Here is a 47,142-nt window from a genome sequence, read left to right as displayed (position 1 = left end):
AACCGGCTACCGGGCGGCTACCGCCACCCCGGTACCTGGTACCGCCTTACCGGTCCCTAAAACAAGCCCGCGTCACTTGAAGTCTTATGGTGATATTTTTGTCTATAAGGATCGTCATAGATAAATGGCGGGGTCCTGTGGATGCATGCTTGAGGGGCTTGCATCCACAGGGGCTAGCTAAAAGTCCTTTTTTACGTCGTGATTTGCTGCCTTGATTTTGTAATCATTAACAAAGGCGTCCAGCTTGTGATTGGGTCGTGGTGTGGGGTGTTCTGTCTGGTTTAGAATCTCCCGTGCTATCTGAGCGCTGAGACGCGGTGCTACTTCTGTGTGATGCAAGGTAAAATCTCCCGGTAGTGTGATGTGCATTACTTGAGGTAATTAGAATCTACATGAGCACTTTGGGTCCGGGTATCCTACAAAAGTTCTATATCTCGTTTCAGGAAGTGTGTTTTGAACAAACGAGTCGGTAGGATAAGCCACCATGCTGCCCAAGTCCCGCATCTTCTCCGTCCTCCTGCTCGGCCTCGGCGTTGCGCTGGTGACCGCCGGAGTAGCGGCGCCGGCGTTTTTGGATTTCTCGCCGCGGCTGCCGTTGGAACTCAAAAACACCACGTGGACTCTTAAGGATGAGTCCGCGGATTCCCAAGTGGTCAATAAGGATGGAACGTCGCCTTATTCCGGGCCGATGACCTACCAGATCAATGCGGGCATCCAAGAGCCTTCGGATGAAGATACTGCGACGCTGCGCATAGGGGAGACGCGCCTGCGCGACGATGGCCAAGGACTCGATGATTTAAGCCAGGCGCAGGTGTGGACCTATCCCATTGACCGCCTGAGCGGTGAGGCAAAGGCAGAGGCCAGCCTGAGCCATACCTTGGCCAGCCCTGAGGAGAAGGTTGCTGTCGATGGGTACTGGCTAAAATTCCCGGCGGATGTGGAAAAGACGAATTACCCAGTCTTTGACCCCACCTTGCGCAAGGCAGTGGACGCGGTCTTTGAAGAGGAAACTGAAATAGATGGCCGTACGGTGTATCGGTATCACCAGGAAATCGAGCCAACAAACGTAGCGCAGCTTTATGCCGCCGATGGCAATACCACCTCTTTCCCCAAGGAAGATGGGGGACACGAACCTGGTTATTTGATGCACTCGGGCAGTACGGATTTCTACGTCGACCAAGCTACCGGCCTGGTGGTGGGCATGGACATGGATATCGATGACTACTACGCGGACCGAGAGGGCGTAGGCCGCGAGCAAGCATTCGTCTTTAATGGTTCCACCTCAGAGAAGTCCCGCGCGGCGCTACTCGATGAAGCGAAATCGTTCCCACGTAACCGCGTGGCGGAGATTGCGCGGTGGGCGGCACTGGGTATCGGTATCGTGTTCACCTTTATTGGAGTCATTGGGGCGCTGGGAATTTACGACCATAAAAACAAGCATGTGCGCCGACGCGGAAAGAAAAGCGCCAGCGAAATTACTAGCGAAAGTGCCAGATAAGAGTATTAAGCGCGGTTCGGGTTGCGGTGGAATGAGTTTTTAGTGGTACGGTGCTTGTGGTTGCCCCGCTAGATCTGGCGCAACATTATTGCCGCGTTGGCGCAGCGGCGAGCGAGAGCTTGCCCCCGAACGCGGAATGAAAAAAGCCTTAAGAGTGGTGTGTCTTTACATACTTGAGTTTTTCCTATACACTAATTCGTTGCGCTGGAATCTGGATCTTCGGTGCACATTTAGCCTTTCGGGTTGGTGATGGCAAAACCGACTTGACAAGGTGATTTTGTGCATTCTGAACCCAGACACTCCACAGCAGACCGAATGCTAAAATTACCAGCGGTTTTGCTGCTCGTCGGCCAGGGCGAGTAGCAATCCGCGTGAGGTGCTGGAAGGACCCATCTTGGCAGTCTCCCGCCAGACCAAGTCAGTGGCCAATATCCCCGGAGCCCCGAAGCGATACTCGTTTGCAAAAATTAGCGAGCCTATCGCCCTGCCGGGCCTCCTTGACGTACAACTCGATTCCTTTGCTTGGCTCGTCGGCTCGCCGGAATGGCGCGAGCGTGAGCAGGCTGAGCGCGGCGATAACGCACGCGTGACGAGTGGTCTCGAGGATATCCTCGAAGAGCTCTCGCCGATTCAGGACTACTCGGGCAATATGTCCCTGTCCTTGTCGGAGCCTCGCTTCGAGCCGGTGAAAAACACCGTCGACGAGTGTAAAGAAAAGGACATCAACTACTCCGCGCCGCTGTACGTGACCGCAGAGTTCATTAATAACGACACCCAAGAGATTAAGTCGCAGACCGTCTTCATCGGCGACTTCCCGATCATGACGGATATGGGTACCTTCATCGTGAACGGTACCGAGCGTGTCATCGTCTCCCAGCTGGTGCGTTCCCCAGGCGTGTACTTCGATCGTTCCATCGATAAGTCCACCGAACGCCCGCTGCACTCCGTGAAGATTATTCCTTCCCGCGGTGCTTGGCTGGAGTTCGACGTGGACAAGCGCGATACCGTCGGCGTGCGCATTGACCGTAAGCGCCGCCAGCCGGTGACCGTCCTGTTGAAGGCGCTGGGTTGGTCCGAGGAGCAGATCAGGGAGCGCTTCAGCTTCTCTGAACTCATGATGTCCACCCTGGAATCTGACGGCGTTTCCAATACCGATGAAGCACTGTTGGAGATCTACCGCAAGCAGCGCCCGGGCGAGCAGCCTACCCGTGAGCTGGCGCAGTCCTTGTTGGATAACTCCTTCTTCCGCGCTAAGCGCTATGACCTTGCCAAGGTTGGCCGCTACAAGGCCAACCGCAAGCTGGGTCTTGGCGGCGACCACGACGGTCTGATGACCCTGACTGAAGAAGACATCGCCGTCACCCTGGAGTACCTGGTACGCCTGCACGTTGGCGAGCGTGAGATGAAGGCACCCAACGGTGAGATGATCTCGCTGAACACCGACGACATCGACCACTTTGGTAACCGTCGTCTGCGCACCGTGGGTGAGCTCATCCAGAACCAGGTCCGCGTGGGCCTGTCCCGCATGGAGCGCGTTGTGCGCGAGCGCATGACCACCCAGGACGCAGAGTCCATCACGCCGACGTCCCTGATTAACGTGCGTCCGGTTTCTGCTGCTATCCGCGAGTTCTTTGGTACCTCGCAGCTCTCGCAGTTCATGGACCACAACAACTCCCTGTCCGGCCTGACCCACAAGCGCCGCCTGTCCGCGCTGGGCCCAGGCGGTCTGTCCCGTGAGCGCGCCGGCATTGAGGTGCGAGACGTGCACGCCTCGCACTACGGCCGCATGTGCCCGATTGAGACCCCTGAGGGCCCGAACATTGGCCTGATTGGTGCGCTGGCATCCTACGCCCGCGTGAACCCGTTCGGCTTCATCGAGACCCCGTACCGCAAGGTCGTTGACGGCAAGGTTACGGATCAGGTTGAGTACCTCACCGCTGATGAGGAGGACCGCTTCGCCATTGCTCAGGCTGAGGTCGAGCAGGACGAGGAAGGCCGCCTGATCGGTGAGCGCATCGAGGTCCGCCTGAAGGAGGGTGACATCGGAGTGACCGATGCCTCCGGTGTGGACTACGTTGACGTTTCCCCGCGCCAGATGGTCTCCGTTGGTACCGCCATGATTCCGTTCTTGGAGCACGACGATGCTAACCGTGCCTTGATGGGTGCGAACATGCAGAAGCAGGCGGTTCCGCTGGTTCGTTCCGAGGCCCCACTGGTGGGTACCGGTATGGAACAGCGCGCCGCATATGACGCTGGCGACGTCGTCATTACGCCTAAGGCCGGTGTGGTGGAAAACGTCACCGCTGACGTCATCACCATCATGGACGATGAGGGCCAGCGCGATACCTACATCCTGCGCAAGTTCGAGCGCACCAACCAGGGCACCAACTACAACCAGACCCCGCTGGTGTCCATGGGTCAGCGCGTAGAGGCTGGCCAGGTTTTGGCCGATGGCCCAGGTACACACAACGGTGAGATGTCGCTTGGCCGTAACCTGCTGGTTGCGTTCATGCCGTGGGAAGGCCACAACTACGAGGACGCCATCATCCTCAACCAGCGCATCGTGGAAGAGGACATCCTGACCTCCGTCCACATCGAGGAGCACGAGATCGATGCTCGTGACACCAAGCTGGGCGCCGAGGAAATCACCCGCGAGATTCCAAACGTCTCCGAGGACGTCTTGAGCGACCTCGATGAGCGCGGCATCATCCGCATCGGTGCTGACGTTCGTGCCGGCGATATCCTGGTGGGTAAGGTCACCCCGAAGGGTGAGACCGAGCTGACTCCGGAAGAGCGCCTGCTGCGCGCCATCTTCGGTGAGAAGGCCCGCGAGGTGCGCGATACCTCCATGAAGGTTCCGCACGGTGAGGTGGGCAAAGTCATTGGCGTTGCTCGCTTCTCCCGCGATGATGATGACGACCTGGCACCTGGTGTCAACGAGATGATCCGCGTCTACGTTGCACAAAAGCGCAAGATTCAGGACGGCGATAAGATGGCCGGCCGCCACGGCAACAAGGGTGTTGTGGGCAAGATTCTGCCGCCAGAGGATATGCCGTTCATGGAGGACGGCACCCCGGTGGATATCCTGCTGAACACCCACGGTGTGCCGCGTCGTATGAACATCGGTCAGGTGCTTGAGCTGCACTTGGGCTGGTTGGCTCACGCTGGTTGGAAGGTCGACACCGAGGATCCGGCTAACGCCGAGCTGCTCAAGACCTTGCCGGAAGAGCTTTACGATGTCCCAGCGGACTCCTTGACCGCGACCCCGGTTTTCGATGGTGCTACCAACCACGAGATCGAGCGACTGTTGGCATCGTCCCGCCCGAACCGCGACGGTGACGTCTTGGTCAACGAGCACGGCAAGGCCACGCTTTTCGATGGCCGCTCGGGCGAGCCGTACAAGTACCCCATCTCCGTGGGCTACATGTACATGCTCAAGCTGCACCACTTGGTCGATGAGAAGATTCACGCCCGTTCCACTGGTCCTTACTCCATGATTACCCAGCAGCCACTGGGTGGTAAGGCTCAGTTCGGTGGCCAGCGCTTCGGCGAGATGGAGGTGTGGGCAATGCAGGCTTATGGCGCTGCCTACACCCTGCAGGAGCTGCTTACCATCAAGTCCGATGACGTGGTAGGCCGCGTGAAGGTCTACGAGGCCATCGTGAAGGGCGATAATATTCCAGATCCGGGCATCCCTGAGTCCTTCAAGGTGTTGCTCAAGGAGCTGCAGTCCCTGTGCTTGAACGTGGAGGTTCTTTCCACCGACGGCACCCCGATGGAGCTGTCTGGCTCTGATGACGATGACATGGATAGCCCATCGCTTGGCATTAACTTGTCCCGCGATGAGGGTTCTTCCGCTGACATCGCCTAAATAGATTCTCGGTCCACTGCGGAATGCACGGTTCCGGTGTATAGCACCGGGGCCGCCGCGGGCGGGCAATAAAGATTAATTCATTAAAAGCCATCAATTCCTCACATTACGAGGATGAAAGGGAGACATTACGTGTTTGACGTAAATCTCTTCGACGAGCTCCGCATCGGTCTGGCCACTGCTGACGATATCCGTCGCTGGTCTAAGGGCGAGGTTAAAAAGCCCGAGACCATTAACTACCGCACGCTGAAGCCGGAAAAGGACGGCCTGTTCTGCGAGCGCATTTTCGGACCTACCCGTGACTGGGAGTGTGCTTGCGGTAAGTACAAGCGCGTGCGTTACAAGGGCATCATCTGTGAGCGTTGCGGCGTTGAGGTCACCAAGTCCAAGGTGCGCCGTGAGCGCATGGGCCACATCGAACTGGCTGCTCCGGTAACCCACATCTGGTACTTCAAGGGCGTTCCTTCCCGCTTGGGCTACCTGCTGGACCTGGCTCCGAAGGACCTTGAGCGCATCATCTACTTCGCTGCCAACATCATCACCTCCGTTGATGAAGAGGCTCGCCACAACGATCAGTCCACTCTGGAAGCTGAAATGCTGCTGGAGAAGAAGGACGTTGAGGACGATACCGAGTCCGAGATCGCAGAGCGCGCTTCCAAGCTCGAGTCCGACTTGGCAGAGCTGGAGGCAGCCGGTGCGCGTGCCGATGCCCGCAAGAAGGTACAAAACGCTGCCGATAAGGAAATGCAGCACATCCGCGAGCGCGGCGAGCGCGAAGTCGCACGCCTGGATGAAATCTGGAACACCTTCCTGAAGCTTGCTCCGAAGCAGATGGTCATCGATGAGACCATCTACGAAGAGCTGGTTGACCGCTACGAGGATTACTTCACCGGCGGCATGGGTGCAGAAGCCATCCAGACCTTGGTCCGCAACTTCGACCTCGAGGCAGAGGCCGAGGAGCTGCGCGAGATCATCAACAACGGCAAGGGCCAGAAGAAGATGCGCGCGCTTAAGCGCCTCAAGGTTGTTGCCGCATTCCTGAACTCCGGCAACGACCCGGCAGGCATGGTGCTGGACGCTATTCCGGTTATCCCGCCTGAGCTGCGCCCGATGGTGCAGCTGGACGGTGGCCGCTTCGCCACCTCGGACCTGAATGACCTGTACCGCCGCGTTATCAACCGCAATAACCGCCTGAAGCGCATGATCGACCTGGGTGCACCAGAGATCATCGTGAATAACGAGAAGCGCATGCTGCAGGAGTCTGTGGACGCGCTCTTCGATAACGGCCGCCGTGGCCGTCCGGTTACCGGCCCGGGCAACCGCCCGTTGAAGTCTCTGTCTGACTTGCTCAAGGGCAAGCAGGGTCGTTTCCGCCAGAACCTGCTGGGTAAGCGCGTGGACTACTCCGGCCGTTCCGTTATTATCGTCGGCCCGCAGCTGAAGCTGCACGAGTGTGGTCTGCCGAAGCTGATGGCACTCGAGCTGTTCAAGCCTTTCGTCATGAAGCGCTTGGTTGAAAATGACTACGCCCAGAACATCAAGTCTGCAAAGCGCATGGTGGAGCGCCAGCGCCCAGAGGTCTGGGACGTGCTGGAGCAGGCCATTTCTGAGCACCCAGTGATGCTCAACCGTGCGCCTACGCTGCACCGCCTGGGTATTCAGGCCTTCGAGCCTAAGCTGGTTGAGGGTAAGGCTATCCAGCTGCACCCGCTGGCCTGTGAGGCCTTCAACGCCGACTTCGACGGTGACCAGATGGCAGTCCACCTGCCGCTATCCGCCGAGGCACAGGCAGAGGCTCGCGTGCTGATGCTGGCTTCCAACAACATTTTGTCCCCGGCATCCGGTAAGCCACTGGCTATGCCACGTCTGGACATGGTGACTGGCCTGTACTACCTCACCATGGACAAGGCAGAGGATGAGATCGGCGGCAACGGTCGCTACCGCGAGGCTGGCGAGGACTACCCGGCAACCGGCGTGTACTCCTCCTACGCCGAGGCCCTCATGGCCTACGACCGCGGCACGGTTGGCCTGCAGGCACCTATCAAGGTCCGCATCGATCACCTGCGCCCGCCAGAGGATATTGAGGCAGAACTCTTCCCCGATGGCTGGTCCAAGGGCCAGGCATGGTTGGGTTACACCACCATCGGCCGCATCATGTTCAACGAGCTGCTGCCGTGGAACTACCCGTACCTTGAGGGCATCATGGTCCGCAAGGGCGGCGGCACCGACGGCAAGGTACTCATTGGTGACGTGGTCAATGACTTGGCCACCAAGTACCCAATGATCACCGTGGCTCAGGTTCTGGACAACATGAAGGACGCCGGCTTCTACTGGGCAACCCGCTCCGGTGTGACCATTACGATGTCTGACGTGCTGGTGCTGCCGAATAAGACCGAGATCCTCGAGTCTTATGAGAAGGAAGCAGAGCGCATCGAGCGTAAGTACTGGGAGCAGGGTGCGCTTACGGAGCGCGAGCGTTATGACCGCCTGGTGGAGCTGTGGAAGGACGCTACCGACACCGTCGGTGAGGCCGTTGAGAGCATCTACCCGGATTACAACCCAATTCCAATGATTGTGAAGTCGGGTGCTGCCGGTAACATGCGTCAGATCTGGACGCTGGCCGGTATGAAGGGCATGGTTGTGAACTCGCACGGTGATTACATCACCCGTCCGATTAAGACCTCCTTCCGTGAAGGCCTGTCCGTGCTGGAGTACTTCAACAACTCCCACGGTTCCCGTAAGGGTCTGGCCGATACCGCGCTGCGTACCGCTGACTCGGGTTACCTCACCCGCCGTCTGGTGGACGTTGCTCAGGACGTTATCGTCCGCGAAGAGGACTGTGGCACCCGCCAGGGCGTGCGCGTTCCTATCGGCGAGGTCTCCGGCGACAAGGTCGTCCTCTCCGAGCTGTGGGAGACCTCCGCTTCCGGTCGCGTGCTTGCCACCGACGTCAAGGACGAAAGCGGCGAGGTCGTTGCAGAGGCTGGTGCAGACTTGACCGAGGAGCTTACGCAGAAGCTTCTCGATGCCAAGGTCACCGACGTCAAGGTCCGCTCCGTGCTGACCTGCCAGACCCCGGCCGGTGTCTGTGCTAAGTGCTACGGCAAGTCCATGGCATCCGGTCAGTTGGTCGACATCGGCGAGGCCGTCGGCATCGTGGCTGCACAGTCCATTGGTGAGCCTGGTACCCAGCTGACCATGCGTACCTTCCACCAGGGTGGTGTTGGTGGCGACATTACCGGTGGTCTGCCGCGTGTGCAGGAGCTGTTCGAGGCCCGTAACCCGAAGAACCGCGCACCAATTGCTTCCGTGGACGGCACCGTGTCCCTGTCTGATGAGGGCAACTTCTGGACCATGACCATCACCCCGGATGATGGTTCTGATGACGTGATCTACGAGAAGCTCTCCAAGCGCCAGGGCTTGGCCCAGGTGCGTCGCCCGATGGAGTCCAACCCGGATGCGATGATCGAGCGTTCCTTGAAGGACGGCGACCACGTTGAGACCGGTGACCGCTTGATGCGTGGTGCGGCTGACCCGCACGACGTGCTCGAGGTTCTGGGCCGTCGTGGCGTGGAGCAGCACCTCATCAACGAGGTGCAGGCCGTGTACCGCACCCAGGGTGTGGCCATCCACGACAAGCACATCGAGATCATCATCCGCCAGATGCTGCGCCGCGGTACCGTCATCGACGCCGGTACCACGGAGCTGCTGCCGGGCAACCTGATCGACCTTTCTGAGGCCAAGCAGATGAACGCTGCACAGGTTGCAGAAGGCGGCGAGCCGGCGCAGCTGCGCTCGGAGATCATGGGTATTACCAAGGCCTCCTTGGCTACCGAGTCCTGGCTGTCCGCTGCTTCGTTCCAGGAGACCACGCGTGTGCTTACCGATGCCGCTATTAACAAGCGCTCCGATAAGCTTATCGGCCTCAAGGAGAACGTCATCATCGGTAAGCTGATCCCGGCCGGCACTGGTATCTCCCGTTACCGCAATATCTCCGTCAAGCCGACCGAGGCTGCGCGCAACGCCGCATACTCGATTCCGACTTACGGCGATTCCATCTACGGCGATGATGGCTTCGGTGAATTCACCGGCGCCTCCGTTCCGCTGGATGAGGATTTCACCTTCTAAGTCCTAGGCGCTCGTGTCCCTCGGCACCGCGTTCAATTAGAGCCCCCGCTTCCGTGCATACGGTAAGCGGGGGCTCTTGTTGTTGGGGTTGTTGTCACGGTTGCGCATGCCTGATTCGGCCGGCGAATCGGTTACGGGGACCCGTATGCGTGCCTGCTAGTATGAGTAAAGCCTGTGGCCCAGATAAGTAAAATGTGGGCCTTAGACTACTTGATTTAAACCATTACACGGGAGCTTTCAGAATCTGTGGGCCCGCGGACGCACAGGTCGCCCCGGCACAGAAATGAAGGCTGAGATACTGCGATATAACGCGGTGAACCGTTGAACCTGATCCGGGTAATTCCGGCGAGAGGGAGGAAATAATGACTACTAATGCAGCTGCGTCCGCAGCGCCAAAGCGCAACTTGAATTGGCGCGTGGTGGACATCGTGGTGGCATCCGTCTTGGGTGTTGCCTGTGGCTTCGTATTCTTGGGCTGGAATGCCGTGGGCTATGCCTGGTATGAGGCCATGGATGCGCTTACGCCGGGCCTTGGCGGTTTGGCCACGGGCATTTGGCTGTTAGGCGGCATCCTGGGTGGATTGGTCATCCGCAAGCCGGGTGCGGCAGTCTACGTGGAGGTCCTTGCCGCCACGGTGTCAGCCGATTTGGGCTCGCAGTGGGGCATTAGCACCCTGTACTCGGGCCTGGCACAGGGTATCGGTGTGGAGATCATCTTCGCCATCTTCATGTACCGCCAGTTCAACCTTGGGGTGACCATCCTGGCCGGTATGGCAGCAGGCTGGGGCGCTTTCGTCCTGGAGCTGTTTACCTCCGGTAACCTCGCGAAGTCCTTCGAGTTCAATATTATCTACTTGGTCACCCTGACCATCTCCGGTGCCATCTTGGCCGGCGCCCTGGGCTTCTATGTGGTGAAGGCATTGGCAAAGACCGGTGCCCTTGACCGCTTTGCAGTAGGCCGCGAACAGCGCGCTTAGGGCTTAGACCGCTGTGACTGATTTTTCACGCTTAGCAGGAAACGCCACAAAAATATCGGCTCGCGGCTACGGCTGGACTCACGCTGGGCGCTCCCAACCGGCGCTGCAGGACATAGACCTTGTCATCGAACCCGGTGAGAAGGTCTTGCTGTGCGGGGATTCCGGCTCCGGAAAGTCCACGCTTTTGGCGGCGATCGCCGGCGTCTTGGGCTCTGATGAAGAAGGTACGCGAACCGGCACCATCACCTTGGAGGACTCTGCGGGCACGGTCGAAGAACCGGGCCGGACCATTCCGGTGGGGTTGGTCCTGCAGGATCCGGATTCCCAGGTTATCTCCGCGCGCGTGGGCGATGATATCGCCTTCGGCTGCGAGAACCTAGCTTATCCGCGCGAGGAGATCTGGCGCAGGGTGCGCCAAGCCCAAGAGTTGGTTGGCCCATATGTGGACCTGGATTTTCCCACCGAGCACCTCTCCGGCGGGCAGAAGCAACGCCTGGCGCTTGCCGGGGTCATCGCCATGGGCGCGGGCGTGGTCCTATTGGACGAGCCCACCGCCAACCTGGATCCGGAAGGGGCGCAGGACGTGGTGCGGGCCGTCGGCAAGCTGGTAGAGCACACGGGTGCCACCTTGGTGGTGGTCGAGCATCAGCATGCGGCGTGGGAAAGCGTGCTGGACCGCGCGGTAGAGCTGAAGGATGGGCGCATTATTTCCGATGCCCCCTTTGCCGATGCCGCCCGCAAGCGCCAGGTCACCGGCCTCCCGCAGGCGCGGTCGTTGGCAAGCGATGCCCTCGATGAGTCCAACGCGGCGCTGTGGAGCACGGACTTGGTAACCCGCTATGGGCCACCGCGGTCCATCTCCCTGCCGGCGGGGGCGTCGACCGTCATTACCGGCCGCAATGGCGTGGGAAAATCCACGTGGCTGATGACTATGGCGGGGCTACTTCCGGCCGAGTCCGGGGAAATCGGGGTCGCTGACTTCATCCGCCGCGACGTGAAGGGCCCACCTTCCCGGTGGAAATCCCGCGAATTGGCGGACCGCATTGGTTTCGTCTTCCAAAATCCGGAACACCAATTTGTCTCCCGCAGCGTGGAAGAGGAATTGCGGGTCGCGCCCAAGGTCATGCGCGTTGATCCCCCAGAGGAACGCATCGCCCAGTTGTTGGAATCGCTGCGCTTGGGGCACTTGCTCAAGGCCAATCCGTTTACGCTATCCGGCGGCGAAAAGCGCCGGCTTTCGGTAGCAACGGCTCTGGTGACCGCGCCGGAGGTGCTGCTCTTGGACGAGCCGACCTTTGGCCAGGATCCCGGCACCTTCGTGGAATTGGTGGGCTTGTTGCGCCAATTGGCCGATGACGGCACCACCATTGCCTCCATTACCCATGACCCGCTGTTTATAGAAGCCTTGGGTGACCACCAGGTGGAGGTGCACGGTGCCTAATCTCTTGCGCAACGTCAACCCGCTAACCCGCATCTTCTTGATGTTCGTCTGGGTTACGCCGCTGCTTGCCTCCATCGACTGGGTATCGGCGGCGATATCGCTAAGCCTGACACTCATCTTGGCGCCGTTATGTGGCGTCTCCTGGGTGCGCTTGTGGAAGGCCGGTTGGTTCTTATTCCTTATCGCCCCGCTATCGGGCATTTCCATGCTGCTCTATGGCGCGCCCGGGGGAGAGGAGTACTTCAGCTGGTGGCTGATTACGGTGACGGAAAATTCGCTCACCTTGGCCATTGCGATCACGCTGCGTGTGCTTGCGGTCGCACTACCAACGGTGGTGCTCGCACGCGATATCGATCCCACCGAGCTTGGCGATGCCCTCTCGCAGATCCTCCGCCTTCCCTCCCGCTTCGTCATTGGTGCTGTGGCCGGCGTGCGGATGATGACGCTCCTGAAATCCGATTGGCAATCGCTCGGCATGGCGCGCAGGGCCCGCGGGCTCATGGATGAAGGGCGCTTAAAGCACTTGCTTACGATGTCCTTTGGTCTGTTGGTGATTGCTTTGCGCCGCGGCGGCAAGCTTGCGACCGCGATGGAAGCACGCGGTTTCGGGCGCACCCCACCCGGAGGAGGGGAGCGGACCTGGGCCCGAGAATCCAGGCTGCAGGCCCACGATGGGTGGGTGATGGCCTGCGGCCTCGCCCTTGCTTGTGTACCGGTGGTAACTTCGGTACTTACTGGGGCCTGGAGATTCTTTGGCCTTTAATCCGCGAAAGCAGTGATTCAAGCACTATGGACATTGATGCCGAACAAGAGCGCCTCTTGGAGGACATCGTTAAGCTAGCAGCCTCACGAAAGCGTGCGTTTAAACCCGTCACGGTGCTTATCGATGGTCCCTCGGGCTCCGGCAAAACCTGGACCTCCGCCGCCTTGGCAGATCGTACCAATTGGCGGGTGGTTCACCTCGATGAATTCTATCCCGGCTGGCATGGCCTGGAAAAGGGCTCCGAGATGGTGGGCGAGCAAGTCTTGCGCACCATGAATCCCGGCTATTGGCGCTGGGATTGGGAAGCCAACTGCCCCGGTGACTGGGCCAGCCTCGATGTGCGCGATGATCTCATCGTCGAGGGCGTTGGCTCCGTCACCGCTGACAACATTGCGGCCGCGAAAAAGCGCGGCGCAGTAGTAACCGTGCGCATCGATGGCCCCCGCGAGCAGCGCTATGAGCGCGCGATTGCGCGCGAGCCGGCCTACGAAAAGTGGTTTGCCACTTGGGAAGAACAGGAAAAATCCTACTTTTCTGACAAGGCTGCAGAGCCAGACCTGACGTGGGAGTGGGAGTAGTCCCTCCGCGCCGCCGGCAGGATGGACTACCGGTTTTGTGTTCATGGCGCTGGCTTTGCTAGTCTTAGCGCTAGTTCACTATGTACTGCGCGCCCTGTGTGAATATGGCGCGCAAAGAACATGGTGAAAAGTCTGATCCTTAACAAGGCGCCCGCCTTGGGAAGAGTTCTGGACATGCGGAAGCGCCCCGGGAAAGAGCGCCTATTTTTGCATGTTTGGTTCCCTTCTTAAGAAGTGGTGCAATTCGACAGAAAGACTGTTTAATGCCAACTATTCAACAGCTGGTCCGCAAGGGCCGCCAGACCAAGCGCAAAGAGGTCTCTACCGCTGCGCTGAAGGGTTCTCCGCAGCGTCGTGGCGTGTGCACCCGCGTGTACACCACCACCCCGAAGAAGCCGAACTCCGCTCTTCGTAAGGTTGCTCGTGTGCGCCTTACCAGCGGCATCGAGGTTTCGGCCTACATCCCAGGTGAGGGCCACAACCTGCAGGAGCACTCCATGGTCCTCGTTCGCGGCGGCCGTGTGAAGGACCTTCCAGGTGTTCGTTACAAGATCATCCGCGGCTCCCTGGATGCCCAGGGCGTCAAGGACCGTAAGCAGGCTCGTTCCCGTTACGGCGCAAAGAAGGGACAGTAATAAACAATGCGTAAGAATGCTGCTCCGAAGCGTCCTGTAGTAAAGGACCCGGTATACAACTCCGAGCAGGTAACCATGCTCGTCAACAAGATCCTCCAGGATGGCAAGAAGTCCACCGCAGAGCGCATCGTCTACGGCGCGCTTGAGGCTTGCCGTGAGAAGACCGGCACCGACCCGGTTGGCACCCTGGAAAAGGCCCTGGGCAACATCCGCCCGGACCTCGAGGTTCGCTCCCGCCGTGTGGGTGGCGCTACCTACCAGGTGCCGGTTGAGGTCCGCCCAGACCGTGCCAACACCCTGGCACTGCGCTGGATGGTGACCTTCACCCGCCAGCGTCGCGAGAACTCCATGATCGAGCGTCTCTCCAACGAGATCCTGGATGCCTCAAACGGCCTCGGTGCTTCCGTGAAGCGCCGTGAGGATACCCACAAGATGGCTGAGGCTAACCGCGCCTTTGCTCACTACCGCTGGTAATTTTTAAGCACCTTCATCAATGGCCTAAGCAACGAGAAACGAGTTTCGCGCCGATTTCCGGGTTTCCCGGCGGCGAATTAAAACTTCATATCTCTTGCTTAGGCCATTTTGGTGGCACGTGGTGTGATTTAGTCCAGCACAGCTGGCCTAGTCCAGCGCATTCGCTTTGTGTCCAGTACACTGAAGCGATGGAAGTCTAGGAGCCGCTGGGCACCTAGCACGGCCACTCAATGGCAAACTTTTCAAGAACTTATCCATGCAGGCGTCTTAGCCAGGTTTCTGGTCACGGCGTCGACGACTATTAAGTTGGGGTATAAACGTGGCACAAGAAGTGCTCAAGGATCTGAACAAGGTCCGCAACATTGGCATCATGGCCCACATCGATGCTGGTAAGACGACCACCACCGAGCGTATTCTCTTCTACACCGGTATTAACCGTAAGGTGGGCGAGACCCACGACGGTGCATCCACCACTGACTGGATGGCACAGGAAAAGGAACGCGGCATCACCATTACCTCGGCTGCCGTGACCTGTTTCTGGAACAACAACCAGATCAACATCATTGACACCCCGGGTCACGTTGACTTCACCGTTGAGGTTGAGCGCTCCCTGCGTGTCCTCGATGGCGCCGTCGCCGTCTTCGACGGTAAGGAAGGTGTGGAGCCACAGTCCGAGCAGGTGTGGCGCCAGGCCGCTAAGTACGACGTTCCGCGTATCTGTTTCGTCAACAAGATGGACAAGCTGGGCGCAGACTTCTACTACACCGTTGACACCATCGTTGAGCGCCTGGGTGCCAAGCCGCTCGTTATGCAGCTGCCTATCGGCGCTGAGGATGACTTCGACGGCGTTGTTGACCTGCTGAACATGCAGGCCATCACCTGGCGCGGCAAGGTCGAGACCGGCGCTGAGCCAACCTACGAGGAGATCCCTGAGGACCTCAAGGAAAAGGCTGAGCAGTACCGCGAGCAGCTGGTTGAGGCCGTTGCAGAGTCTGATGAAGAACTCATGGAGAAGTACTTCGGCGGCGAAGAGCTCTCCATCGACGAGCTGAAGGCCGGCATCCGTAAGCTGACCATCAACTCCGAGATTTACCCGGTCTACTGCGGTACCGCTTACCGCAACAAGGGTGTCCAGCCGCTGCTGGATGCTGTTGTGGACTTCCTGCCTAACCCGCTGGACGTGGGCGAGGTTATCGGCCACGCTGTGGGCGATGAGGACCAGCAGCTTACCCGTAAGCCTTCCGTTGAGTCTTCCTTCTCCGCACTGTCCTTCAAGATTGCAGCTCACCCGTTCTTCGGTCAGCTCAACTTCGTGCGCGTGTACTCCGGCCAGGTCACCCCTGGTACCGAGGTCATGAACTCCACCAAGGGCAAGAAGGAGCGCATCGGTAAGCTCTTCCAGATGCACGCCAACAAGGAGAACCCGGTGGAGCAGGCTGACGCCGGCAACATCTACGCCGTTGTTGGTCTGAAGGAAACCACCACCGGTGACACCCTGTGTGACAAGAATGACCAGATCATTCTTGAGTCCATGGACTTCCCGGATCCGGTTATCAAGGTCTCCATCGAGCCAAAGACCAAGGCCGACCAGGAGAAGCTGGGTAACGCCATCCAGAAGCTTGCTGCCGAGGATCCAACCTTCACCGTTGAGCTGGATGAGGAAACCGGCCAGACCGTCATCGGCGGTATGGGCGAGCTCCACCTCGACGTGCTTGTTGACCGCATGAAGCGCGAGTTTAAGGTCGAGGCGAACATCGGTAACCCACAGGTTGCTTACCGCGAGACCATTCGCCGCAAGGTGGAGTCCATCGACTACACCCACAAGAAGCAGACCGGTGGTTCCGGCCAGTTCGCAAAGGTCATCTGCACCATCGAGCCGTACAACCCGGACCCAGAGACCTTGGAAGAGGGCGAATCTGCAACTTACGCCTTCGAGAACGCCGTTACCGGTGGCCGCGTGCCGAAGGAATACATTCCTTCCGTCGATGCTGGTATCCAGGACGCTATGCAGTACGGCTACCTGGCTGGCTTCCCGATGGTCAACATCAAGGCAACGCTGGAAGACGGCGCTTACCACGACGTTGACTCCTCCGAGATGGCCTTCAAGCTGGCTGGCTCCCAGGTATTCAAGGAAGCTATGGCCAAGGCAAAGCCGGTTCTGCTGGAGCCAATGATGGCCGTTGAGGTTGTTACCCCTGAGGAGTACATGGGTACCGTTAACGGTGACATCTCCTCCCGTCGTGGCCAGGTCTTCGCCATGGAAGACCGCTCTGGTGCCAAGGTTGTCAAGGCCAAGGTTCCGCTGTCTGAAATGTTCGGCTACATCGGTGACCTGCGTTCTTCCACCGCAGGCCGCGCTAACTTCACCATGGTCTTCGACTCCTACGCTGAGGTTCCTTCCTCCGTGGCTCAGGAGATCATCGAAGAGCGCACCGGCGGCGCTAACTAATAGCGACGCCCCGCCCGTTCAGCGGTGGCTAAGGGCTGGTAGTCTCTGCCAGTAGATGCCAGCCTCACCGCTAAATGTGGCAACTGGGCCAGGGTAGCGGCGGGCTGAGTTTGCAGCTAAAACCATTGGTTGTGAATTGAGCCGGCCGTTACCCTCCCAGGATCCTTTATTTGAGACTCTTGTTGAGGGAAATGGCCGCGAAGATTCGCGGGGTTACCTCCTATAATGGCGGTTTGAAAAAACCGCGGGATAAATCTAGGATCGTGTAACTGGCACGTAAAGAAAGCGTCATTAGCGCTTTGTCCCAGATATTGGGTCAGGTGCCAATGACAACTGTCAACCACGTGGCTGCGAAGGTCGTAGCCACCATATAGTCCAGGAGGACATACAGTGGCAAAGGAGAAGTTCGAGCGTACGAAGCCGCATGTGAACATCGGCACCATCGGACACGTCGACCACGGCAAGACCACCACCACCGCAGCGATCACCAAGGTTCTGGCTGACCAGTACCCTGAGGAGAACCAGGCATTCGCGTTCGACATGATCGACAAGGCTCCTGAGGAGAAGGAGCGCGGTATTACCATTAACATCTCCCACGTGGAGTACTCCACCCCGAAGCGTCACTACGCACACGTTGACGCCCCGGGCCACGCCGACTACATCAAGAACATGATTACCGGCGCAGCTCAGATGGACGGCGCTATCTTGGTTGTTGCTGCAACCGATGGCCCGATGCCACAGACCCGCGAGCACGTTTTGCTTGCTCGCCAGGTTGGCGTTCCTTACATCCTCGTTGCACTGAACAAGTGCGACATGGTTGACGATGAGGAAATCATCGAGCTCGTGGAGATGGAAATCTCCGAGCTGCTCGCAGAGCAGGACTACGATGAGGAAGCTCCTATCGTTCACATCTCCGCTCTGAAGGCACTCGAGGGTGACGAGAAGTGGGTGCAGTCCATCGTTGACCTGATGGAGGCCTGCGACAACTCCATCCCTGATCCGGAGCGCGCTACCGATCAGCCGTTCTTGATGCCTATCGAGGACATCTTCACCATTACCGGCCGCGGTACCGTTGTTACCGGCCGTGTTGAGCGTGGTCGTCTGAACGTCAACGAGGACGTTGAGATCATCGGTATCCAGGAGAAGTCCCAGAACACCACCGTTACCGGTATCGAGATGTTCCGCAAGATGATGGACTACACCGAGGCTGGCGACAACTGTGGTCTGCTTCTGCGTGGTACCAAGCGCGAAGACGTTGAGCGTGGCCAGGTTGTTATCAAGCCGGGCGCTTACACCCCTCACACCAAGTTCGAGGGTTCCGTCTACGTCCTGAAGAAGGACGAGGGCGGCCGCCACACCCCGTTCATGAACAACTACCGTCCTCAGTTCTACTTCCGCACCACCGACGTTACCGGTGTTGTGAACCTGCCTGAGGGCACCGAGATGGTTATGCCTGGCGACAACGTTGAGATGTCTGTTGAGCTCATCCAGCCTGTTGCTATGGACGAGGGCCTGCGCTTCGCTATCCGCGAGGGCTCCCGCACCGTCGGCGCTGGCCGCGTTACCAAGGTTCTTGACTAATCGAGGCTTCGTAACCGCTCAGTAGAGCTTTAAGAGTCCGCTGCACCGCATGCCGGTGTGGCGGACTTTTTTGATTCCTACACGCCTTGAATTGGAAAGGTCTTCGTCCACCGGCCGCCGGTGCATTAGCGGCTGTCTGCTGCACTCCGTGGTAACTGTAGAGCCAGCCGGAGGCATAGGATCGCTGTTGGAGGCCTGAAGGCAGCGATATGGTTATGCCAGGGTAGAGGCTATCTCAGAGGTTCCTAGGCGCTTGGGCCAACGGCTTGGCTGGCCCCCTTCGGCAGGAGGCGCTTAAGGATGGTTCTAAGGGTATTCCGGGGTCGTGGGGCCCTTAAGCTGGCGTACGGACTGCGCTAACGCCTAATGGTCCGGCGGCGCGATGCTGTCCCGCTCGCACGCACGGAGGAGCGAGGCTATTGCCTTTGAGTTGGGCCTGGATTGGGATACCGGGGCCAAACACACTCAGAGACGAAGGAAGGCCTCCCACACCTGCTAGCAGGTGGTGGAAGGCCTTTACTCGTTAAGGGAGGTAGGTACTACTTCTCCCAGCCGATGTTTTCCTTAGGGATGACGGCGAAGCCGAGGGCACCCATGTTGGCGAGGCCCTTCTTCTGGCCGACCATCACTGGACCGTTGGCGTATGGAAGCAGTCCGTACTCAGCGAAGGCCTCGGACTCAAGCTCGTTGATGCGCTCGATCTGCTCCTCGCGGGTTGGCAGCTTCTGCATTTCCTCGATCTTCTTATCGAATTCCTCGCTACCGGTCGAGGACTTGTTGAGGGTAGAGTCGCTAGCGTAAGTCTGGCCGAAGTATGCTGGGCCGAATGGGTCACTTGCAGCGAAGCCGGAGAGCAGGAGGTCGAAGTCGCGCTCGCTGGTGATTTTGGAGAAGTCAGAGCTTGGGCGCTCCTCAATCTTCAGCTCAATGCCCGCGTCCTTCAGCATCTTTTGGACGGCGGCAGCGGTGGACTTGGAGACCTCGTCATCGCCGATAAGCACGTAGCGTAGGGAGAGCTTGTCGCCGTCCTTGGCGTAGTAGCCGTCATCGCCCTCAGAGTAGCCGGCGTCTTCCAGTAGGCTCTTTGCCTCTTCAACGTCGTACTCGAGAACCTCAGAGAGGTTGTCCTTGTAGTCTTCCTGGGTTGGGTAGAGGGTCAGGGATCCCGGCATTTCCTCTTCATAGCCAAGCCCGTTGTAGCGGATTTCTGCGAGCTGGTCGCGGTCGATGGCTGCAAATACTGCGTGGCGAACATCCTTATCAGCCAGCTGTGGGGCCTTGGAGTTCAAGGTGAACAGGACGCTGGCCGGGCGGGTAGCTGCACGGACATCGATGGAATCGCCCATATCTGCGGCGATGGTGAGGTTATTCTTACTTCCCACACCGGCCGCGTCGATTTCGCCGGCCTGGAAAGCGTTGATGGTTGCCTGGGACTCCATCACGCGGTAGCTGACCTTGTCCAGCTTCGGCTCATCGCCCACCACTTTTCGTTAGGTACGAAGGACACGGTGCCGCCGCGGAAGTCGGCGTTGTCAACCTTGAATGGGCCCGCGCCGTACTGTGGGTTGAGCTTGCCCAAGTACTCTTGGTCAAACTTCTCGGCGGTATCGATTGCTGGGTGCAGGATGTCGTTGAAAAGTCCCTGCCACCATGGGTATGGACCCTCGAAGGTGACCACGGCTTCCTTGTCATTCTCGCCCTTCTCCACGGATTCGATGAGCTCGTAACCGTCGGTGGAGTTGACCTGGACGTCCATGTCCTTGCCGTTGTTGAAGCGCCAGGTGTTCTCGAAAGCGGTCCAGTCAATGGGGGTGCCATCGTTGAAGGTTGCGTCATCATTGATGTCGTAGGTTACGACGGTCTTATCGCCCTCAGTGGACTCGTCTACCGAATCCAGGTACGCGGGGTTTGGGGTGTAGTGACCCTCACCGTCATAAAGCGCCATCTGCGGGTTGTACCAGCTCCACACGGTGCCGGTATCCACGGTCATGTTGGCGTGGAAGTTGTTTTGCTGCTCAGTTAGCTCGCCGAGGGCGAGGGTGAGCTCACCGCCATCCTTAATCTCATCGCGTTCTTTTTCGTTGTAGTCACCGGTGGGCTTGACGTCGATCTCGAGACCGCCAACTGCCTTATTGGAGGAACCGTCGCCGTTGCCACCGTCAGAGCCCGAGCAGGCGGTGAGTGCGAGTGCCGTGGCGGAGAGAGTGGCAACCGTTGCTATGCGGAAGCGACCGAACTTTTTCATGGGGATTACTCCTTGCGTGAGATGAAGACGAAGTTGGCATAGACGGCCGATTAGGTGACCATCTGCTGCAACTATGTGAAATACTTTACAATATTTATATTTGTGTCCGCAATCACTTTATGGAAAGAGTGCGGGGGTCTGGGAGCTAGGCCCGGGATTTTTCCCTGCGTGCGCGGGCAACCTTGGGATCTGGATTCGGGATGGCATCCAGAAGCTTCTTGGTGTAGTCGTCTTGGGGGTTATCGAAAATCTCATCCGTTGAACCGGACTCAACAAACTTGCCCTTGTACATGACCGCAACGCGGTCCGAAAGGTGGCGCACTACGGAAAGGTCGTGGGCAACGAAGAGATAGGACAGGCCCAGCTTTCGCTTCAGGTCCTCGAGCAGGTTAATGACGCCCGCCTGGATGGATACGTCCAAAGCGGAGACGGGCTCATCGAGCACGAGCACCGAAGGGCGCGTGGCCAGGGCGCGGGCCAGACCGATGCGCTGGCGTTGGCCGCCGGAGAAGTGGCTAGGGAAGCGGTCCAGCTGCGAAGAGTCGAGGCCGACTAGGCCCATGAGTTCGTTCACGCGGGCATCGACATCGCCGTCGTAGCCAAGCGAGTTGAGCGGTTCCGCGATGACCTCGCGCACGGTCAGGCGGGGGTTGAGTGAGCTCATCGGGTCTTGGAAGACGATCTGGATGTCTTTGCGGGCCTCGCGGCGCTCGGAGCCGCTCATGCCATTGGCGTCCTTGCCATTGAGGACCACGGCACCGTTTTCTGGGTCCAAGTCCATGATCTCCAGCAGGGTGGTGGTCTTACCGCAGCCGGACTCGCCGACGATGGCCAGGCACTCGCCTTCGCGGATATCGAAGGTGATGCCGTCCACGGCCTTGACGGTGCCCACCTTGCGCTTAATCAACGCGCCCTTGGTAAGCGGGAACTGCTTGCGCAGGTCATTTACGGCGAGGGTGGTCTTGCGATCCTCGCGGGGAACGTCGGCCAAGACGTCATCGGAAAGCAGCGGTGGCTTGAACATCAGCTCACCGTCGATCTTGCGGTCGTGGATCTCCGGAGCGCGCAGGCAGGCGCTGCGGTGGGAGGTGGATTCGTCCTTGAGCGGAATCAGCTCCGGCTCGCCGGAAAGGCAAGCCTCTTGCGCGACGGGGCAGCGCGGGGCGAATTGGCAACGATCCTTTAGATCCACCAAGACCGGCGGGTTGCCCTCGATGGGGGTGAGGGGCTCCGAGGCCGAGGCATCGGGGCGCGGGGTGGAACCAAGCAGGCCCACGGTATAGGGCATGCGCGGGTTGGAGAAGATGGTATCGACATCGCCGTGTTCTACCGGCTGGCCGGCGTACATGACCATGACGTCATCGGCGGTTTCTGCCACCACACCCATATCGTGGGTGATCATGATGGTGGCGGCGCCGGTTTCGCGCTGGGCCAGCCGGATGACGTCCAGGATCTGGGCCTGGATGGTGACGTCGAGGGCCGTCGTCGGCTCATCGGCAATGAGTACGCGCGGGTTATTCGCAATCGCAATGGCGATGACCACGCGCTGGCGCATACCGCCGGAAAACTCGTGCGGGAAGGACTTCAGGCGCAGGTGGGGCTCGGGGATGCCCACCAGATCTAAGAGCTCGGTGGCTTGCTTCAGGGCTTCTTTCTTGCCGATGTCCTGGTGTGCCTGGATTGCCTCCACCAGCTGCGAACCAATATCGAAGACTGGAGTCAGCGCGGAGAGCGGATCCTGGAAGATCATGCCGATGCCATCGCCTCGGATACCGGACATTTCCTTATCAGAAAGCCCAAGGAGCTCGCGGCCATCGAATTTCACGGAGCCTTCTACCTTGGCGTATTCCGGCAGCAGGCCCATGATGGACATGGAGGTTACGGACTTACCGGAGCCGGATTCGCCGACGATGCCCAGGGTGCGGCCGGGGTGCAGGTCAAAGCTGACACCGCGCACTGCAGAGACGGTTCCAGCTTCAGAGGGGAAGCTGACGCGTAAGTCATTGACGGACAAGATAGGCGAAGTCATAGTTTACCTCCGGAATTGGAGTTGGGATCGAGTGCGTCGCGCAGACCATCGCCAATAAATGCCATGGAGACGGTCAGCAGCGTCAAGGTAGCGGCGGGGAAGTAGAACTGCCATGGGGCGGATTGCAGGGAGGCGGTGCCGCCCTGCAGCAAGGTACCGAGGGAGACATCGGGAAGCTTTACACCCAAGCCCAAGAAGGACAGTGCGGTCTCAGAGCCCACGGTGCCCACAACGCCGAAGACGAACTGGATGATAAGCAGCGAACCAATATTGGGAATGACGTGGCGGATGATGGTGCGCATCTTGGATACGCCCATGTAGCTTGCGGCGCGGACATAGTCCTGCTCGCGGACGGTAAGGGCCAAGGACCAAATCACACGGGCCTGGTACATCCAGCCGAAGGCGATAAGGACGACCATCAAAAGCTTCCAGTCACCGCCGGAGTCTGCCACCACGAGGGCGATGAGCAGGAAGGTCGGGATGGACAGCAGGAAGTGGATAACGGCGAGGACGGCCTTTTCCGCGATTCCGCCCCACAGGGCTGCGGCACAGCCGATGAATGCGGAGATGACCAACGTGGCAAAGGACACCACGATGGCAATGGTCAGGGACCTGCCTAGACCGTGGATGGTTTGGGCATAAAGGTCATTACCGGAATCGTTGGTACCGAACCAGTGCTCGGAGCTCGGTGGCTCAGACAGGGCGAGGAAGTCCGGTTCCGTGTAGTCCCACTGGGCAAAGAAATTGCCAAAAAGGGCGGCGAAGATGAGAAAACCCAAGATGAAAACGCCGACGGTAGCCAGCTTGTTGCGGAAGAAGCGGCGGACGTACAGCTTGTACCGGGAAGTACCGCGGGGAACCTCCGGCAGCGTGGCCATGCGCTCGGCCTCCTCATTGCTTAAAGGATCCTCGGAGACGACCTCGGTGCGCGTAGAAACCTCGCCACGGGGCTGTTTCTTGGACATCTTTGGTTCTTTGGGATTTGTCATTTAGCTCACCCTTACTCGTGGATCCAAGGCGACAACAACGAGGTCTGCCAGGACGGCGGACACGGCCGTCATCGCGGCACCGAATGCCGCGACGGCTACCGCGCCATTGATGTCGTTCTTACTGATGGTCTGGATGAAGTACTGGCCCATACCGTTCCAGCCGAAGATACGCTCCGTCATCACGGCACCGGTGAAAATGCCGGGCACGGAGAAGGCGACGGACGTTGCCACCGGAATAATGGAGGTGCGCAGCGCGTGCTTGCGGATGGCCTGCTGGCGGGTAAGCCCCTTTGCGCGTGCGGTGCGGACATAATCCACATCGAGGTTATCGAGCAACAGCGTGCGCTGGGTCATGTGGTAGCTGGCGTAGCTGATGATCACCAGGGAAATCGTGGGCAAGACGAGGTGCTGCGCGGAGTCCAGGAGCTTGGGGAAGAATCCCTCGACCCCCAGGGACTTGGAACCGACGACGTAGAAGATCTTCTTGCCGGTCAAATCGTTGATCTCCAGGGCGGCCCAGACGACGGCGATCGAGGCGACAACCACGTGGGTGTTCATCGCAATGATCGAAATTCCCTGCCACACGCGGTCACCGGTCTTGTACTGGCGGGAGGTGGTGTACACACCAACGGCCACACCGATGACGATGGAGAGGATGGTGGCCAGCAACAGCAGCTGTGCGGATACCCAGATGCGGTAGCTGATCTCTTCGTTAACCATCTCACCGACCGGAGATTGTCCCCAGTCCCACCTCGTGAGGATATTGGTCAGCCGGGTTCACCAACGCTCTAAGAGCGGGGTTTCTGGGCTGAGGTTATAAGGCTCGAGGAGGTTATTGATTTCCTCATCTGAAAGTGGTGGACGGCGCTCGGTGTAGTTTGAACGCGGGTCCAAAAACGAGGCCGCCAAGAAATAAGCCAAGTTAGTGGCTAAAAAGATCATGGGTAACCAGCCCAAGATCTTTTTGATCAACTACTTTGTCATTGGGAAATTCTCCGTGCGCGGTTAAGCAGGAAACAGTGCGAACAAATATGAAGCCAACGATGGAGTCGTTGTATGTGACCAATCTAATAAGATATAAGCGAGCGCACAATTCATGTAGTCCCGTGATGTACATCGCCAATCAAACGACAGGTATTTTTTCAGTGTAGACGCTTAGGGTCTTAAAAAGAAAAATGGGATTCAGCTGCAGATTTAAAAACCTGAATTGTTCAACAGTTATAAGGAACGCTTACCTGAAAATAAGGGAAAACGGGGGTAACCAATCAGCCAAGGCGGGCTGCTGCCCGTGGCTGTAATAGGGCGGAATGGCTCGGTAGGCTAGACCCTTATGGAAGATCCCACTCGCATTGACCCGACCTTGGCGGCGCTGCGCAACGCATGGGAGGGCCAGCCCGATCTGAGCCTGCCGACGCTCTTTGCCTTATTGGCCAACCGGGGCATCGGCTGGGGCGTGAGCGACGCGGACTTGGTGACCGAACTTGAACGGCAGGCCGAGGTCCACCCGCCCCTACTGCCCCTTGAGGGCGGCCGCGTGGGCACTGGTGTGTGGCTCGTGCTTAGCGATGCCCCCACCTCCCGCATCACCGCCGATACCTCCCGCATCATTGTGCGCCGCCCGAATGCTCAGCCGGTGGTGTGGGAATACAGCGCCATTAGGCCAACGGGGCCCGGGCGGCCCTTTGTGGTTACGGATACTGAGGGCTTTGAACACCGGCTTGGGATCGTCTCCAGCATCATGCGCCTGGATGAACCGCTGCCGGAACTTAGCGGCCTGAGCCGCTACGAGTTGGGTGACTTTGTCTATGTCCTCCGCTTGGAGGACGCGATTGCAGTTCTAGACCACGGATTGCATCTCTTTCATAAGGAGAATCGGCGGGTGGTGGCCCGCGATTATGCGTGGAAAAGGATAGAAAAATGCCGCCCCGGCGAGGAGCTGGAAGTACTCCTCGAGGGCGGCGATTATGCGCGATTGGGCAGGGTGGTTGAGGTCCTTATTGCAGAGACCCCAAACCCCTTATTCAGCTAAATCCTTCATAGGTTTGACCTTGGTGAAGTGCAGCTTATAACTGGTATCCAGGTCAGCGTCGGGGAAAGCCTCCCGGAAGTCGCGTTCATTGGTCTCCACAGCATCAGTCAGTCTCTCCAGCGGGGTATCTGGGTTAGCAACCACCGTGTACTGCAGCGTTGGGCGGGCGCGGTCGTATGCAACCAAGCGGTCTACGCGTTCCACTCCATCGAGCGAGTCCAGATCCTTGGCCACCGCGGTGGCGATGGCGTTCATGGATGCAGAGATTGCTCCTTGTTCATTGGAGGCTGCGGATTCCACATTATTAAAGCGGCGGTGACGAAGGTTCACGACGATGAGCCACAAGCCAATGATGAGCAGCAGGGCAGAGGCGCCAGCCAAGACCCACACCCACCAATTATTATCGCCCAAAGTGCGCCACGTATCGTGGTCTACCCACTCGGCCAAGTACTCAGCAAATTCCACATTGAAGTTAATGAGGATCGGCCATACACCTAGCGCGATGAGGATGATTCCAAGCAAGCCGAGGAGGATTCGGTCAAAGGTAGCAAGCTTTTTAGACATGATTATCCATCTCCGGAATCTTCTCTACGGCTACGGTGACCTTGGGTGGGTCTGCAAGGACCTCTAAAGCGCGGGTGACAGCCTTTTCCACTCGCCCAGGCAAATCGGCGTCTTGCTCATCGCCATTAACGGTGACCTTCGCGCTCTTGGTATCCGCCGAAGTCTGCGCGGAAGCAACTCCCGGAACACGGCGTGCTGCAGCAGAGCTCAATCGCGCGACATCGACTGGCCGCATCCACATGGAAGCGGACTCGGAAGCGACCTGGGTGTGGGTATTGCGACGGGTCTTTACCGCAGCGAATACAAAGATGAGACCAACCACGATGGAAGCCACGCCAGCCCAGATCATCCACGTCTCTAATTGCTCGGTGGCAATAAGATCAAGGACCGGCTGAACCCACGATTGGGCATTGGCATCTGCTCCGACAAGCCAGGTTTCGCGGACACCCACAATGCCAATGGCAAGCAGAACGAAACCCAGAATTACGGTCCACGTGCGCACTGCAGGAGACGCCTTGGGCCGCTGCCCGAAATGCTCAGGCAAATTCATTTCAGCCATTATTGCCTCCTTGCTCGTGGTACGGGGTAATGGAAATGGCACGCAGCGGCTCAGGTCGTGGCGCATAGACGTGCAACGGGCGCTGGCTAGCTGGCGATACCTCAATGCGCTTTAGCGGTTCCTGACGCGGGGTCTGAACCTTGCGCAGTGACGCGGGCCTAACGGTCCGCACGCGTTGCTCGCTTCGGGAGTTGTCGATCTCGATCTTGCGCAGCGGCTGCGGGCGCGGTGGCTGCACCTTGCGCAGGGGAGCCGGGCGGGCAATGCGAACGCGCTTTTTCTGTTCTGAATTGTCGATCTCGATTTTGCGCAAAGGCTGCGGACGGGGAACAGAGACCTTTGCCTTTTTGACAAAGGGGCGTACCTGTCCGCTCGGAAGCAACCTGCCAGGGCGCGGAGCGCGAACGCTGCGTACCTGCTCTGGGCGTGGTTCGACGATGCGACGCGGTTCGTGATCTTCTGGAGCGCTAATTTCTAGCAGCTGGTGGTCTGGAAGAGCAGCGGAAATGCTGCGCACCGATGCTTCTCGCGGCGTATCGACGGAGCGCACTGGCGTGTCACCAGAGGGTGTCGATACTCCGCGAACAGCAACTTCCTTTCCAGAAGAAATTTCGCGGATTTCCGCCTCTTGCGGGGTGTCGACGTTGCGAACCGTTGCTTCTTCCGGAGTCTCGATGCTTCGCACTTCGACCGAGTCCTGAGTAACGGGTTGGGTCACGGTAGAAGGACTGACCTCCGGGGTAAAAGCTGAAGCGGCAGGACGCTGCGCAAGCTGTTCTGCGGTAACCCGGGTATCCGGAACCGATTCACCGACGGTGACATTAACGCGGGTGGTGGAATAGCCGGTATGGGCAGCAATAGCCTCTGAAATGGCGGCACGCGTACTTTCCGCGACTGCGGTAACCGGAGACGGCCACACCACAGCGATGGTCGCGCTCACGGCAGCGACTTCACGCTCTGGATCCATCTGTACCGAAACCCGTGGATAACCGCGTCCGCCAATGCCAGCAAGCTTGGCATCTAAATCTTTTGTGCCAGGCACGCTAGCAATTGCGGCGGTCACGATTCGTTCCATGGTCCGCAGCGAGAAACGCGTGTGGCCCTTAGTGGAACCTTCTGACATTAGCCTTGGCCTTTCTCCTTGCCAATGAGGCCATTCCACACAGCGGTGAGGTCGATGCGGCCATCAAAGTGGGAGCCCAAGAGGCCACCGATGGCAGCAAGCAGCACGGCCAGCAGCATCCAACCCCAACCTAAGTACAAAAAGAAGGCAAGTAGCAGGCCGATAACAATGCCCAATGTGGTGTAATTTTTCATATCTAATCCTTCGAGGGAGCAGCGGATAAGCCATCTACGGCATCAGAAAACTCAACGTCGACGCGATCTAGTTCCGTACATGCCTTGCGGGCGGTCGAGCGGATTTCTTCCGCCAGACGGTACAGATCAGGTTGCGCACTGATATCAACGCGAACGTTGATTTGCAGGTGGCGATCGTCGCGGGGATCGGGCCGGCGCATGCCGGAAACCCTTTCGCCCGGGAAGAGTAGGTTCACCGAGCCGTAGCGTCCGCCGTCAAGGCCCGCGACACCGTTGAGCTTTTGCACCGCTTCCGCAATTGCGTGAGCGTGGCTTACCTCGAGCTCAAATTGTGCTCGGGGTTCAGGCATTGTTCTTATGCCTGGCCCTGGTTCAGTGCAGCCTGCTCTTCAGACTCGGAGTCTTCCTTCGGCAGCTTGACGTTGTGAACGACAACGTCAACGCGCTCTACGGTCAGGCCGGTCATGCGCTCGACAGCATTCATGATGTTGCGGCGGATTGCCTCAGCCAGCTCGTGGATAGCAACACCGTACTCAGCGGTGATGGCGATCTCGATCTTTGCGGAGCCGTTTTCTACCTCTACGTCAACACCCTGGCGTACGTCCTCGGATGCACCGAAGGACTCGCGGATGGTGCCCATCATGCGAGCGCCGCCGCCACCGAGGGAGTCAACGCCGGAAACTTCGCGGGCTGCAATGCCAGCGATCTTGGAAACAACGACGTCATCAATGGTGGTGGTGCCGTACTGAGTCTCCAGGTTGTTGTTTACCTCGCGCTCTTCAGAAGCGGCAACGTTGTTCTCAGAGTGCTTTGCAGGAGTGTTGTTCTCAGACATGGTCTTTAAGGCCTTTCCTTAAAAATTGACTTGCATGGTCGCAATATGAAATTGAAGGACCAAGAACCAACGGTTCAAAATCCTTCCTTGAGCGTACCTACCGCCCAAGCAGACGTGGGGTCTAGGACAACAATATTTACCAAAACGTGATTATTGGCACTATTGCCGGAGTGGTTTGAAAAACACCAGCCCATCGTGCTTAAATATTTAGGTTGCTTTAACAGGGCAGCGCGAACCGATAATGGGCCGTCTTAAACACGGTGCATATCGGGGAGACGCTGAGCTGGTAAAGCGAACATGACACCTTCGTTGTCACCGTGGCTCAGGGGTTTCCTGAAACACAGACTGGAAGGTCATCCGATCGGGCTAGGTCCGCGCTAGAGCAGAGACACCCCGAGACGATGGACCGGAGAAGGGGCATGGCAAATAAACAGCGGCAGTTAGCGAATAGGACACTCTCCACGTGTAATGCGTGAAAACCGTCCTCTTCACAATACTTTGACTACGGGTCTTGTACCCCGTCAGGAGCACTGCAGACTGGCATTTGCCATGTGCTGTATCTCTTGGTTGTCATGACAGTCAGACCACTGGCGTTGTGTCAGGCCCCAGGCCCGGACAACGTTATAGAGAAATCGAGAAGCAATTTCCCACCGCTTCACGCCCCGGAAACGCCGGGAATGTGAAAGTGGGGAAGCGAGGAAGAGGATAAGCGTGGCGGGACAAAAGATCCGCATTCGGCTGAAGGCCTATGACCACGAGGCAATCGACGCTTCTGCAAAGAAGATCGTCGAGACCGTTACCCGTACGGGTGCTCGTGTAGTTGGCCCAGTGCCGCTCCCAACCGAGAAGAACGTGTACGCAGTTATTCGTTCTCCGCACAAGTACAAGGACTCTCGCGAGCACTTCGAGATGCGCACGCACAAGCGCCTGATCGATATTCTCGACCCGACCCCGAAGACCGTTGATGCTTTGATGCGCATCGATCTTCCGGCAAGCGTCGACGTGAACATCCAGTAAGCGACTTTGGTGGAGAACTAATAATGAGTGAAAACGAGATCAAGGGCATTCTGGGCAAGAAGCTCGGCATGACCCAGGTCTTCGACGATGAGAACCGCGTTGTTCCGGTTACCGTCGTTGAAGCAGGGCCATGCGTTGTCACCCAGATTCGCACCCCCGAAACCGATGGTTACAGTGCCATCCAGATCGCCTTTGGCGAGATTGACCCACGCAAGGCAAACAAGCCTGAGTCTGGTCACTTCAAGAAGGCTGGCGTAACCCCGCGTCGTCACGTTGCAGAAATCCGCATGGACGACACCTCCGCATACGAGGTTGGCCAAGAGGTCAAGGTAGACATCTTCGAAGGCATCACCTTCGTTGACGTCACCGGCCAGACCAAGGGCCACGGCTACGCTGGTGCTATGAAGCGCCACGGCTTCCAGGGTCAGGGCGCAGCTCACGGTAACCAGGCCGCTCACCGCCGCGTTGGTGGTATCGGTGGCGCTGCTACCCCGGGCCGCGTCTTCAAGGGCAAGCGCATGGCTGGCCGCATGGGCCACGACCGCGTGACAACCCAAAACCTGAAGATTCAGAAAGTCGATGTCGAGTCCAACCTGCTGCTCATCAAGGGTGCTATCCCTGGTGCGCGCGGCGGCCTCGTCACCGTTAAGACCGCAGTGAAGGGCGGTGCACACGCATGAGCAACCTCAAGCTAGACGTCCACACCTCTGAAGGTAAGACCAATGGCTCCGTGGACCTGCCGGCTGAAATCTTTGACACCGAGGCATCCGTTGCTTTGATGCACCAGGTTGTCAACGCACAGCTTGCTGCTGCTCGTCAGGGCACCCACGCCACCAAGACTCGCGGCGCTGTCCGTGGTGGTGGCCGCAAGCCTTTCCGCCAGAAGGGCACCGGTCGTGCGCGCCAGGGTTCCATCCGTGCGCCGCACTACACCGGCGGTGGCACCGTCCACGGCCCGCAGCCACGTAGCTACGCACAGCGCACCCCTAAGAAGATGATCAAGGCTGCTCTCTTCGGTGCGTTGTCTGACCGTGCTCGCAACGAGCGCATCCATGTCATCGAAGAGTTGGTTCCAGGCCAGAAGCCGTCCACCAAGGCGGCCAAGGCTTTCCTCGAGTCCCTGACCGAGCGCGACAACGTGCTGCTGGTTATCGGCCGCGAGGATATCAACGCCCGTCGTAGCGCTAATAACCTGCCGAACGTTCAGATCCTGGACGCCGGTCAGCTCAACACCTACGACGTTCTCTACTCCGATGACGTTGTGTTCTCCGTTGAGGCGCTACACACCTTCATCACTCGCGCTACCGGCGCGGATAAGGAGGAGAACTAATGGCTAAGATTTCTAACCCGCGCGATGTCATCATCGCCCCGGTTGTATCTGAGAAGTCCTACGGTCTGATGGAGCAGAACGTTTACACGTTCTTCGTCTCCCCAGACTCCAACAAGTCCCAGATTAAAGATGCCGTCGAGCAGATCTTTGACGTGAAGGTCGACTCCGTGAATACCGTAAACCGTGCAGGTAAGCGCAAGCGCACCCGCACCGGCTTCGGTCAGCGTAAGTCCACCAAGCGCGCATACGTGACGCTCCGTGAAGGCAGCGACTCCATCGACGTCTTCGGCGCAGGCGCTTAAGCGCCACCGGAGAGCCGAAAGGAAAAGGAAGAATTATGGCTATTCGTAAGTACAAGCCGACAACTCCGGGTCGCCGCGCATCCTCCGTATCTGAGTTTGACGAGATCACTCGTTCGACTCCGGAGAAGTCCCTGCTGCGCCCGCTGAGCAAAACCGGTGGTCGTAATAACTACGGCCGCATCACCACCCGCCACATCGGCGGTGGCCACAAGCGCCGTTACCGTCTGATCGACTTCCGTCGTAACGACAAGGACGGCATTCCGGCAAAGGTCGCTCACATTGAGTACGACCCGAACCGCACCGCAAACATTGCATTGCTGCACTACGTAGATGGCGAGAAGCGCTACATCATTGCGCCGAAGGGCCTGAAGCAGGGTGCCGTTGTCGAGTCCGGCCCGAACGCAGATATCAAGGTGGGCAATAACCTGCCGCTGCGCAACATCCCGACCGGTTCGACCATCCACGCTGTTGAGCTCAAGCCTGGCGCTGGCGCTAAGCTGGCTCGCTCTGCTGGTGCTTCCATCCAGCTGCTGGGTAAGGAAGGCAAGTACGCAGTTCTGCGTATGCCGTCTTCTGAAATCCGCCGCGTGGACATCCGTTGCCGCGCAACGGTTGGTGAAGTTGGCAACGCCGAGCAGATGAACATCCGCTGGGGCAAGGCCGGCCGCATGCGTTGGAAGGGCGTTCGCCCGACCGTCCGTGGTGTCGTTATGAACCCGGTTGACCACCCACACGGTGGTGGTGAGGGTAAGACCTCCGGTGGTCGCCACCCAGTGTCCCCATGGGGTCACAAGGAGGGTCGCACCCGCAACCCGAACCGTTACTCCAACAACATGATCGTGCGCCGTCGTCGCCCGAACAAGAAGCGCTAAGAGGAGGTAAACAATGCCACGCAGCCTTAAGAAAGGCCCGTTCGTCGATGAGCACCTCCTCAACAAGGTGGATGCTCAAAACGATGCAGGCACCAAGCAGGTCATCAAGACCTGGTCTCGCCGCTCGACCATTCTCCCCGATTTCATCGGACACACCTTCGCCGTCCACGACGGCCGCAAGCATGTGCCGGTCTTCATCGAGGACTCCATGGTCGGCCACAAGTTGGGCGAGTTTGCACCAACCAAGACCTTTAAGGGTCACGTCAAGGATGACAAGAAGGGACGTCGATAAGCGATGAGTGAGACCATCACCTCCGCATCCGCCACGGCCCGCTACGTCCGCGTTACCCCGATGAAGGCACGTCGTGTGCTCGATCTGGTCCGCGGCAAGTCCGTAAGCGAAGCTTTGGCAATCCTGAAGTACGCACCGCAGGGTGCTTCCAAGCCAGTTGCAAAGGTCGTTGCTTCCGCAGCCGCTAACGCTGAGAACAACTTCGGCCTCGACCCACGCACCCTGGTCATCTCTGAGGCATACGCCAACGAGGGACCGACCATGCGTCGTTTCCAGCCGCGTGCACAGGGTCGTGCATTCATGATTCGTAAGCGCACCAGCCACATCACCGTGGTTGTCGAAAGCCAGCAGGAAGGGGCCAAGTAATGGGCCAGAAGATCCATCCTCACGGCCTACGTTTGGGCATCACCTCCGACTGGAAGACCCACTGGTTCGCGGATAAGGACTACGCGAACTACGTAGCCGAAGACATCAAGATTCGTAACTACCTCAACAAGGGCCTCGAGCGCGCCGGCATCGCCGACATTGTTATCGAGCGCACCCGTGACCGCGTACGCGTGGACATTCACACCGCCCGCCCGGGCATCGTGATTGGCCGCCGTGGTGCTGAGGCTGACCGCATCCGTCGCGAGCTGGAAAAGCTCACCGGCAAGATGGTTGCCCTCAACATCCTCGAGGTCAAGCAGGTAGACGCAAACGCAACCCTCGTTGCTCACTCCATTGCGGAGCAGCTGGTTAACCGCGTCGCATTCCGTCGTGCAATGCGCAAGGCTATCCAGTCCGCTATGCGCCAGCCACAGGTTAAGGGCATCAAGATCCTGCTGTCCGGCCGCCTGGGCGGTGCAGAAATGTCCCGCGTCGAGCGCTACCACGAGGGCCGCGTTCCGCTGCACACTCTTCGCGCCGAGATCGACTACGGCACCGCAGAGGCCCACACCACCTTCGGCCGCATCGGCATCAAGGTGTGGATCTACAAGGGTGACGTCGTCGGTGGCGTACGCGAGTCCGAACTGAACGCTCCGGCACAGGGCCGTGGCCGTGGTGACCGCAACGGTCGCTCCCGCCGCGGTGGCCAGCGCCGCCAGCGTGCACAGCAGAAGCAGGAGGGCTAATCCATGCTGATTCCTAAGCGTGTTAAGTACCGCCGTCAGCACCGCCCGAGCCGTCGTGGCGTGTCCAAGGGCGGAAACCGCATTAACTTCGGCGATTACGCAATCCAGGCACTGGAGCCTGCGTACATCACCAACCGTCAGATTGAGGCCGCACGTATTGCCATCAACCGCCACGTTAAGCGTGGTGGCAAGGTGTGGATCAACATCTTCCCGGACCGTCCGTTGACCCAGAAGCCGCTCGGTGTTCGTATGGGTTCTGGTAAGGGCCCGGTTGAGAAGTGGGTGGCTAACGTGAAGCCTGGCCGCGTACTTTTCGAGATGAGCTACCCAACTGAGGCTGTTGCAATCGAGGCTCTGCGCCGCGCTGGCCAGAAGCTTCCTTGCAAGGTCCGCATCATCAAGAAGGAGGACCAGTTCTAATGGCAACCGGTACCCCCGCCCACGAGTTCCGTGAGCTCGACAACGCAGAGCTGGAAACCCGTCTGAAGGATGCGAAGGAAGAACTGTTCAACCTTCGTTTCCAGAAGGCCACCGGCCAGCTGACCAACAACCGCCGCATCGGCACGGTTAAGCGCGACATTGCCCGCATCTACACCGTTCTGCGCGAGCGCGAGCTGGGCCTGTCTGTCGCTCCGGGAGCTGAGGCTTAATCATGAGTGAGGCTAACGTGACTGAATCCAAGAAGGGACCAACTCCGAAGAAGGAGAAGGTCAAGGGTGCTCCTAAGGTCCGCACCGGCTACGTCGTCTCGGACAAGATGTCCAAGACCATCGTCGTCGAGATCGAAGACCGCAAGCAGCACGCTCTGTACGGCAAGATCATGCGCTCTAACAAGAAGGTTAAGGCGCACGATGAGGAAGAAACCGCAGGCGTAGGCGATCTCGTACGTATCGCTGAGACCCGCCCGCTGTCCAAGGACAAGCACTTCCGTCTCGTAAAGATCATCGAGAAGGCTAAGTAAAACCTAGCCAGCGCAGCCCCTGTACCGGACCATATGGTTCGATACAGGGGCCTTTCGCTGGTTTAGAGCTCTTAAGGCCGGGCCCTTCCGTAGAACCAGTAGGGCACCCAGGTGACGTCGTCGGAAGAAAGGCCCCAATCTCTCACCACGAGGCCCCGGACCTTCTTCGCCAAGTCCCCCTCGCCGGAGACCCACACGTATCCTGGCGTCGGCGCACCGGCATAATCTGCTTTCAGCGTGGCAACGACAGAATCCGCCTCCTTGTGCGGCTCGGTGCGAAGGACGCGCATGCTGCGCACGCGGGACTCCCACCTGTCCGTAAGCCCGGGCTCTACCTCGTCATCGCTGGTGACCACCGCTACAACGTCGGTGGAACCGAGCTTCGCTGGGTCATGTTCCTCTTGGTAGGAAAGGATGTGCCGAAGGGCAGGCAGGGCGGAGGCATCGGCGACCAATAGCTGCGCAGCCTCGGTAGGCCGCCACATCTCGTTGCAGGTAAAGAACCCCGCTGTATCGCCGGGTTGCGCGCGCAGAATCCATCGCGAGCCGGGGCCGGAATCGCCGTGGGTGACCACATCGACATCGATAGTGGCCTCCTCGGGGTGGAGCGCGCGGATGGTGTACCAGCGCAGGTCCGGCCGCGTCTCCTCGTCTATAGCGGCGACGGCGGCTCGGAGGTTAACGCCGTCGACGGGGAAGGGCGTAAATTCCTGCCCGGTTTGGGGCATGACAAGGCCAAAGAATTCATCGGGGCCGGCAAGGTCATACGTCCGGAACGCCTCGGCATGAAACGTCAGGCGGTGCAGGCGCGGCCGGATCAGTTCATTCGCGGTCAGGGTAACGGGAATCAGTTGGTGTTCAGTCATCGGGGACGATTGTAGGGAACAGCTCATGCATTCAACATACTCGTTCGAAGCTAAGCCTTGCCTAATCCTTTGATTGGGGTCTAGGATCAGCAACGTCAATTTCTTCCTTTTTGAAAGGGCCAGCTTCATGAAGATTTTCGGACGCCGCACCATGGGCGTTGTGGCACTGCTGTCAGCCGGAGCCGTCGCATTAGCCGGTTGCTCGCGTGGTGAGGGCGATGAAAGCACGCAGTCCACCGACGCCGCCAGCGAAGAGCGCGTGGCTAGCCTGGGCCTGGGGGATGCCGATACGCTGCTCGCCCTAGGCATTACTCCCGTGACGGTGGCGCCGTGGGGCGCTGAGGGCGATGGCGATCCTTTCGGCGTTGGCCCGTGGTCAAAGAAGCTGCTTGGCGATGCCAAGCCTGAGGTCATCTACAACACCGCAACTGGTTTCACCGCGGATACCTTCGAGCAGATTACCGCTGCTGATCCCACCAAGATTATTGCTGTGAACCAGGCAGTAGATGCGCGCACGAAGGAATCCCTGGAGGATATCGCGCCGACCACCGTCAAGCCGGATGGCTATGAAGACTGGCAGGTTCCCTGGGAGGACCAAGTTGAGGCCATCGCGGATGCCGTGGATAAGGAAGACGAAGGCGATAAACTTATCAAGGACACCGAGAACGCCTTCGAGGAATTCCGCCGCGAGCACACCGAGTTGCAGGGCAAGTCCGCAGCCATCGTCATGCCTTATGACGGCAAGATTGGCCTGTACACCGATGAGGATGGGCGCGGCCAGTTCATCGAGGATCTTGGCATGGAAATCCCCGATGAGTTGAAGGGCGATGGCAGCAGCTTCTTCGTTGACATTGCCCCGGAAAACTACGCAAAGCTGAACCAGGTTGATCACCTCTTTGTCCTGGACTACAACGGCTCTGCCGATGTCTTGAAGAAGGATAAGACCTTCCAGGGCCTCGATGTAGTCAAGGATAAGCGTGTGCGCTACCTGGACACGGATACTGGCAACGCCATGAGCATGCCGAACCCAGTGACCATCCCTTGGGCAATAGATAAGTTTGAAGAGAAGCTGTAATTGTCAGCAACCACGAAGGACGGCCAGACTATCCAGACGGGTTCCACAGCGCAAAACCCCACAGCCACACCGGTGATGGAGCGGGGAAAGGGTCGCACGACGTTCCTTGTCGCCCTCATCCTCGCCAGCCTCGCGCTGGCGGTGGCGTCCTTGGCGCTGGGTTCCCGTTCCATTCCACCCGATGAGGTCATCGCCGCGCTGCGCAGGGCAGGCGAGCAGGATATCCGCGATATCGTGTGGAACCTGCGCATGCCGCGCACCTTCTTGGCCTATTTCGCCGGCGCGGCCCTTGCCGTCGCCGGTGTCTTGGCGCAATCGTGGACCAGGAACCCGCTGGCGGACCCGGGCTTTATCGGTATTACCGCGGGCGCGTCGTTCTTCGTTGCCCTAGGCACGGCCATTGGCATCGCTACCACCACCGGCATGCGGACCACCCTCGCGCTCGTTGGCGCGGGCATTACCACGCTGCTGGTTCTGGCCGTCTCGCGGCGGTTCCAGGACCCACTGACGCTCATTCTCGTCGGCGCCGGCGTCTCCGCCGCCTTGGGATCGGGCGCGGCGATCATCGGCCTGTATTCCACGGACGTGCTCGATAGCATGCGGCGCTGGACCATCGGCTCGACCTTTGGGCGCGGCCCAGAAGACGTCGCCATTGCGGGTATTGGCCTGCTCATTGGCCTCGCGTGCGCGGCGATGGCGGCTAGGCCGCTCGACCTTTTGGCCATGGGGGAGGAGTCCTCGCTCGCCTTGGGCGGGTCTCCCACCACCGCGCGGGTGGGCGCGGCGCTCAGCGTCGTGGTGCTGGCCGGCAGCGCCACGGCGGCAACGGGCCCCATTGCCTTCGTCGGCTTCGCCATCCCTCACATCGTGCGGCGGGTGGTTGGCCCCAGCGTGGCCACGATGATCTTGCCCTCCGCGCTCTTGGGCGGTTGCGCCGTGCTCGCGGCCGATATCATCGGCCGGCTCATCGTGGGTAACTCGGAGCTAGAGATGTCTATCGTGCTTGCCATCGTGGGCGCGCCCTTCCTCATTTGGGGCGCCCACCGTGGCGTGGGCAGAGCGTGGGGCGATAACGCATGACAACAATAAACAGTATCCTGCAAGCGCAACAGCGTCGCCAGCACGTCCGCGTGCTCGCCTCTACGCTCGTATTTGGCCTTATTGCGCTTGCCGCCTACCTGGTATTGCTGGGGCAAGGGCCGCTGGAATTGAGCCCGCGGCAGGTCCTCGATGTGCTCACCGGCGGCGGCAGCGAGAGCCACATCAGGGTGGTGTGGGACTTGCGCCTGCCTGTTGCCATCGCCACCGTCATCGTCGGCGCCGCCCTCGGCGTGGCCGGTTCGTGGACGCAGACCATGGCCCGCAACCCGCTAGCATCGCCGGATATCCTCGGCGTTACTGGCGGCGCATCGGTCCTGGTGGTGCTGGGCACCGTGCATTCGCGCCCCGGTTTCGCGGACGGTATCCCGGACTTCTGGTGGCGGGCATGCTTGGCGATGTGCGGTGCCCTCCTCGTCGTTATTCTCCTCGCCGTCTTGGGTGGCATCGGCACGAGCAATCGCATCGTCATCGTCGGCATTGCCTTATCGCTGATGTTTCAGGCCATCGTGGCGTATTTGATGCGCAGCGCCCAGATCCAGCGCGCGGCCGAGGCACAGACGTGGCTGGCAGGCTCGACCGGGTTCGTGCGCATGGAGGTCATCGTCCCTCTGCTGGTGGCCCTGGCGCCGTTTCTCGCCATAGGCATCTGGTGCGCGCGGGAGCTGCCGCTGCTTGCCCATGATGATTCCTCCGCGACCACCCTGGGTGTCAATATCACCCGCCAGCGCGCCCTGTTGCTCATCGCGGCAACCGGTATCTGTGCCGTGGTGGTTTCGGTGGTGGGACCCATTGGATTTATCGCGCTGCTAGCGCCGCACCTGGCGCGGATGGTGGCGCGCACGCCTACGCCATCGCCGGTGGCATCGGCAGCCGCGGGCGCAGCGCTGCTGACCGTGTGCGCCGTCATCGCTGGCGCGATTCCGGTCAATGCCCCGGTGGGCGCGGTTTCCTCGGTCATCGGCGGCTGCGCCCTGGTGGTATTGGTGTGGAATGCGGCCCGGCGCACCTAAACGCTGTGGCGCGCGACAGCGAGGACCGGACAAACGAGCCAACCACAAAGTCCTACACAGTCGTTCGTGGATGAAGGAAAAGATATGACGGATAATCAGCCCACGCGCTCGAAGCGCCGGTGCAGCCTCGAAGCCACCGGCATCCATGCGGGATATAAGGACGGCGAGGATATCCTCGCCGGCGTCGACCTGCACGCCCGCGCCGGTGAGGTCACCACGCTCATTGGGCCCAATGGCTGCGGCAAGTCCACGCTGCTTAAGACGCTATCTAAAATCCTGGCCCCGCGGCAGGGCAGCGTCATGGTCGGGGAGGCTGACCTGCATGCGATGAACGCGAAGGAAGCCGCGCAGCAGGTGGCGTTGCTGCCACAGCACCCCGTGGCGCCGGATGGGCTGCGGGTAGGCGAGTTGGTCGCGCGCGGGCGCCACCCCTATCAGGGCAGGATGCGCGGCCTTTCTCCTACGGACCGAGAGATCATCGCCCAGGCCTGCGAGGCCACGGAGATTGTGGACTTCCTCGACCGCGATATCGCCTCCCTGTCGGGCGGGCAGCGCCAGCGTGTCTGGCTCGCATTGGCTCTGGCGCAAGATACGCCGGTGCTGCTTCTTGATGAACCCACGACCTTCCTTGACCCCGCCCATGCCATGAGCATGTTGGAGCTGGCTCGCGCACAGGCGCGCGCCGGCAAAACGGTGGTTGTGGTCCTGCACGATCTCATGCTCGCGGGCCACTACTCCGATTCCATGGTGGTGATGAAGGCCGGCGATATCATCGCGCGCGGGGCGCCGAAACAAGCGCTGGCTCCGAAGGTATTGGCGCAGGCCTATGGTATCGAGGCGGAGGCCTGGGACGACCCGCTTGGCGATGCCCCCATTATCGTCCCTCGCCGCGTCCTCCCCAGCGACAGCTAAGCGCTGCCCGCGCTAAGCGCCAGGAGCGTTTGGCTTGGCTACTGCCGCGCCAACCGGCGGATGTCCAAAACCGAAATGGCGATGATGAAGAGGTTGAGCACGCAGCCGACACTCAACAGGAAATTGCCAATGCGGTAGGTGCCCGTACCCACGGCCGCCATGTTGCCGTATATGTAGATCCAGATTACCCAGCCCACCAGCAGCACGATGCCGGCGATGCCGGAGAGTAGCTTGAGGCTGCGTGGGGAGGCGGGGGCGAAGAATTTAAAGGCGGCATCGATAAGCGCGCCCGCTGCAAGGATGATGCTTACTCCACCCGAGAGCCAGAGGGGGAGTAGGGCTGCGGTGCCGACGACGACGGGGAGGATGAACGCGAGGAACGCTAAGAGGAATAGTCCCAGGTGTATCCACAGCGTGCGCTTGGTATAGCTCATAGGGCAGACTCTACTTCCTTGCGCAGTGGGGGATTGGCGCCGGTGCGGGAGACGGTGATGCCGGCTGCGGTGGCAGCGAAGTGGAGGATTTCGCGCCACTCTTCGGCGCTTAGTGCTGCGGCCTTGTCCACATCGAGGCCACGTTCATCTAATTGCGCCAAAAGGGCTGCCATGATGGTGTCGCCGGCACCGATGGTATCGGTGACTTCAACTGCGGCGGCGGGAACGTCGAGGGACGTGTCCCCAGCCCTGACGCTAATTCCGTCGCCGCCGCGGGTGGTGACCACGATGGGCACTTGGTTGGTGAAGTCCTCGCCTAAAAAGTCCACCTCTTCATCTGATAGCTTCAGCACCGAGACGTGTGGCAGCAAATCCGTCAGGAATTTCTTATGCGCTTCGGTGGCATAAAAGGGCCGGATATTGGGATCTAGGGCCACGAGCGTTCCCTGTGCGGCGAAGTCCCTGAGCAGCTGCGCGTAGCGGGAAGCGCCCGGTTCCAAGGCCAGGGAGACGGTACCGAAGCAGGCGATATCTGCCGGAGCTAGTTTGGGCTCAACGAAGCGATCTGCGGTGCCTTCCACATAAAAGTTATAAGAAGCCGTGCCGTTTTCCGCGATGGTGGTCACCGCCAAGGTGGTCGGTTCTTCGCCGCGCTGCACGTGGGCGGTCTCGACGCCTTCTTCCTCCAAGCGTCGAAATAATTCTTGGCCAAACCCATCGGTAGAAATCCGCGATTGAAACTCCACGTCCGCGCCCAAGCGCGCCGCCGCGATGGCCACGTTGAAGGGGCCGCCGCCCAGCGCCGGGGTGAGGTCATTCAAGCGGCCGGGGGATACCGGAACCAAGTCCACGAGGCCTTCGCCGCACACATGAATAGTCATAGTTCCATAGTATCGGGGACATGAACCACCGACCGAACTTTCACCTTGCCCCACCACTGGGCCGCCTCAATGACCCCAATGGCCTTTTTGTGGATGGCGATATTCTGCACGCGTATTACCAGCATGACCCTGCTTTTCCGCACAAGCCCAAGCGGACTGGCTGGGGTCACGCCACCACCACGGTGTCCGCGCCTACTCCATGGCGGCATTATCCCGATGCGCTCTATCCTGACCTGCCCTATGACAAGGATGGGTGCTACTCCGGCGGGGCCGTTGTTGACGGCACTGACGTGTGGCTTTTTTATACGGGGAACTTGAAAGAAGACGGGCGCCGCATCCCGTCGCAGAACCGCGTGCGGGTTATAGACCCTTCCGGGCCAGAAGGCGGGATCTATGTCCGCGATACCGACAACCCGCTCATCGCTGATTCTCCGGAGGGATATACCGGCCATTTCCGCGATCCCCATATTTCCCGCGCCGGGGAGGGAGGGCGCATGGTCATTGGTGCGCAAACGGAAGACGAACGCGGAACCATCGTGCTGTATTATTCGCAGGATTTAAAGCGGTGGGAATTCCAAGGTGAGCTTGTTTTTGATGATCCCGCGCAGCTTCCCGGTGGCTATATGTGGGAGTGTCCCAACCTGCTGACCTTTGGGGATAAACACGTGCTGATCTTCTGCCCACAGGAGGAAACGGACCGGTGTGGCTACGTCGTCGGCACCTTGGACGGGCTTAATTTCCACGTTGAGCGCGGCTTTACCCTTCTGGATCACGGCACGCAGTTTTATGCGCCGCAAGCAACCGAGGAAAATATCCTGTTGGGCTGGATGGGCATGCCCGGTCATGATGAGACGCCAACGCAGGGGTGGGTGCATACCTTGACTATTCCGCGGCGGCTGTGGCTGGAAGATAACTACCTGTGTCAAGAACCGCTGTGGCCTGCGCTGCCGGAAACCCGCGGCAGGGACGGCTTTGGCTCGACCATCGATGTAACGGGGGAGGGGGCTTATGCGCTTGTCGACGCCACCGGGAAGGAAGCGTTCCGCGTGGTGCAAGGCGGTGGCACCATCTCTTTCAACGGCGGTGAGCCGATCACATGCCCCGATGGAGAAATGCGGCTCATTGCCGATGGCTGCGCCGTAGAAGTCTTTGCCGGCGGCGGTCGCATCGCCGCGTCCTTCGCCGTTTTTGGGGATGCTCCCTGGCAGGCATGGGAGCCGCTGGACTAAGACCCTGCGAAACTAGGGTCGACAGCTTTTTGCTTTGTGGACATTTGGGTCCAAACAGACTTAAATGGGAAGTAGCCAATCACATCCGGTCATTTGATGTGACCTAAATAACAAAGGTCGGTCCATGGAGCATAAAGAGGTCGCCGCCCGCACCCTGAAGGCATTAGGCGACGAAGAAAATATTATTGCCCTTGCCCACTGCGCCACGCGCTTGCGCATGGTCTTGGATGATTCGGACAAGGTCGATACCGCAGCGCTAGACAACGATCCGGATCTGAAGGGCACCTTCGAAGCCGGTGGCATGTTCCAGGTCATCGTGGGCCCGGGTGATGTCAATATCGTCTTTCAGGAGATGACCAAGTCCATTTCCAAGGACGTCGCCGTGTCCACCGATCGCTTGAAGGATATTGCCGCGGAATCCGGCAACTGGTTTTCCCGCGCGGTCAAGGTCTTGGCCGATATCTTTGTTCCGCTAATCCCCATCCTGCTCGGCGGCGGTTTGTTGATGGCATTAAATAATGTGCTGACCGCGCCGGGACTATTTGGGGATCAATCCGTCATCGAAATGTATCCCTCGTGGGAAGGTTTTGCTGGGCTGGTCAACCTCCTGGCATCCGCTCCCTTTGCTTTCTTGCCCATCCTTGTGGGCTTTACTGCTACTAAGCGCTTTGGCGGCAATGAATTCCTCGGCGCTGGCATGGCCATGGCGATGGTCATGCCGGATTTGGTTAGCGGCTATAACGTTGCCGAGGCTATTGAAAATGGCGAGATGCCCTACTGGGATATCTTTGGCATCGACGTTGCCCAAGCTGGCTACCAGGGCTCCATCTTGCCCATTCTGGTCATCGCCTGGATCCTGGCGACGATTGAAAAGTTCCTGCACAAGCACCTCAAGGGCACCGTGGACTTCATGCTTACACCCCTGCTTACCCTGCTGGTGACGGGCTTTATTACCTTTATGGGGCTGGGCCCAATCTTGCGCACCGCCGGTGAGTGGTTGGGCATGGGGCTGGCCAACTTGTATGACTTTGCCGGTCCCGTGGCGGGCTTCCTTTTCGGTCTGGTTTATTCGCCGATCGTCATTACCGGCCTACACCAATCCTTCCCGCCCATTGAGACGATGCTGTGGAATGAGGGCGGTTCCTTCATCTTCCCCATTGCCTCGATGGCCAATATTGCCCAAGGTGGTGTGGCCTTGGCCGTGTACTTCTTGGCGCGCTCCGAAAAGCTCAAGGGCTTGGCCGGCGCCTCAGGTATCTCGGCACTGTTTGGTATTACTGAGCCCGCGATTTTCGGCGTTAACCTGCGCCTGCGTTGGCCGTTTTATATCGGTATGGCGGCATCAGCTATTGCGTCTACGTTTATCGCCATTTTTGGCGTGCTTGCGGATGCCCTCGGTGCCGCCGGCTTCATTGGTTTCGTTTCCGTCCCCCGCTTTGTCCCGACCTTCTTGCTGTGTGGTGTCATCTCCTTCGCCGCAGCCTTCATCGGGGCCTACCTGTACGGGCGGGTGCTCATCCACCGCAACGGCACCATCGATCCTGATGAGGTCAATCCTCCCGCCGCACAGGCTATGGCCGCCGAGGCTGCTGAAGAGTTTGCTGCCAGCGCTTCCGCCGCCGCAGATGCCGCGACAATATTTTCCCCGCTAGAGGGAAATGCTGTGCCCCTATCCAAAGTTAAGGACCCCATGTTCGCCGGGGGCAAGCTAGGTAAAGGCGTTGCTATCGAACCGACCGTCGGCAAGCTCGTCGCGCCTGCCGATGGCACCATCACCGTGACCTTTCCTTCCCACCACGCCTACGCCCTGCGCGTAGACGACCCAGCGGTGGGACCGATTGACATCCTTATGCACATTGGCTTTGATACGGTAAACCTCAAGGGCGAACACTTCACCTCGCATGTCAATAAGGGCGATACCGTCAAGCAAGGCGAGGTCCTGGCTGAATTCGATATCGAGGCCATCAAGGAAGCGGGGCTGCCGGTAACGACGCCAATCGTTGTGTCCAACGCCAAGAAGACCGGTCCCGTTATTCCCACCGCGGCTTTCCGCGAGGGCGAGCTCATTGGCTCTGGGACGGACCTATTTACCGTTGACCCGAAGGCTCAGCAGGAGACTGCGGAGACTTCTACAAAGGAAGCAACGTCTTAAGGGCTGGGGTTTCTGATACAAGAAAGGCTGGGGATAAACCCAGCCTTTTACTTGCAGGTGTTCATTAGGCGCCGTTGCGCCGTTGCCCAGGCTTTGGGCGGCTGGTGTCACCACGGTGACAATGGCTACGGTATCGATCCCCTAGAAACCATAAGAGACCGCCAAGTCGGTCGCTACCAACACCGGCACGGCTAAGTTTTGTTGTGGGCCAATCGCGTGGGAAATTGCCTTAGGACTACTCAGGAATACGAGTGCTAACGCACACCTACCGTTTAGTGCAAGAGAATTGAACTATGCGAAGAATTTCCGGCGGGCGGTGAACACGCCGCCAAGCATCATTGCTGCAATGCTGAGGGCTGCCAGGAGCCGAGCGACAGTGTTCGAGCCGGTTTCTGCCGCCATGCCACGCGGAGCCTCAACAGCTGCAGGTGCTTCGGCTTCCACCGGTGTTTCGACGGGGGCCTGCTCAGGAGCTGTTTCCTCGATTGCGCCACTTTGAGCGATTACTTCTTCTTTGTTGTTTTTGATCATTTCTTGGGAGGCGGCCTTCTCTTCTGGAGTAGGCTCCAAGTGAGTCCGAGATTGATCTCTGATGTAGGTAATGCCGTCCTTGGCGAGGTACCACGTCACGCCACCGATTACGAGAACTGCTGCTAAGGCAGCAATTCCAATTCCACTTTGCGCCTGAGCGTTTGCTTCCGGCGTAGGGGCGGTGGGTGTGACGCCGAAGGTGAGGGCGCCAGCTAACGCCGTGGCGGTCAGAACTTTAGGTATGCGATTTATTTTTGTCCTTAGGGGGCAGTGGAATAGGGAAGAGTCCGTCTGAGAGATAAACGGATCTAAAGATTAACAGGATTCTTTGTGCTGCATTACCGCTGCGCAAAGAAAAATCGTCCGATTATTTAAAACCAGGCACAGCTGTCCTAAATAGGGGGGTGCTAGGGCGAAAAGTTGCTTCGCATTCGAAGTTTGGAAAGCGCCACCCCCATATGGTTGAATGTATAGGTTGCGAGAGCTGGTCGGTCCGTAGCGGTGCGTTTCCGAATCGCCGGTCCGAGACCCATCGACGCTTTACGGTGTTCGTTGTAAAGGCTCGAGCACAGCAAGTTTGTAGACCGCGTGTGGCAAGGACGGAAATCTTGTCGCACATCAATCCAGGTCAGGAGACCCATAGTGATTCAGCAAGAATCGCGTCTGCGCGTCGCCGACAACTCTGGTGCACGTGAAATTTTGTGCATCCGCGTTCTCGGTGGCTCTGTCCGACGCTCCGCTGGCATCGGCGACGTAATTGTCGCGACCGTCAAGGACGCTGTTCCAGGCGGCAGCGTAAAAGAAGGCGATGTAATTAAGGCAGTTATCGTCCGTGCGAAGAAGGAGACCCGTCGTCCAGACGGTTCCTACATCCGCTTTGACGAGAATGCTGCAGTTATTCTGAAGGGCGATAGCGAACCTCGCGGTACCCGTATCTTCGGCCCGGTTGCTCGTGAACTTCGTGACAAGCGTTTCATGAAGATCGTTTCTCTAGCACCGGAGGTGATCTAATCTTATGAAGATCCATAAGGGAGATATGGTGATTGTCATTTCGGGCCCAGATAAGGGTGCGAAGGGCAAGGTCATCGAGGCATACCCGAAGCGCGAAAAGGTCCTCGTTGAGGGCGTTAACCGCATCAAGAAGCACGTCGCAAACTCCGCTACCGAGCGTGGCGCTGAGTCCGGTGGAATCGTTACCCAAGAAGCCCCGATCCACGTGTCCAACGTTGCGATCGTTGACTCCGAGGGCAACCCGACCCGCGTGGGCTACCGTTTCGACGAGAACGGCAAAAAGGTCCGTATCGCGCGTAGCAACGGGAAGGACATCTAAAAATGAGCGAGAACTACACCCCGCGTCTGAAGACTCGCTACCGCGAGGAAATCCGCAAGAACCTGAACGAAGAGTTCAACTACGACAACGTCATGCAGATCCCTGGCGTCACCAAGGTGGTCGTCAACATGGGTGTTGGCGAAGCTGCTCGTGACTCCAAGGTCATCAATGGCGCTCTCGAGGACCTGACCGCTATCACTGGTCAGAAGCCGCAGCTGCGTCGCGCAAAGAAGTCCATCGCGAACTTCAAGTTGCGTGAAGGCATGCCCATCGGCGCACGCGTTACCCTGCGTGGCGACCGCATGTGGGAGTTCCTGGACCGTCTGCTGACCATCGCGCTGCCACGTATTCGTGACTTCCGTGGTCTGTCTGACCAGCAGTTTGACGGTCACGGTAACTACACCTTCGGCCTGTCCGAGCAGTCCATGTTCTACGAAATCGACATTGACAAGATCGATCGTCCCCGTGGTATGGATATCACCGTCGTTACCAGTGCTACCAACGACGAGGAGGGCCGTAAGCTCCTGCGCGAGCTCGGCTTCCCGTTCAAGTAAATAGATCGCTAAAAGGTCCCAACTTCCATGGAAGGAGTTGGGACCTTTTAGTTTTATTGTCATCTGTGGATTCTAGGGGTCATTGCAACGATGACGGTTACTTGGGTGTGATACTACCGGTTTGTGTCAGGGCGTTGGTCATTGGGGTTGCCCGCAAATCGTGGACACGTAGTTAAGCTGCTTAGGGGTTAAGCAGCGGCCTTCTTATTACCATTTTGA

At 59.0% G+C, this 47,142-nt stretch carries 44 protein-coding genes and 2 pseudogenes; 32 read left to right on the top strand and 14 right to left on the bottom strand.

What is annotated here, in order from left to right:
* Window positions 1-484: 484 nt before the first annotated feature.
* The 11 genes from pgfA to tuf all read left to right on the top strand — a co-directional run bounded on the left by pgfA (window position 485) and on the right by tuf (window position 18,395).
* Complete coding sequence (gene pgfA, locus QP908_RS10075; RefSeq protein ID WP_284772182.1) at window positions 485-1,498, top strand: cell envelope lipid trafficking protein PgfA; 1,014 nt, start codon at window positions 485-487, stop codon at window positions 1,496-1,498.
* 376 nt (window positions 1,499-1,874) lie between these two features.
* Entirely contained in the window at window positions 1,875-5,369 is a 3,495-nt protein-coding gene (gene rpoB / locus QP908_RS10070) for a DNA-directed RNA polymerase subunit beta (protein WP_023016723.1), read from the top strand.
* 132 nt (window positions 5,370-5,501) lie between these two features.
* Window positions 5,502-9,497 (top strand): DNA-directed RNA polymerase subunit beta', encoded by a 3,996-nt coding sequence (locus QP908_RS10065; RefSeq protein WP_239275503.1) that lies wholly within the window; start codon window positions 5,502-5,504, stop codon window positions 9,495-9,497.
* Between the two features lie 362 nt (window positions 9,498-9,859).
* Entirely contained in the window at window positions 9,860-10,474 is a 615-nt protein-coding gene (locus QP908_RS10060) for an ECF transporter S component (protein ID WP_239275505.1), read from the top strand.
* A 13-nt stretch (window positions 10,475-10,487) separates the two neighbouring features.
* Window positions 10,488-11,915: an ABC transporter ATP-binding protein gene (locus QP908_RS10055; RefSeq protein WP_284772181.1), complete on the top strand. Its 1,428-nt coding sequence runs from the start codon at window positions 10,488-10,490 to the stop codon at window positions 11,913-11,915.
* Entirely contained in the window at window positions 11,908-12,678 is a 771-nt protein-coding gene (locus tag QP908_RS10050) for an energy-coupling factor transporter transmembrane component T family protein (protein WP_284772180.1), read from the top strand. Before QP908_RS10055 ends, QP908_RS10050 begins: the two co-directional genes overlap by 8 nt.
* Before the next feature lie 26 nt (window positions 12,679-12,704).
* Window positions 12,705-13,256 carry a nucleoside/nucleotide kinase family protein gene (locus QP908_RS10045; protein WP_239269122.1) on the top strand — a complete coding sequence of 184 codons (552 nt, stop codon included), beginning with the start codon at window positions 12,705-12,707 and terminating at the stop codon, window positions 13,254-13,256.
* A 263-nt stretch (window positions 13,257-13,519) separates the two neighbouring features.
* Window positions 13,520-13,891, top strand: coding sequence for a 30S ribosomal protein S12 (rpsL, locus tag QP908_RS10040; protein ID WP_005276879.1), 372 nt, complete (start codon window positions 13,520-13,522; stop codon window positions 13,889-13,891).
* Between the two features lie 6 nt (window positions 13,892-13,897).
* Window positions 13,898-14,365, top strand: coding sequence for a 30S ribosomal protein S7 (gene rpsG, locus QP908_RS10035; RefSeq protein ID WP_023025169.1), 468 nt, complete (start codon window positions 13,898-13,900; stop codon window positions 14,363-14,365).
* A gap of 319 nt (window positions 14,366-14,684) precedes the next feature.
* Entirely contained in the window at window positions 14,685-16,814 is a 2,130-nt protein-coding gene (gene fusA / locus QP908_RS10030) for an elongation factor G (protein WP_237799365.1), read from the top strand.
* 390 nt (window positions 16,815-17,204) lie between these two features.
* On the top strand, window positions 17,205-18,395 hold the full coding sequence (gene tuf, locus QP908_RS10025; RefSeq protein WP_023025170.1) for an elongation factor Tu: 1,191 nt from the start codon (window positions 17,205-17,207) through the stop codon (window positions 18,393-18,395).
* 539 nt (window positions 18,396-18,934) lie between these two features.
* Here tuf and QP908_RS10020 read toward each other — a convergent pair.
* The 4 genes and pseudogenes from QP908_RS10020 to QP908_RS10005 form a co-directional block, all read right to left on the bottom strand.
* Window positions 18,935-20,640: pseudogene (locus QP908_RS10020) on the bottom strand (ABC transporter family substrate-binding protein).
* Between the two features lie 145 nt (window positions 20,641-20,785).
* Window positions 20,786-22,669 carry an ABC transporter ATP-binding protein gene (locus QP908_RS10015; protein WP_239269120.1) on the bottom strand — a complete coding sequence of 628 codons (1,884 nt, stop codon included), beginning with the start codon at window positions 22,667-22,669 and terminating at the stop codon, window positions 20,786-20,788.
* Window positions 22,666-23,658 carry an ABC transporter permease gene (locus QP908_RS10010; RefSeq protein ID WP_023016732.1) on the bottom strand — a complete coding sequence of 331 codons (993 nt, stop codon included), beginning with the start codon at window positions 23,656-23,658 and terminating at the stop codon, window positions 22,666-22,668. The genes QP908_RS10015 and QP908_RS10010 overlap by 4 nt, the downstream gene beginning before the upstream one ends.
* Window positions 23,659-24,600 (bottom strand): annotated as a pseudogene (locus QP908_RS10005) (ABC transporter permease).
* A gap of 388 nt (window positions 24,601-24,988) precedes the next feature.
* On the opposite strand from QP908_RS10005, the gene QP908_RS10000 reads away from it, so the two are divergent.
* Window positions 24,989-25,687, top strand: coding sequence for a hypothetical protein (locus tag QP908_RS10000; RefSeq protein ID WP_239269119.1), 699 nt, complete (start codon window positions 24,989-24,991; stop codon window positions 25,685-25,687).
* On the opposite strand, the gene amaP is transcribed toward QP908_RS10000, so the two are convergent.
* Genes amaP through QP908_RS09970 form a run of 6 tightly spaced genes read right to left on the bottom strand, consistent with a single transcriptional unit; the run spans window position 25,676 to window position 28,962 of the window.
* Entirely contained in the window at window positions 25,676-26,251 is a 576-nt protein-coding gene (gene amaP / locus QP908_RS09995) for an alkaline shock response membrane anchor protein AmaP (protein ID WP_239269118.1), read from the bottom strand. The genes QP908_RS10000 and amaP overlap by 12 nt on opposite strands.
* Window positions 26,244-26,810: a DUF6286 domain-containing protein gene (locus QP908_RS09990; RefSeq protein ID WP_023025174.1), complete on the bottom strand. Its 567-nt coding sequence runs from the start codon at window positions 26,808-26,810 to the stop codon at window positions 26,244-26,246. Before QP908_RS09990 ends, amaP begins: the two co-directional genes overlap by 8 nt.
* Window positions 26,803-27,933, bottom strand: coding sequence for an Asp23/Gls24 family envelope stress response protein (locus QP908_RS09985; RefSeq protein WP_239269117.1), 1,131 nt, complete (start codon window positions 27,931-27,933; stop codon window positions 26,803-26,805). The genes QP908_RS09990 and QP908_RS09985 overlap by 8 nt, the downstream gene beginning before the upstream one ends.
* Window positions 27,933-28,127, bottom strand: coding sequence for a hypothetical protein (locus tag QP908_RS09980; RefSeq protein WP_239269116.1), 195 nt, complete (start codon window positions 28,125-28,127; stop codon window positions 27,933-27,935). The genes QP908_RS09985 and QP908_RS09980 overlap by 1 nt, the downstream gene beginning before the upstream one ends.
* A gap of 2 nt (window positions 28,128-28,129) precedes the next feature.
* Window positions 28,130-28,477, bottom strand: a complete 348-nt coding sequence (locus QP908_RS09975) for a Rossmann-fold NAD(P)-binding domain-containing protein (protein ID WP_005276897.1) — start codon at window positions 28,475-28,477, stop codon at window positions 28,130-28,132.
* A 5-nt stretch (window positions 28,478-28,482) separates the two neighbouring features.
* Window positions 28,483-28,962 carry an Asp23/Gls24 family envelope stress response protein gene (locus QP908_RS09970; protein ID WP_005276899.1) on the bottom strand — a complete coding sequence of 160 codons (480 nt, stop codon included), beginning with the start codon at window positions 28,960-28,962 and terminating at the stop codon, window positions 28,483-28,485.
* 711 nt (window positions 28,963-29,673) lie between these two features.
* Here QP908_RS09970 and rpsJ point away from each other — a divergent pair.
* The 11 genes from rpsJ to rpsQ are packed head-to-tail and all read left to right on the top strand — an operon-like array spanning window position 29,674 to window position 34,848.
* Window positions 29,674-29,979: a 30S ribosomal protein S10 gene (gene rpsJ / locus QP908_RS09965; protein WP_003848085.1), complete on the top strand. Its 306-nt coding sequence runs from the start codon at window positions 29,674-29,676 to the stop codon at window positions 29,977-29,979.
* A gap of 23 nt (window positions 29,980-30,002) precedes the next feature.
* Window positions 30,003-30,659, top strand: coding sequence for a 50S ribosomal protein L3 (rplC, locus tag QP908_RS09960; RefSeq protein WP_005276932.1), 657 nt, complete (start codon window positions 30,003-30,005; stop codon window positions 30,657-30,659).
* Window positions 30,656-31,309: a 50S ribosomal protein L4 gene (gene rplD / locus QP908_RS09955; protein WP_239269115.1), complete on the top strand. Its 654-nt coding sequence runs from the start codon at window positions 30,656-30,658 to the stop codon at window positions 31,307-31,309. The genes rplC and rplD overlap by 4 nt, the downstream gene beginning before the upstream one ends.
* Complete coding sequence (gene rplW, locus QP908_RS09950; RefSeq protein ID WP_005276934.1) at window positions 31,309-31,611, top strand: 50S ribosomal protein L23; 303 nt, start codon at window positions 31,309-31,311, stop codon at window positions 31,609-31,611. Before rplD ends, rplW begins: the two co-directional genes overlap by 1 nt.
* 35 nt (window positions 31,612-31,646) lie before the next feature.
* The gene (gene rplB / locus QP908_RS09945; protein WP_005276935.1) at window positions 31,647-32,483 is read left to right on the top strand and encodes a 50S ribosomal protein L2; all 837 of its coding nucleotides are present in this window, start codon (window positions 31,647-31,649) and stop codon (window positions 32,481-32,483) included.
* 13 nt (window positions 32,484-32,496) lie between these two features.
* Window positions 32,497-32,775, top strand: a complete 279-nt coding sequence (rpsS, locus tag QP908_RS09940; RefSeq protein WP_005276936.1) for a 30S ribosomal protein S19 — start codon at window positions 32,497-32,499, stop codon at window positions 32,773-32,775.
* A 3-nt stretch (window positions 32,776-32,778) separates the two neighbouring features.
* Window positions 32,779-33,141, top strand: coding sequence for a 50S ribosomal protein L22 (gene rplV / locus QP908_RS09935; RefSeq protein ID WP_005276938.1), 363 nt, complete (start codon window positions 32,779-32,781; stop codon window positions 33,139-33,141).
* Window positions 33,141-33,887: a 30S ribosomal protein S3 gene (gene rpsC, locus QP908_RS09930; RefSeq protein WP_005276941.1), complete on the top strand. Its 747-nt coding sequence runs from the start codon at window positions 33,141-33,143 to the stop codon at window positions 33,885-33,887. The genes rplV and rpsC overlap by 1 nt, the downstream gene beginning before the upstream one ends.
* Before the next feature lie 3 nt (window positions 33,888-33,890).
* Window positions 33,891-34,307: a 50S ribosomal protein L16 gene (gene rplP, locus QP908_RS09925; protein WP_005276943.1), complete on the top strand. Its 417-nt coding sequence runs from the start codon at window positions 33,891-33,893 to the stop codon at window positions 34,305-34,307.
* Window positions 34,307-34,537 carry a 50S ribosomal protein L29 gene (rpmC, locus tag QP908_RS09920; protein ID WP_005276944.1) on the top strand — a complete coding sequence of 77 codons (231 nt, stop codon included), beginning with the start codon at window positions 34,307-34,309 and terminating at the stop codon, window positions 34,535-34,537. Before rplP ends, rpmC begins: the two co-directional genes overlap by 1 nt.
* 2 nt (window positions 34,538-34,539) lie before the next feature.
* On the top strand, window positions 34,540-34,848 hold the full coding sequence (gene rpsQ, locus QP908_RS09915) for a 30S ribosomal protein S17 (RefSeq protein WP_239269114.1): 309 nt from the start codon (window positions 34,540-34,542) through the stop codon (window positions 34,846-34,848).
* 71 nt (window positions 34,849-34,919) lie between these two features.
* On the opposite strand, the gene QP908_RS09910 is transcribed toward rpsQ, so the two are convergent.
* Window positions 34,920-35,714, bottom strand: coding sequence for a siderophore-interacting protein (locus QP908_RS09910; RefSeq protein ID WP_239275509.1), 795 nt, complete (start codon window positions 35,712-35,714; stop codon window positions 34,920-34,922).
* Window positions 35,715-35,841: 127 nt separating this feature from the next.
* On the opposite strand from QP908_RS09910, the gene QP908_RS09905 reads away from it, so the two are divergent.
* From QP908_RS09905 to QP908_RS09890, 4 genes are all read left to right on the top strand, one after another.
* Entirely contained in the window at window positions 35,842-36,789 is a 948-nt protein-coding gene (locus tag QP908_RS09905; protein WP_284772179.1) for an ABC transporter substrate-binding protein, read from the top strand.
* Window positions 36,790-37,869, top strand: a complete 1,080-nt coding sequence (locus QP908_RS09900; protein ID WP_239275513.1) for a FecCD family ABC transporter permease — start codon at window positions 36,790-36,792, stop codon at window positions 37,867-37,869.
* Entirely contained in the window at window positions 37,866-38,900 is a 1,035-nt protein-coding gene (locus tag QP908_RS09895) for a FecCD family ABC transporter permease (protein WP_239269111.1), read from the top strand. The genes QP908_RS09900 and QP908_RS09895 overlap by 4 nt, the downstream gene beginning before the upstream one ends.
* A gap of 84 nt (window positions 38,901-38,984) precedes the next feature.
* A complete protein-coding gene (locus tag QP908_RS09890; RefSeq protein ID WP_239269130.1) occupies window positions 38,985-39,812 on the top strand; it encodes an ABC transporter ATP-binding protein in 828 nt (275 codons plus the stop codon).
* Window positions 39,813-39,850: 38 nt separating this feature from the next.
* On the opposite strand, the gene QP908_RS09885 is transcribed toward QP908_RS09890, so the two are convergent.
* Together QP908_RS09885 and QP908_RS09880 are read right to left on the bottom strand one after the other, a co-directional pair.
* Window positions 39,851-40,246 (bottom strand): multidrug transporter, encoded by a 396-nt coding sequence (locus QP908_RS09885; protein ID WP_239269110.1) that lies wholly within the window; start codon window positions 40,244-40,246, stop codon window positions 39,851-39,853.
* Window positions 40,243-41,127 carry a carbohydrate kinase family protein gene (locus tag QP908_RS09880; protein WP_239275515.1) on the bottom strand — a complete coding sequence of 295 codons (885 nt, stop codon included), beginning with the start codon at window positions 41,125-41,127 and terminating at the stop codon, window positions 40,243-40,245. The genes QP908_RS09885 and QP908_RS09880 overlap by 4 nt, the downstream gene beginning before the upstream one ends.
* A gap of 20 nt (window positions 41,128-41,147) precedes the next feature.
* Here QP908_RS09880 and QP908_RS09875 point away from each other — a divergent pair, with 20 nt between their 5' ends.
* Both QP908_RS09875 and QP908_RS09870 read left to right on the top strand, forming a co-directional pair.
* Window positions 41,148-42,356: a glycoside hydrolase family 32 protein gene (locus tag QP908_RS09875; RefSeq protein ID WP_239269108.1), complete on the top strand. Its 1,209-nt coding sequence runs from the start codon at window positions 41,148-41,150 to the stop codon at window positions 42,354-42,356.
* A gap of 124 nt (window positions 42,357-42,480) precedes the next feature.
* Window positions 42,481-44,508 (top strand): sucrose-specific PTS transporter subunit IIBC, encoded by a 2,028-nt coding sequence (locus tag QP908_RS09870; RefSeq protein WP_239269107.1) that lies wholly within the window; start codon window positions 42,481-42,483, stop codon window positions 44,506-44,508.
* A gap of 291 nt (window positions 44,509-44,799) precedes the next feature.
* Here the strand turns inward: QP908_RS09870 and QP908_RS09865 are convergent, their stop codons facing one another.
* A complete protein-coding gene (locus QP908_RS09865) occupies window positions 44,800-45,138 on the bottom strand; it encodes a hypothetical protein (protein ID WP_284772178.1) in 339 nt (112 codons plus the stop codon).
* Window positions 45,139-45,681: 543 nt separating this feature from the next.
* Here QP908_RS09865 and rplN point away from each other — a divergent pair.
* Genes rplN through rplE form a run of 3 tightly spaced genes read left to right on the top strand, consistent with a single transcriptional unit; the run spans window position 45,682 to window position 46,923 of the window.
* A complete protein-coding gene (rplN, locus tag QP908_RS09860; protein WP_023025193.1) occupies window positions 45,682-46,050 on the top strand; it encodes a 50S ribosomal protein L14 in 369 nt (122 codons plus the stop codon).
* Between the two features lie 4 nt (window positions 46,051-46,054).
* Window positions 46,055-46,369, top strand: coding sequence for a 50S ribosomal protein L24 (rplX, locus tag QP908_RS09855; protein ID WP_005276967.1), 315 nt, complete (start codon window positions 46,055-46,057; stop codon window positions 46,367-46,369).
* Between the two features lie 2 nt (window positions 46,370-46,371).
* Window positions 46,372-46,923 (top strand): 50S ribosomal protein L5, encoded by a 552-nt coding sequence (gene rplE, locus QP908_RS09850; protein ID WP_005276969.1) that lies wholly within the window; start codon window positions 46,372-46,374, stop codon window positions 46,921-46,923.
* Window positions 46,924-47,142 lie beyond the last annotated feature (219 nt).

The sequence above is a fragment of the Corynebacterium sp. MSK204 genome (assembly GCF_030229885.1).
GTDB lineage: Bacteria > Actinomycetota > Actinomycetes > Mycobacteriales > Mycobacteriaceae > Corynebacterium.
This window is presented reverse-complemented; position numbering and strand designations above follow the sequence as displayed.

Excerpts from the sequence above, each read along its gene's own strand:
- pgfA (WP_284772182.1), top strand. The coding sequence starts at position 485 with ATGCTGCCCAAGTCCCGCATCTTCTCCGTCCTCCTGCTCGGCCTCGGC.
- QP908_RS10060 (WP_239275505.1), top strand. The coding sequence starts at position 9,860 with ATGACTACTAATGCAGCTGCGTCCGCAGCGCCAAAGCGCAACTTGAAT.
- QP908_RS10045 (WP_239269122.1), top strand. The coding sequence starts at position 12,705 with ATGGACATTGATGCCGAACAAGAGCGCCTCTTGGAGGACATCGTTAAG.
- rpsL (WP_005276879.1), top strand. The coding sequence starts at position 13,520 with ATGCCAACTATTCAACAGCTGGTCCGCAAGGGCCGCCAGACCAAGCGC.
- rpsG (WP_023025169.1), top strand. The coding sequence starts at position 13,898 with ATGCGTAAGAATGCTGCTCCGAAGCGTCCTGTAGTAAAGGACCCGGTA.
- QP908_RS10015 (WP_239269120.1), bottom strand. The coding sequence starts at position 22,669 with ATGACTTCGCCTATCTTGTCCGTCAATGACTTACGCGTCAGCTTCCCC.
- QP908_RS10010 (WP_023016732.1), bottom strand. The coding sequence starts at position 23,658 with ATGACAAATCCCAAAGAACCAAAGATGTCCAAGAAACAGCCCCGTGGC.
- QP908_RS10000 (WP_239269119.1), top strand. The coding sequence starts at position 24,989 with ATGGAAGATCCCACTCGCATTGACCCGACCTTGGCGGCGCTGCGCAAC.
- amaP (WP_239269118.1), bottom strand. The coding sequence starts at position 26,251 with ATGTCTAAAAAGCTTGCTACCTTTGACCGAATCCTCCTCGGCTTGCTT.
- QP908_RS09990 (WP_023025174.1), bottom strand. The coding sequence starts at position 26,810 with ATGGCTGAAATGAATTTGCCTGAGCATTTCGGGCAGCGGCCCAAGGCG.
- QP908_RS09985 (WP_239269117.1), bottom strand. The coding sequence starts at position 27,933 with ATGTCAGAAGGTTCCACTAAGGGCCACACGCGTTTCTCGCTGCGGACC.
- QP908_RS09980 (WP_239269116.1), bottom strand. The coding sequence starts at position 28,127 with ATGAAAAATTACACCACATTGGGCATTGTTATCGGCCTGCTACTTGCC.
- QP908_RS09975 (WP_005276897.1), bottom strand. The coding sequence starts at position 28,477 with ATGCCTGAACCCCGAGCACAATTTGAGCTCGAGGTAAGCCACGCTCAC.
- QP908_RS09970 (WP_005276899.1), bottom strand. The coding sequence starts at position 28,962 with ATGTCTGAGAACAACACTCCTGCAAAGCACTCTGAGAACAACGTTGCC.
- rplC (WP_005276932.1), top strand. The coding sequence starts at position 30,003 with ATGAGTGAAAACGAGATCAAGGGCATTCTGGGCAAGAAGCTCGGCATG.
- rplD (WP_239269115.1), top strand. The coding sequence starts at position 30,656 with ATGAGCAACCTCAAGCTAGACGTCCACACCTCTGAAGGTAAGACCAAT.
- rplW (WP_005276934.1), top strand. The coding sequence starts at position 31,309 with ATGGCTAAGATTTCTAACCCGCGCGATGTCATCATCGCCCCGGTTGTA.
- rplB (WP_005276935.1), top strand. The coding sequence starts at position 31,647 with ATGGCTATTCGTAAGTACAAGCCGACAACTCCGGGTCGCCGCGCATCC.
- rpsS (WP_005276936.1), top strand. The coding sequence starts at position 32,497 with ATGCCACGCAGCCTTAAGAAAGGCCCGTTCGTCGATGAGCACCTCCTC.
- rplV (WP_005276938.1), top strand. The coding sequence starts at position 32,779 with ATGAGTGAGACCATCACCTCCGCATCCGCCACGGCCCGCTACGTCCGC.
- rpsC (WP_005276941.1), top strand. The coding sequence starts at position 33,141 with ATGGGCCAGAAGATCCATCCTCACGGCCTACGTTTGGGCATCACCTCC.
- rplP (WP_005276943.1), top strand. The coding sequence starts at position 33,891 with ATGCTGATTCCTAAGCGTGTTAAGTACCGCCGTCAGCACCGCCCGAGC.
- rpmC (WP_005276944.1), top strand. The coding sequence starts at position 34,307 with ATGGCAACCGGTACCCCCGCCCACGAGTTCCGTGAGCTCGACAACGCA.
- rpsQ (WP_239269114.1), top strand. The coding sequence starts at position 34,540 with ATGAGTGAGGCTAACGTGACTGAATCCAAGAAGGGACCAACTCCGAAG.
- QP908_RS09910 (WP_239275509.1), bottom strand. The coding sequence starts at position 35,714 with ATGACTGAACACCAACTGATTCCCGTTACCCTGACCGCGAATGAACTG.
- QP908_RS09905 (WP_284772179.1), top strand. The coding sequence starts at position 35,842 with ATGAAGATTTTCGGACGCCGCACCATGGGCGTTGTGGCACTGCTGTCA.
- QP908_RS09895 (WP_239269111.1), top strand. The coding sequence starts at position 37,866 with ATGACAACAATAAACAGTATCCTGCAAGCGCAACAGCGTCGCCAGCAC.
- QP908_RS09890 (WP_239269130.1), top strand. The coding sequence starts at position 38,985 with ATGACGGATAATCAGCCCACGCGCTCGAAGCGCCGGTGCAGCCTCGAA.
- QP908_RS09885 (WP_239269110.1), bottom strand. The coding sequence starts at position 40,246 with ATGAGCTATACCAAGCGCACGCTGTGGATACACCTGGGACTATTCCTC.
- QP908_RS09880 (WP_239275515.1), bottom strand. The coding sequence starts at position 41,127 with ATGACTATTCATGTGTGCGGCGAAGGCCTCGTGGACTTGGTTCCGGTA.
- QP908_RS09875 (WP_239269108.1), top strand. The coding sequence starts at position 41,148 with ATGAACCACCGACCGAACTTTCACCTTGCCCCACCACTGGGCCGCCTC.
- QP908_RS09870 (WP_239269107.1), top strand. The coding sequence starts at position 42,481 with ATGGAGCATAAAGAGGTCGCCGCCCGCACCCTGAAGGCATTAGGCGAC.
- rplX (WP_005276967.1), top strand. The coding sequence starts at position 46,055 with ATGAAGATCCATAAGGGAGATATGGTGATTGTCATTTCGGGCCCAGAT.
- rplE (WP_005276969.1), top strand. The coding sequence starts at position 46,372 with ATGAGCGAGAACTACACCCCGCGTCTGAAGACTCGCTACCGCGAGGAA.